We start from the raw sequence: 55,827 nt of genomic DNA, 5'->3' as shown, positions 1-55,827 counted from the left end.
GTCGGCGCGATGGTCGTGCTCGGACATGCGGATCCGGAGGATCCGGTCCAGCTCGCGATCGGCTTTGTCGCGGTGTTCCTCGGCGCGGCGAACGCGGCGGGCGGCTACGTCGTCACCGAGCGGATGCTTGCGATGTTCAAGTCCGATCGCAAGACCGGAGGTGCGCAATGAACGCACTGATTCAGCTGGTGTACTTCGGTGTCGCGGTGGTCTTCATCCTCGGCCTGAAGGCGATGAGCTCGCCCGTTACTGCGCGGCGCGGCATCGTCTGGGCGGGTTACGCGATGATCGCGGCGACCCTCGTGACCTTCTACACGCCCGGCATGCAGAACTTCGGGCTGATGATCACCGCGATCGTGCTCGGTGGTGGCGTCGCGTGGTGGTCCGGCAGAGCCGTCAAGATGACCGACATGCCGCAAATGGTCGCGATCTACAACGGCATGGGCGGCGGTGCGGCGGCGGCGATCGCGGCGCTCGAGTTCGCCCGCGGTGGCATGCATAGTCCCGGGGTCGCGACGCTCGCGGTGCTCGGCGCGCTGATCGGTGCGGTCGCGTTCTCGGGCTCGTGCATCGCGTTCGCGAAGCTGCAGGGCATCATGACGAAGGCGTGGCGGCTGCCGCAGCAGAACATCGTGAACATCGTGCTCGCGGCTCTGACCGCGCTGCTGGGCCTCGCGATCATCGTCAGCGAGACGCCGGCTCCCGCGCTCATCATCGCGTTCTTCATCGCTGCGCTCGCGCTCGGCGTGATCCTGACGAGCCCGATCGGCGGCGCCGACATGCCGGTCGTGATCTCGCTGCTGAACGCCTTCACCGGTCTCGCGGTCGGCTTCGAGGGCTTTGTGCTCGGCAACCCGGCGCTGATCGTCGCCGGCATCGTCGTCGGCGCGTCCGGCACGCTCCTCACGCAGCTGATGGCGAAAGCGATGAACCGGCCGATCCGCAACGTCATCTTCACGCCGATCACCGGTGAAGCGGCCGGCGGCGGCGAAGCGATCGAAGGCACGATGAAGGAATTCTCGGCTCTCGATGCGGCGTCGGTGATGCGCTACGCGAGCAAGGTCATCATCGTGCCGGGTTACGGCATGGCGGTTGCCGGCGCGCAGCACAAGGTATGGGAGATGGCGCAGTTGCTCGAAGAAGGCGGCGTCGAGGTCGTGTTCGCAATCCATCCGGTCGCGGGCCGGATGCCGGGCCACATGAACGTGCTGCTCGCCGAAGCGGGCGTGCCGTACGACAAGATCTTCGACCTGGAGGAGATCAATGCCGACTTCCCGCAGGCGGACGTCGCGCTCGTGATCGGCGCGAACGACGTCGTGAACCCGGTCGCGCGCACCGACAAGTCGAGCCCGATCTACGGCATGCCGATCCTCAACGTCGACATGGCGCAGAACGTCATCGTCGTCAAACGCGGCAAGGGTGCAGGCTACTCGGGCATCGAGAACGCGCTGTTCTACAAGGACAACTGCCGCATGTTGTACGGCAGTGCCCAAGCTGCGATCGCCGAGGCGATCGGGCATGTGAAGGCGCTGGAGGCGTAAACGGGAGGTCGGGAAAGGGGTGTTCATCCGAACGGGCGAGGCAAGCGAATCTGCCACTTCGCGCAGCCTCGCCCGGATGCTCCGAAGACCCTTGGCAGTCCGCAGTTTTGCAGGTAGTCTAAGAAAAACGAACAGGATGGTTTTTAATGGTGGCTGGAACTCTCCTGCTGAGCGGAGATCCGCCACTCGCCGCGGCGGCGCTGCACGATGCCGCAGCACGAAAGAAGCGGCAGGCGATTATTTGAAGCGGCGGACCAAAACGCCGCGGAATGCGGCGACGACGAGGGGCCGGGTCGAAACAGCGGCAAGTGCCCGATAGTCGATCGCCGATCTTCCATCACCGACGGAGACACGAGGACATGAGCAGGAAACTCGAAGGCAAGGTCGCAATCGTTCTGGGCGCCGCCGGGCGCGACAACATGGGGCAGGTGATCGCGAAGCGCTTCGCCGACGAGGGCGCGCGCGTCGTCGTCGCCGGGCGCCACCTGGAAGAACTGAGCCGCTTCGCGGCGACCATCGGCGGGGCGGCGCGCAGCTGCGACATCACGAAGAAGTCGGAGGTCGCCGCGCTTTTCGCGTTCGCGAAGGACTGGGGCGGACGCGTCGACGTCGCGTTGAACGCGACCGGCTGGGGGCTGCTGAAACCTTTCACCGAGACGACCGAGGACGAGATCGACCGGATCACGGACCTGCAGTTCAAGGGCCCGTTCTACTTCTGCCAGGCGGCGGTCGACACGCTGTCGCGCGGCGGTTCGATCATCCAGATCAGCTCGGCGACGGCGACGATCATGCTGAACGATCACGCGGCCTACATGGGCACGAAGGCGGGTACCGACCACGTGATCCGCTGCGTCGCCCACGAATTCGGCGAGCGCGGCATTCGCGCGAACTCGATCTCCCCGGGGCTCACCGACACGCCGATGACGGCCGAGGCCAAAGACGTGCCGGGCCTCTTCGACAGCTTCCTGTCGGGCTATCCGCTCGGCCGCATCGGCACGAAGGACGACATCGCGGCGGCCGCCGTCTGGCTCGCGAGCGACGAGTGCTTCATGACCGGCCAGAACCTGCAGGTGAACGGCGGTCTGACGTTGCGTCGCAACCCCACGCGCGAAGAGATTCAGGGCGCAATCGCCGCGGCGTCCGCGCCGGCTGCAGCCTGAGGAGCGCGGCGATGAGCGTAGCCCGAAACCTGATCTCCCGCCTCGGCACGATCATCCAGCTCGCTTATGTGCCGGGCGACCTCGCCGGCGCGCTGCGCTACTGGACGGAAACGATGGGCGTCGGCCCGTTCTTCAAGATCCCGAACATTCAGTACGAGTCCGCGAAGTACCGCGGCGAGCCGGCCGACATCGATTTCACGGTGTACATCGCGTACTGGGGCGAGCTGCAGGTCGAGCTGATCGAGCAGCACAACGATGCGCCGTCGATCTACAGCAGCTGGCGGCGCGAAGGCCGCGAGGGGCTGCACCACGTCTGCATCAAGGTCGAGGACATGACGAAGGCGCGGGCGATCTGCGCCGACGCGGGCGCGACGGTGATGCAGGAGATCGCGCTGCCCGGCGGGGGTGAGGCGATCTACGTCGACGCCGGCGGCGGCCCGGGCAGCCTGATCGAGATGATCTGCTTCCCGCCCGAGAACTACGCGTTCTTCGACGGTATGCGCGACGCCGCGCGCGACTGGGACGGCACGGAGCCGGTCCGGCTCGTCGCGTGAGGAGGGCGAAATGACGACCAACGAAAAGCCCGGCGGCCGCATCGACTGCGTGCTGGTCGCATCCGGCAAGTACCACGACATCGACTTCGCGCGCCTCGAATTGCTGAAGCTCCTCGCCGAGGACGAGCGCATCCGCGTGCGGGTGTTCGAGGATTACTCGAATCTCGACGCGATCCGCAACGCGGACTTCCTCGTCACCTACACCTGCGACGTGATCCCGAGCCTCGACGAGCAGGAGGCGTTGCGCGCGTGGGTCGCCGGTGGCGGCCGGTGGATCGCGCTGCACGGCACCGCATCGATCCTGCGCTTCCTCGACAACGGTCTCGTCGACTCGCCCGCGCTCGCGCCGCACTTCATGGAGACGCTCGGCTCGCAGTTCATCGCGCATCCGCCGATCGCGCCGCACCGCGTCGAAGTCCGGGACCCGACGCACCCGCTGGTCGAAGGGATCGAGCCCTTCGAAGTCACCGACGAGCTGTACCTGTCCGACATCCACGCGGACCTGCATGTGCTGCTCGACACCGAGTTCGAAGGCGACGCGACCGGCTTCGCGCGGACCAAGTGGCGGCATGCGCGGCATCCGGTGCTGTACCTGCGGCCGATCGGTGACGGCTCGGTGCTCTATCTCACGCTCGGCCATTGCCGCGGCCACTACGACATGCAGCCGCTGCTGGACTTCTGGCCCGAGAAGCAGCGTTGCGCGTGGGAGCTGCCGGTGTTCTACGACCTGCTCCGACGCGGCATTGCGTGGGGCACGGCGAGCGCATAACAGAACTATCAATCCGGCATATAACCGTTCGCCCTGAGCTTGTCGAAGGGCGCTGGCAGGGCTTCGACAAGCTCAGGGCGAACGGTATTTAGCTGCCGGGCTTAATAACATGACCCGCGGGCTGGGCCCGCAAAGCACGACCAAGGAGAGACAAAATGGATCTGGGACTGCGCGGCAAGAAAGTCATCATCAACGGCGGCAGCCGCGGCATCGGCAAGGCGGCGCTCGAAATCTTCGCCGCCGAAGGCTGCGACATCGCGTTCTTCTCGCGCGACAAGGCGCGCGTCGATGCGACCGTCGCCGAGCTGAAAAAGCACGGCGGCAAGGTCATCGGCGACGCGTTCGACATGAACGACGGGGCGGCTTATCAGGCGTGGCTGCTCGCGGCGGCGGACAAGCTCGGCGGCTGCGACGTGTTTATCCACAACGCGAGCTCGTCGGGCGCGGCCGGCACGATGGACTGGGACATGAGCTTCCGGCTCGACATGATGGGTGCGGTGACCGGCTGCCAGACGCTGGAACCCTTCCTCGAGAAATCCGGCGCCGGCAGCGTGATCCTGATGTCGAGCACCGCGGCAGTCGAGACCTTCATCTACCCGCAGGCGTTCAACGCGATCAAGGCGGCGATCATCACCTACGCGAAGCAGCTGTCGCAGCTGTGGGCGCCGAAGCAGATCCGCGTGAACACCGTGTGCCCCGGCCCGATCGCGTATCCCGGCGGCAACTGGGCGACGATCAAGGACGCGATGCCCGAGCTGTACGACAAGACGCTGTCGGAAATGCCGATGGGCCGCTTCGGCGCGCCCGAGGACGTCGCGCGCGCGATGGTGTTCCTGTCGAGCCCGGCCGCGTCGTACATTACCGGCACCAACCTCGTCATCGACGGCGGCTACACGAAGCGCGTGCAGTTCTGACGCGGGGTGCGCACGCGCAACAGGAGACGGTCATGAAGCTCTACCACTCGATCGGGCCGAATCCGCGGTTCGTCAGAATGTTCGCTGCCGAAAAGGGGCTCACGCCCGAGCTCGTCGAGGTCGACATCGTCGCCGGCGACAACCGGCGCGCGCCGTTTCTCCAAATCAATCCGACGGGGACGACGCCGGTGCTCGTGCTCGACGACGGTACGACCATCGCCGAGACGACGGCGATCTGCGAGTACCTCGAAGAGCTCGTGCCGCAGCCGGCGCTGATCGGGGCCAGCGCGCGCGAGCGGGCGATTGCGCGGATGTGGTGGCGACGGGGCGACCTGATGGTCGTGCAGCCGATGACCGCCGGTTTTCGCGCGGCCGAGGGCCTGTCGATGTTCCAGGATCGGGTGCGCTGCCTGCCGCAGGCGGCCGAGGACCTGAAGCGCACCGCGCAGGAGGGCCTCGCGTGGTTCGACGCGCAACTGGGCGAAAGGCCGTATGTCGCCGGCGACGCGCTGTCGGTCGCCGACCTGCTGCTGTACTGCTTCGTCGAGTTCGGCGAGCTGGTCGGGCAGGGACTCGACCCGAGCCAGCGCCGTCTTGCAGCGTGGCGCGACCGCGTCGGGAGCCGGCCGAGCGCGTCGGTTCGCTGAAGGCGTCATTCGCGGCAGCGGCGGCAGTGCGTCGATCGAACTGGCCGAAGCGGGGGCCGACGCCCGGTTTCCTGGCCGCGGTGTCGGACTTCGCCTGCGGCTCGTTCCGATCCACGAGTAGGTGCTTTTCCGCCGCGGTACATGGGCGGCAGTGCGTAGGTCGGGTTGGGCGAAGGGATGTGCGATGTCCGTGTTTCGGGGCGGCGGTGTCGAATTCCGCTGCGGGTCACGCGGACTACGAGTACGGGCCTTCCGGCCGACGCTGAGCGATTCAAACATTTAATGGCTACATCTCTTGTTTACCCGCTCACAGCGGATAATAATAAAAACCGACAGGACTGTTTGTGAAGGTGGCTCGATCTTCTGCCACAAGGGTTGGCGGGGAGATTGGAAACTACCGGGTTCGTGGGATTTCCGTACCCGGTGCCTCGGGCAACAATAAAAACGAGCCGGTCGGTTTTAAACGGGAAAGGAGGATCGGATTGAGCAAGCGGGCGTTCGCTTTCGGAAGGTCCGCACGATCAGGGAGGAAAGCTCGACAGAAGCGCCTGTGACCGACAAAGAAATCGACGTGAATGAGTGCCGCGGAAAGAGCGGCCAACGAGAAGGCGGCAGACCGCCGACCCATCCCCAGGAGGAGCATCAATGAAGACCAATAAAGGGGCCCGCACGAGCCCGCGCCCGCGTACCGCAGGACTGATCGGCAGCGCCGTCGTCGCGCTCTTCGCGACGCCGGCCGGCGCGATCGAGATCGACACCGGCAACCCCGACCTCGCGATCCGTTGGGACAACACGATCAAGTACAACGCCGGCTGGCGCGCGGAAGGCCGCAACAACACGCTCGGCGACAACTGGATCTCGCAGGCGACGAACCACGGCTGGGACAAGGGCGACATGGTCACGAACCGGCTCGACATCCTCACCGAGTTCGACTTCGTCTTCAAGCAGGATCACGGTTTCCGCGTGTCGGCGACGGCGTGGAAGGATTTCGCGTTCGACCGTCACGTCGACGGCCATCCGGCCTATCAGGCGGCCGGCCTCGGCACCGCGTATCCGAACAATCGCTTCACCGACAACGTCGAGCGCTGGTACGACCAGAGCGGCGAAATCCTCGACGCGTTCGTCTTCACGAAGCTCGATCTCGGCCCCGTGCCGGTCAACATCCGCGCCGGCCGTCACAACGTGTATTGGGGCGAGTCGCTGTTCACGTTCTCGGACAGCATCGCGTACGGTCAAGGCCCGCTCGACCTGCGCAAGGCGACGTCGACGCCCGGCATCGAGGCGAAGGAGCTCTTCCTGCCGCAGAACCAGATCTCGGTCGGTGCGCAGATCACCGACGACATCAGCGTCGCGGCGAACTACTACCTCGAATGGGACCCGCACCGCCTGCCCGAAGGCGGCACCTACCTCGGTGGCGCGGACCTGAGCTTTCTCGGCGGCACGAGCGCCGCGCCGCATAATGGTTTTCCGGCGGTCGGCGATCTGGATCACGGCCCGAACAAGAAGCCCGACGACCGCGGCAGCTTCGGCGTGATGGCGAAGGTGAAGTCCGACTTGCTGGGCGGTGACGTCGGCTTCTACTACCGCAAGTTCGACGACCGCTATCCGATGATGATCGCGGGCAACGGCTTCCTGCATAACGCCTACGCCGAAGACGTGAAACTTTATGGCGTGAGTCTTTCGCGGCTGATCGGCGCGGTGTCGGTCGGTGCCGAAATCTCGCGGCGCGAAAACACCGCGCTGAAGAGCACGGCGGCTGGCGTCGCACGCGGCGACACGTGGCATGCGCTGGCGAACGCCGTTGCGTATTTCGGCAAGACCGCGGTGTTCGATTCGGCCCCGCTCACCGTCGAGCTCAGCTACGCGAAGCTCGACGACGTCAAGCGCGGCAGCCGCTCGTTCTTCAATCACGAGAACTACGGTTGCGTCGGCGGCACCGACGCCGGCTGCGCGACCGACGAGTCGGTCGGTTTCAACCTGGCCTTCACGCCGACGTGGTTCCAGGTCTTCCCCGGGATTGACCTGACGATGCCGATCAACTACAGCCGCGGCCTGTACGGCAACTCCCCGACGGTCCTCGGCCCGGGCAAGGACTCCGGCGCGTGGAGCGTGGGTCTCAGCGCCGACGTGCATGCGAAATACGTCGTGACCCTCGCATACAACGACTACTACGGCCCGTACAGCAAGGGACCGAACGCATTCGCGGTGCCGGGCGTATCCCCGGTGGTCTGGCAGGGGACGAACGGCAGCGGCGTGCTGAGCGACCGCGGCTGGGTGTCCCTGACCTTGAAGACGACATTCTGACCATAACGACATTCCCCCTGGAGGCGACAACCATGAACTTCCCCACGAGAACCCTTACCCTCGCCATCGCCCTCGCATCGGGTGCCGCGTCGGCCGCGCTGACGCCGGAAGAGATCAAGCAGCTCGGCACGACGCTGACCCCGTGGGGTGCGACGAAGGCCGGCAACGCCGACGGCAGCATTCCCGAGTACAAGGGCGGCATCGAGCCGCCCGCGAGCTACGACCCGAAGAAGCCGAACTTCCGCCCCGACCCGTTCGCGAACGAGAAGCCGCTGTTCTCGATCACCGCGCAGAACATGTCGAAGTACGAGGACAAGCTGTCGGCCGGCACGAAGGAGATGCTGAAAAAGTACCCGGGCTACCGCATCGACGTGTATCCGACGCACCGGACCGCGAAGTATCCGAAGTACGTGCTCGACAACACGGCGAAGAACGCCGCGTCGTGCAAGCTCGCGGACAACCTGCTGCAGCTGTCGGGCACGTGTTTCGGCGGCGTGCCGTTCCCGATCCCGAAGACCGGTTCGGAAGTGATGTGGAACCGCACGATGAAGTACGACCAGTTCGCGTACTACTCGCCGAATCAGACCTCGACGCTGGTGGACCGCAGCGGCCGCCGCGTCGAGACCGGCGCGTTCGCGTACTGGCAGACCTTCCCGGCGATGAACCCGGCGCGCACCGAGCCGATCAAGGCCGACGAGATGCTCGAATACGGCCGCATCGACTGGACCGGACCGGCGCGCAAGGCGGGCGAAAAGCTCGTGATGCACGATTCGGTGGACATGGTGAACGTCGGCCGGCGCTCGTGGAGCTACCTGCCCGGGCAACGCCGCGTGAAACTGTCGCCGGACGTCGCGTACGACACGCCGAGCCCGGCCGGTGGGGGCGTCGGCACCGTCGATGACACGCAGGTGTTCTACGGCTCGCAGGACCGCTACGACTACAAGCTCGTCGGCAAGAAGGAGATGTACATCCCGTACAACACCTTCAAGCTGCACGACGAGAAGCAGTGCGGCACCGATCAGGTATTCACGCCGAACCACCTGAACTCGGACTGCGTGCGCTGGGAGCTGCATCGCGTGTGGGTCGTCGAGGCGACGCTGAAGCCGGGCATGCGCCACGTCTATCCGAAGCGCACGTTCTACTGGGACGAGGACATCCCGGCGGTCGGCATGGCGGACAACTACGACGACGCGGGCAAGATCTATCGCGTCACGCAGACCCACTACTACCCGTTCTACGAGACCACCGGCCACAACACGCACGAGTTCGTCGTGCATGACCTGACGAACGGCTCGTATGTGCGCCAGGCCTACACGCCGGCGGGCGGCGGGATGATGGAAGTCACGCCTGCGGCCGAAGCGAAGCCGGCGAGCTACTACGAATCCTCCGCGCTGAGCCGCGCGGGCGTTCGCTGAGCGGGGCGCAGACCCCTGTTCGTATCGCAGCACCGGCCGGGTTTGCGCCCGGCCGGCGAGGTTCGGAGCGAGACATGAAAGCAATCAAGAAAGCGGGCGCGCTCGTGGCGCTGCTCGCACTGGGGCTCGGCAACCTGCCGGCCTGGGGTGGATTCGAGGATCCGTTGGCCGCCGCGGCGCTGCCGAACGTCGCGGCGAGCCGGGGCCCGCTGATCGGCGTCGCTTCGGTCGGTAACCGGGTTGTCGCGGTCGGCCAACGCGGCGTCGTCGTCGTCAGCGAAGACGGCGGCAAGACGTGGAAGCAGGCGAAAGTGCCGGTCAGAAGCGATCTGCTCGCGGTGAACTTTCCGACCGAGCGCGACGGTTGGGCCGTCGGCCACGGTGGCGCGGTGATCCATACGAGCGACGGCGGGCTGACCTGGACCAAGCAGCTCGACGGCCACGACGTTTCGCGCCTGATCCTCGAGTACTACGGCAAGGCCGACGCCGCCGACGGCAGCCAGTTCGTGGAACGCGAGAAGAGCCTCTCCGAGTTCGGCGGCACGCAGCCCTTCATGGCGGTGCATTTCGAGGACGCGCAGCGCGGTTACGTCGTCGGCACCTTCAACCGCATCCTGCGCACCGAGGACGGCGGCAAGACCTGGACGCCGCTCAGCCATCGCGTCGAGAACCCCGACGAGCTGCACTTCTACGGCATCTCGGCGGGCAAGTCCGGGCTCTTCCTCGTCGGCGAGCAGGGCATGGTCTGGATGCACGACAAGACGGCCGACCGCTTCGTCGCCCGTCCGACCGGCTACGAGGGCACGCTGTTCGGCGTCGTCGTCGGTGACCGTGCGCTGATTGCGCACGGCATGCGCGGCAGCATCTATCGCAGCGGCGATCTCGGCGCGACGTGGACACGGGTCCAGATTCCCGGACACGCCGGCGTGTCGGGCGGACTGCAGCTCGCCGACGGCCGCATCGTGCTCACGAACCTCGCGGGCGGACTGCTGCTCGGCGACAGCACGGGCGAAAACTTCGAGACCTACCGCGCCAGCGGCGCCATGTCCTACTTCGGCGTCGCTCCGCTCGACGACAAGGGGATCGTGCTGGTTGGCGCCGAGGGCGTGCGGCTGCAGGGCAATGCCGAACTCGCCGCCGCCGGACCGCAGGCGAAGCTCGCGTCGAACCGCGTCACTCGATAAAGCGGAGCAAGAAAAATGGCCGTCTCACCCAACAAGCTGCAAATGCCCGTGATCCGCGACCCGAAGGACTTCGACTCGAAGTCCGGCGGACTGCTCGAACAGATCATCTTCAACAACCGCATCGCGCTGATCGTCGTCTGCGCGCTGCTGACGGCGTTCCTCGGATTCCAGATGAAGGATCTGAAGGTCGGCGCGAGCTACGACAAGATGCTCCCGCAGAGCCACCCGTACATCCAGAACTACCTGGAGAACCGCGTCGAGCTGCGCGGCCTGGGCGACTCGGTGCGGATCGTCGTCGAATCGAAGGACGGCGACATCTTCAACGCGAACTACCTCGAAACACTCGCGAAGATCAACGACGAGGTCTTCCTGCTGCCCGGCGTCGACCGGCCGTGGATGAAGTCGATCTTCACGCCGGTGGTGCGCTGGACCGAAGTGACGGAGCAGGGCTTCGACGGCGGTCCGGTGCTGCCGAACGACTACAACGGCTCGGCGAAATCGATCGACGACCTGCGGGTCAACATCGCGCGGGCGAACGTCGTCGGCAGCCTGGTCGCCAACGACTACCGTTCGAGCATGATCGTCGTGCCGCTGCTGCCGCTCGATGCCGACGGCAACGCGGTCGACTACCACGAGCTGTCGAAGAAGATCGACGACATCCGCGCGCGCTACGCCGGCGCCGAGGACTCGGGCGTCAACGTGTATGTGATCGGCTTCGCGAAGCTCATCGGCGACCTGATCTCCGGGCTCGAGAAGGTCGCGCTGTTCTTCCTCATCGCCGTCGTCATCGCGGTCGCGATCATCTACACCTACACGCGCTGCATCCGCAGCACGGTGCTGGTGCTGACGTGCTCGATCATCGCGGTCGTGTGGCAGCTCGGGCTGGTGTCGATGTTCGGCTACGGGCTCGATCCGTTCTCGATGCTCGTGCCCTTCCTCGTCGTCGCGATCGGGGTCAGTCACGGCGCGCAGAAGATGAACGGCATCATGCAGGACATCGGACGCGGCACGCACAGGCTCGTCGCCGCGCGCTACACGTTCCGCCGCCTCTTCCTCGCCGGCATGACGGCGCTGCTCGCCGACGTCGTCGGTTTCGCGGTGCTGATGATCATCGACATCCCGGTGATCCGCGAGCTCGCGCTGACGGCGAGCATCGGCGTCGGCGTGCTGATCTTCACGAACCTGATCCTGATCCCGGTGATGCTGTCCTTCATCGGCGTCAGCCCGAAAGCGGCGGCGCGCAGCCTCGCGGCCGAGCAGGCGGAGCTGTCCGCCCCGGTCGGCTTCGGCCGCGTGTGGCGCGCGCTCGAAAAATTCACCGAGCGGCGCTGGGCGGTGCCGACGCTCGCAATCGCGCTGGTGATGGGCGTGTGGGGTTTCGTGACGTCGCTGCAATTGCAGATCGGCGACCTCGATGCCGGAGCGCCGGAGTTGCGGGCCGACTCGCGTTACAACCGCGACAACGCGTTTATCACCGCGAACTACGGCATCTCGAGCGACGTCTTCGCGGTGATGGTGAAGACGCCCGACGACGGCTGCCGCAGCTACCAGACGCTCACCGAGATCGATCTCCTCGACTCGAAGCTCGCGCAGGTGCCGGGCGTGCAGCAGACCGCGTCGCTCGGCCAGACGGTGCGCACCTACACCGCGGGCATGTTCGAGGGCAACCCGAAGTGGGCGACGGTGAGCGACAACCAGAGCCTGATCGACCCGCAGATCGGCAACGCGGTGTCATGGAACTCGGAGTTCCTAAACGCGAACTGCTCGATGAGCCCGGTGCTCGCGTACCTGTCCGACCACAAGGCGGAGACCCTCGAACGTGTCGTCGCGACGGCCAGCGAGTTTGCCGAGCAGTACAGCACCGACGAGCGCCAGTACCTGCTCGCCGCGGGCAACGCCGGGGTCGACGCGACGACCAACATCGTCGTCAAGGAAGCCAACCGCAAGATGCTGCTGTACGTCTATGCCGCGGTCGCGCTGCTGTGCCTGATCACGTTCCGCAACTGGCGGGCCGTCATCGTCGCACTGCTGCCGCTCGTGCTGACGTCGGTCCTCGCCGAGGCGCTGATGGTGCATCTGGGGATCGGCGTGAAGGTCGCGACGCTGCCGGTGGTCGCGCTCGGCGTGGGCATCGGCGTCGATTACGCGATCTACCTGTTGAGCATCCAGCTCGTGTTCCAGCGCTCGGGCATGTCGGTCAGCGAGGCCTACCAGCGCGCCGTCGCGACGACGGGCAAGGTCGTCGCGCTGGTCGGCGTGACGCTCGCCGCGGGCGTCGTCACCTGGGTCTGGTCGCCGATCAAGTTCCAGGCCGACATGGGCATCCTGCTGACCTTCATGTTCGCGTGGAACATGCTGGGAGCGCTGATCCTCGTGCCTGCGCTGTCCCACTTCCTGCTGCAAGGTGAATCGAAGCGGGCCCGCCCCTACGGCAACGGGATCCCGGCCGGCGCGGTGGGGCAGGGCGCCTGACAGGGACGCAGCGACGACGACAACTCCGACGGCGTCCTGCGGGGCGCCGTCGGAACCGAATACCGACAGGAGGACGACATGGGCAGACTCGAAGGCAAGGTGGCGATCGTCACCGGCGCCGCATCCGGACTCGGCGCCGCCGATGCGCGGCTGATGGCGGCCGAAGGCGCGAAGATCGTGCTGACCGACGTCAACGCCGAACTCGGCGAGCGCACGGCCGCCGAGATCGACGGCGCGATCTTCGTGAAGCACGACGTGCGCAGCGAAGCCGACTGGCGCAACGTCCTCGACAAGACGCTGACGCATTTCGGCCGCCTCGACGTGCTGGTGAACAACGCCGGGCTGGTGCAGTTCGGGACGGTCGAGGACACGACGCTCGAACAGTTCCGGCTGCACAACGCGGTGATGTCGGAGGGGACCTTCCTCGGCTGCAAGTACGCGATCCCCGTGATGGCGAAAACCGGCGGCGGCTCGATCATCAACGTGTCGTCGATCGCCGCGATCCGCGGCAACAGCCCGGTGCTGGCGTACACCGCGGCGAAGGGCGCGATCCTGTCGATGACGCGCAGCATCGCACTGCACTGTCAGGAAAAGAATTACCGCATCCGCTGCAACTGCATTTTGCCGGGCGCGCATGCGACGCCGATGACGGCGGCCGCGATCGCTGCGCTCGGTGGCGCCGCCGCGGGCATCGAGCAGATCCAGCAGCACGGCCAGGGCAGGCCCGAGGACGTCGGCAATCTCGTCGTCTTCCTCGCGTCGGACGAGTCGCGCTACATCACCGGCGCCGAGATCGTCATCGACAACGGAGAAACCAGCCGATGAACGCGCCCGAAGCGATCGACCTCGTCGCCGAACTTTCCAAACTGCGCGCGGAAGTGACGGATCTCGCCGCGCGGCGCGACATCCACAAGGCGCTGAACGCGTACATGCGCGGGCAGGACCGACTGCTGCCGGAAGTGCAACGCAGCGCGTTCCACGACGACGCGTGGGTCGACTGCGGCCTCTTCGCCGGCCGCGCGTCGGACTTCATCGACTTCGCGCAGGGTTTTCTCGCCGCGTGCGACGCGAGTCAGCATCTGATCGGGCAAGTCGACATCGCGCCCGATGGCGACAAGGCGACCGGCGAGGTGTATTTCATCGCGCACCACCGCATCACCGAGGACGGCGAGAAGAAGGATCTCTTCGTCGCCGGCCGCTACCACGACGAATACGAGAACCGCGGCGACGGCTGGAAGATCGCGCGACGCAAGGAGATCGTCGACTGGGCTCGAACGGACGCGGCCGCCGACAGCTTCTTGAAGGACCAGGTCGGGCTCCATCTGGCAGGACGCGGCGAGCAGGGTTGAGCGAGGAATAGTGGTTTCTGGTAGTTGAAAAAAGACAGGAAATCCTGTTTTATATATCTCGCCCCGCAAAGACGGGAACTCGCCGACCGGCAGCGCCGGCGGCGGAGCAAGGAAACGTGAGGAGACAAGAATGAACAAACCGTTCGAACCGCTGGAGCCCGGTGTCGCGCGTTGCCCCGGGCCCAGCACGGCCGACATCATCCGTCGCGACGGCGATCACGCGCCGGCGCACCTGACGCAGGAAAATTACCGCTTCCTCGGCGACGCCGACATCGCGTACAGCCGCTACACGTCGCGCGAGTTCTTCGAGCTCGAGAAGAAAAAGCTGTGGACGAAGGTGTGGCAGTGGGCCTGCCGCGTCGAGGACATTCCGGAGCCGGGCGACTACTTCGTCTATGAAATCACCGACAGGTCCGTGATCGTCGTCCGCACCGAGAGCGGCGAGATCAAGGCTTACCCGAACGCCTGCCTGCATCGCGGCACCGAGCTGAAGCCGGCCGGGTCGTCGGGCCGGTCGAAAAATCTTCGCTGCCCGTTCCACGGCTTCACCTGGTCGCTCGAAGGCGCGCTCACTGACGTGCCGTGCCGCTGGGACTTCCCGCATATCTCCGACGACGCGTTCCGGCTGCCGGAGCTGAAGGTCGAGCTGTGGGGTGGTTTCGTGTTCATCAACTTCGATCGCGACGCCGCGTCGCTCGCCGAACACCTCGGCGTGATCCCCGAGCACTTCGCGAACTGGGACCTGTCGGAGAAATTCGTCGCGCGCCACGTGCGCAAGATGCTGCCGGCGAACTGGAAGGCCTGCCTCGAAGCCTTCCTCGAGTCCTACCACGTCCTCGAGACGCACCCGCAGGGCGTGATGACGGTCGGTGACGCGAACAGCCAGTACGACGTCTACGGCGACAACGTGTCGCGCTTCGTGCATCTCGTCGGCTACCCGAGCCCGCACCTGGGCAAGTCGTTCGCCGAGCAGGAGATCCTCGACGCGCTGATGGCCGAGGCCGTCGTCGAAGGCGTGCATGACGAGGCGGGCAAGCTGCGCGTACCCGAAGGCGGCACCGCGCGTGCGACCTTCGCGCAGCACATCCAGCAGACCTTCGGCGCGGCGTACCGCAAGGACTTGTCGCACCTGAGCGTCACCGAGACGATCGACGCGATCGAGTACCACCTGTTCCCGAACACCTGTCTCTTCCCGTCGCTGCTGTTTCCGATGGTGTATCGCTTCCGGCCGAACGGCAACGACCCGGACACTTCGATCTTCGACCTCTTCTTCCTGCAGCCGCTGCCGGATTCGGGCGAGCGTCCGGAGCCGGCCGAAATGGTCGAGCTCGATTTCGAGCAGTCCTTCCACGAAGTGCCGGGCTTCGATCCCGGTCTCGCGACGATCTACGACCAGGACACCGGCAACCTGCAGGGTCAGCAGCGCGGCTTCAAGTCGAGCACGAAGCCGGGGCAGACGCTCGGCAACTATCAGGAAATCCGCGCCCGCCTGCTGCACCGGACGATCGACAAATACCTCGCCGGCTGAGCGCGGGAACCCACGGAGAGACGACATGCAAAGACTGGACGGAAAGGTCGCACTGGTGACCGGTGCGGCGCAGGGCATCGGCGCCGGCATCGCGCGCCGCTTCATCAAGGAAGGCGCGAAGGTGCTCGTCACCGACATCAATCACGCGGCGGGCGAGAAGCTCGCCGACGAACTCGACCCGAACGCGGCTTACCAGCCGCTCGACGTCGGCGACGATGCGCAGTGGCGCGACGCGATTGCTGCCGCCGAGCGGCGCTGGGGCCGGCTCGACATCCTCGTCAATAACGCCGGCACCTCGTTCCCGGCGCACATCGAAGCGGCGACGCTCGAGGACTGGGACCGCCACATGCGCGTGCATGGCGTCGGCACCTTCCTCGGCTGCAAGCACGCGGTCGCGAGCATGAAGGCGCGTGAAGGCGGCACGCGCGGCGGCGCGATCGTCAATATCTCGTCGGTCGAGAGCATCCGCCCCGGACCGCTTTTCGTCGCGTACGGCGCCGCGAAGGCCGCGCAGGACGCCGTCACCAAGACCGTCGCGCTGCATTGCGGCGAGCAGGGCTACGACATCCGCGTGAATTCGGTGCACCCGGCCGCGACGCGCACGCCGAACCTGCAGCAATATCTCGACGCGTCCGACGACGGAGCGCGCCTCGAGAAGATCTACGCCGGCATGCAGCCGCTGAATCGCATCGCCGACGTCGACGAGATCGCCGCGGCGGTCGCGTTCCTCGCCAGCGACGAAGCGAGCTTCATGACCGGGCACCAGATGTACGTCGACGGCGGCGTGCTCGCGAAGCCGTATCCGGCCGGCGAGGGGGCGTGAGATGGGTGCGTCGAATCAGGAGTCACTGGGCATCGCCGGCGAACTCGAACGGCTGCAGCGCGCGTTCGCCGAGATCGAAGCGAAGCAGGCGCTGCATGACCTGAACGCGCGCTACTGCAACGGCATCGACCGCCGCGACCAGGAGTTGCTCGCGTCGGTGTGGTGGCCGGAGTCGGAGATCGATTTCGGGCTCTTCAAGGGCGCTGGCGCTGCGTTCGCCGAGCTGATCTGCACGCCGAACCAGGCCGTCGAGACGATGTTCCACTTCACGTCGAATGAGCTGTTCGAGATCGACGGCGAGACGGCGACCGGCCGCAGCTACGTGATCGCCATGACGGTGGTCGACGGCCCGGACGGCAAGGCCGATCAGATGGTCGGCGGACGCTACCTCGACAAGTACCGGCGCAAGGAGGGCGTGTGGAAGTTCACGAACCGCCTGTTCGTCCTCGACTGGAACGTCAATCAGCCGGGCTCGGCGATCTGGAACGAAGGCATCGGCGCGCTCGCGAGCCGGGGCAGATCGGATCTCGACGACGTGTCGTATTCCTACTTTCGATCCTGACGGGCGAGCGCCCGGGAGTCTTGAGATGAGCACCGAATTTCGCCATGTAATGGATTGCGCCGACCTGCCGGCCGGCGCGAACAAGGCGGTCGAGATCGACGGCCAAAGCATCCTGATCTGCAACGCGAACAACGAGTTCTTCGCGGTGCAAAATCGCTGCACGCACCAGAACTCGCCGCTCGAAGGCGGCCGCATCCGCAACGGGCTGATCTCGTGCCCGCTGCACGGCGTAATGTTCGATGTGCGCACCGGCTGCGGGCGCGGGCAGATGGGCCGCGTGCCGCTGAAGACGTATGCGCTGCGCGTCGTCGACGGGCGCATCGAGGTATCGCTCGAAGCGCCGGTCGCGGCCTGAGTACCCTAGCCGGCGCCGCGCCGAGGTACGGCGCCCGGTCCAACCGCGACGGAATATTCAACCCAAGCTGCTTCACCCCAATCAGAGAGAACGGAGACAAAGATGAGCGACAAGAACGAAGGGCAATTGTTGCAGGAACTCGAAGACAAGCAGGCGCTGCGCGAGCTCGTCACGCGCTACGCCCGCGCGGTCGACCGCGCCGACTGCGAGCTGCTGTCGGGCGTGTTCGCCCAAGGCGCCCAGGTCGAGAACGGCGCCTTCGCCGGGCCGGCCAACGAGTTCGTCGCCGCCTGCCTGAACCGGCCGGAGCTCGAACGCAGCTTCCATTCGGTGTCGAACGAATACTTCGCGGTCGACGGCGACGGCGCGCGCGGCGAGGTGTACGTGATCGCGGTGGCGACGTGGAACAAGGGCGGCGAGAAGACCGACACGCTGGTCGGCGGCCGCTACGTCGACGAGTACCGCAAGGAAGGCGGCCAGTGGAAGATCGCCCGCCGCACCTTCGTGCACGAGTGGAACATGAGCTTCCCGACGACCGCGGTGTGGGACGAGGGTCTCTTCGGCATGATCAAGCTGCGCGGCCAGCGCTCGAAGGACGACCCGATGTACACGATCCTCGGGGGCCAGGCATGAGCACCGCCGCCCGCATCCGCGCCCTCGCGGACAAGCAGGCCATCTACGACCAGATGTGCCGCTACATCCAGGCGGTCGACCGCTGCGACCTCGAACTGCTGAAGGCGACCTTCCACCACGACGGCGAAGTGATCTTCGGCATCTTCGACGGCAACGCGCATGCGTTCTGCGACTACGACATTCCGTTCATCAAGGACAACCTGATCTGGGCGTTCCACCGCATCGCGAACGTCACGATCGAGCTCGATGAGGACGGCGTGCACGCGCGCGCCGAGTCCTACATGCTCGGCAACGCCTCGGCCCGTCTGCCCGACGGCACGCAGATCAACTGCCCCGATGGCATGCGTTACCGCGACGTGTGGGAGAAGCGCGACGGCGTGTGGCGGATGTGGTCGCGCGACCTCGTGATGGACTGGAACGCGTGCTGGCCGTATGCCGGGCGCACCGACGGCCAGTTCGCCGCGTACCGCATCCAGGGCACGCGCAGCCGCGAGGACCTGACCTACCGCGCCGGGCTGATAGCCTGACATTCGCACGGGCCGGGCGCGTCGCACCCGGTCCCGTTTCGCTCTCCGATTCGAGGACTGAACATGATCCGCGCCGTCCATCACGTGGCCCTGTCCACGCCGAACCTCGAACGCATGCGTTCGTTCTATTGCGACCTGCTCGGCTTCGAGGAGATCTCGCGCGTGAGCTGGAAGGCGGGCGAGCCGAAGATCGACGCCGTCATGGCGCTCGCCGGCACCGGCGCGACGACGGTGATGCTGCAGCTCGGGTCGCTGTGCGTCGAGCTCTTCGAGTTCGAATCCCCGTCCCCCGCGCCGCAGCGCACCGACGACCGCCCGGTGAACAACTACGGCATCACGCACCTGTGCTTCGACGTGGACGACGTCGACGCGGTCTACCGGCGCATGGTCGAAGCCGGCGTGCGCTTCCATTGCCCGCCGCAGGATTTCGGTGCCGCGAAGGCGACGTATGGGCGCGACCCCGACGGCAACGTCTTCGAACTGCAGGAACTCGTCGCCGCCTGAGACGCGCGCCGCGGGCTTCCCCGCCGCGAGCGATCTCCCGTTTTCCCTTTACGCGTTCCGCAAGGCGGGAAACAGCGAGGTATCGACGCGGTGGTCGGCTGCGAACCCTCCGGCGAGGAGGGGGTCGGCACACGTCCGGACGGCGGGCGAAACGAACGGCACAACGACAACAAACCGATCAGGAGACACCCAATGAACGACCGCATCCCGTTGTCCGTCATCCCCGGCGACTACGCAGGTCTGCAGCCCGGCGAAGCGCGCTGCCCCGGCCCGAGCGTGCAGGACATCGTCGAGCGCGATGTGAAACCGGCGCCTCCGGTTCTGCGCGAAATGAACTACCGCTTCCTCGGTGACGAGGACGTGAATTACTCGCGCTACTACTCACGCGAGTATTTCGACCGTGAAATGCAGGAAATTTGGCCGAAGGTCTGGCAGTGGGCGTGCCGCGAGGAGCATCTCCCGCAGGTCGGCGACTACTACGTGTATGAGGTCGGCCCGTACTCCGCGCTGATCGTTCGCACCGAGGACGGCATCAAGGCGTACTACAACTCCTGTCTACACCGCGGCACGAAGCTGCGCCCCGAGGAGGGCGTCGGCTCGGCCCAGGACCTGCGCTGCCCGTACCACGGCTGGACGTGGAAGCTCGACGGCAGCCTGAAGAGCGTGCCGTCGGCGTGGGACTTCCCACACGTGAAGCCCGCCGAATACAAGCTGCCGGAAGTGCGCGTCGGCCTGTGGGGCGGATTCGTCTTCATCAACTTCGACGAGAACGCCGAGCCGCTCGAAACCTATCTCGACGTGCTGCCCGAGCACTTCCGCACCTGGGACATGGGCAAGCGCTTCATCGAGCTGCACATCGCGAAGGTGCTGCCGTGCAACTGGAAGACCGGGATGGAAGCCTTCCTCGAGTCCTACCACGTGCTCGAAACGCACCCGCAACTGTTGTCCGGCACGAGCGACGCGAACGTGCAGTACGACCTCTATGGCGACCACGTGACGCGCTTCTATGCGGTCGGCGGCATCAGCAGCCCGCACCTCGAAAAGCCGCTCACCGAGCAGCAACTGGTCGATTCGATGCTGATCGGCGACCGTTCGGTGGTCGGCGACGACCTGACGGTCGGTGAGGGCGAGACCGCGCGGACGGTGATGGCGCGTTATCTGCGCAAGACGCTCGGCGAGAAGTATCGCGCGTCGCTCGATCATTTTTCCGATGCCGAGATGATCGACACCATCGAGTATCACGTCTTCCCGAACATGGTGCTGTTCCCGGGCGTGTCGCTGCCGATGGTCTACCGCTTCCGCCCGCTCGGCCTGGATGCGGAACGCTGCCTGTTCGAGATCCTGTTCCTGCGCCCGGTGCCCGATTCGGGTGAGCACCGGGAACCGCCGGAAGTTGCGTTCGTCGGCGAGGACGAGTCGTACGGCGTCGTCGCCGGCCTCGACCCGGTGCTCGCGAATGTCTATGACCAGGACACCGGCAACCTGCGCTCCCAGCAGCTCGGCTTCAAGGCGTCGAAGAAGCGCGGCCAGACGCTCGGCAACTATCAGGAAGCGCGGATCCGCCACTTCGAGCAGGTGGTGGACCGCTACGTTGCGCGCGCGAACAAGCGCTGAGGGGAGCCCGTCGCGATGCTCAAGGTATTGAGTTTTCTGACGCGACGGGACGACTTCACGCTGCCCGCCTTCAGCGAATACTGGCGCACGACGCACAAGGCGCACGCGCTGAAGCTCGTCGACGCAGGCTTCATCCGCGGCTACATCCAGAACCACCGGATCGGCGACGACCCGGGGTCCGGCCTGCCGGGGCTGCCGCTGCTGGCGGATGGTTCGCCGGAGCTGTGGGTGGATGATGCCGACGCCCTCGCACGTCTGGTGTCGAGCCGTGAGTACCTTGACGGCGCCGGGCCGGACGAGGCGAACTTCGTCGCGCCGCCGGTGCTCGCCTTCGTCGCGCGCGAAGAGGTCGTCGTCGACAGCCCACTGCCGCCCGGCGCCGTGAAGCTGATCGTCGTCGCGCGCCGCGGGCCGGCGCTCGCGGCGGCAGAGTTCGCGCGGCGCTGGTTGGGCTCGTGCCGTCCGCTGCCGATGCCCGATGCCGTTCCGCTCCGTCTCACGCGCCACATCGCGATCGCGGACGACGTACCGTTCGACGGCGCCGAGTGCAGCTGGTGGCCGAGCCTCGACGCGCTGCACGCGGCCTGGGCGGACGCGGACCTCGCCACGCTCGAAGCGCTCGTCGCCGAAGGATCGCTGCGGGGCATGGTCGTGCGCGAGGAAACCGTCGTCGCCGCCCCGACGCTCCAGCCGGCGCTGGCCTGATCATTCGAGAAAGGAACCGAGATGAATACGAAGATCCTGCAGGACAAGGTCGCGATCGTCACCGGCGCCGGAATGGGAATGGGCGCGGCAACGGCACGCCTCTTCGCCGAAGCCGGCGCGCGCGTCGTCGTCGCCGACGTCAACGAGAGCGCGGGTCGGCAGATCGTCGAGGAAATCGTCGCCGCCGGCGGCGAAGCCTTCTTCCAGCGCGCCAACGTATCGGTCGCAGCGGATGTCGAGGCGCTCGTCGCCGCAGCGGTCTCGCGCTACGGCCGGCTCGACGTCGCGGTCAACAATGCCGCCGTGACGCCCGACGCGAAGCCGCTCGCGGAGATGGACGAGGCCGACTTCGACCGCGTGATCGCGGTGGATCTCAAGGGCGTCGCGCTGTGCCTGAAGTACGAGCTCGCGCAGATGATCCGCCAGGGGCAGGGCGGTTCGATCATCAACATCGGCTCCGTCAGCTCCTTCCGCCCGCAGCCGACCAACGGCGCCTATGTCGCCGCGAAGCACGGCGTCATCGGGCTGACGAAGGTGGCCGCGCTCGAGAACGGCGGCCACAACATCCGCGTCAACGCCGTCGCCCCGGGCGCGATCGACACGCCGATGCTGCGCGGCGCCCTCGACGCGATGAAGGTATCCGAAGCCGAATACGCGCCCACGCGGAGTCTGCTGAACCGCTTCGGCGCGCCGACCGAAGTCGCCCAGGCAAGCCTGTGGCTCGCGTCCGACCTGTCGTCTTACGTGACCGGCAGCACCATCCACGTGGACGCCGGGTACGCGAATCGGTGAGCGGTGCTCCCGGGCGGGGTGACGAGCATCGGGCCAGTCGCGCGCTCCGCCTCCTTCGCCGTAGTTGCGCTGCCGAACGGCCATGAGCGCTCCGCAGCCGCTGACCCGCTAGCCGCTTTGTAGTAGCCTTGCCGCTTTTTCAGGTATGGCGCAACGGGCTCCGCGCACGCGTTTCAACAGTTCCGCGCTGGTTCGTGTTCTGAGCGAGCTCGTGGAAACGGATCTGCCTGCGTCGAAACAATCGTTCGCCGAAAGACTCGGCCAATGGGTGGACATCGGCGATGCGCTGGCGCTGTTTTCGGCGCTCGACGCCGGGCCGCGCACGTCGGAAATTCCGCGCCCCGCGGCTCCGGCGGACACGGGCGAACTGCGCGAGCGTTTCACCCGTGTGTGGGCAACCCTCGTGAGTTCGATCACCGGGGAAGCGCGAGCCGAGGCCGGCAAGGGTCGGATCGAACTGCCGGCTCCCGCGCCTAATGAGCCAATCGAACGGGCCGCCGACTTCGCGTCCTACCATCGGTACTATCTCGCGCATCAGCGGGAGATGGTCGCGAGCATCGGTCCGTTGCGGGCTGCGGCGCGGACGGCGGTGGGACGACGTTCTGCCGGGCACGAGCGGCTTGCCGGCCTCGATGCCGTGCTCGAGAAGGCCTTGTCCGGCCGGGAGCGCGACCTGCTCGCGACGGTTCCGACGCTGCTCGCGCGGCGCTTCGGGAATCTTTACGCGGCGCACCAGGCGACACAGGCCGCAGCGCAGACCGCGGACGACCCCGCGCAGTGGATGCAGGCCGGCGGGTGGCTGGCGGTCTTCTGTGCCGACCTGCGGGCGGTGCTGCTGGCGGAGCTGGAGCTTAGGTTGCAGCCGGTCGCCGGGCTGCTCGCGGCCCTCGACAACGAGGTAACAGGGAAGCAATGAATCGAATTATCTGCGCCGCGGCCTTTGTCGTCGGCCTGGTCGCGGTTTCGTGGGTCGGCGTCGGCTACGTCGGCGCGAGCCCGCTGGCACTGACGATGACCGCGCTGATCGGCGCCGTTTATCTGGCTGGCGGCATCGAGCTGCTGCGTTTTCACCGCGCAACCGGGGCACTGGATGCGGCCCTCGCCGCGATTCCGGAGAACCTGACGGATCTCGGCGGTTGGCTCCGCGGGCTGCCGCCGACGCTGCAGAACGCGGTGCGGCTGCGCGTCGAAGGCGAGCGCGTCGGCCTGCCCGGGCCGGCGGTGACGCCCTACCTCGTCGGGCTGCTGGTGCTGCTGGGAATGCTCGGGACTTTCCTCGGCATGGTCGTGACGCTCAACGGCGCCGTCCTCGCGCTGGAAAGCAGCAGCGATCTGCAGACGATCCGCGCCGCGCTCGCGGCGCCGGTCAAGGGCCTGGGGGTCGCGTTCGGGACCTCGGTCGCGGGCGTCGCGGCGTCGGCGATGCTCGGCCTCGTCTCGGCGCTGTGCCGGCGCGCGCGCCTGCAGACGTCGCAAGCGCTCGACTTCCGAGTCGCGACGACGCTGCGCGGTTTCTCGCACGCACAGCAGCGCCAGGAAACCTACAAGGCGCTGCGGGTGCAGGCCGCGGCGCTGCCCGAAGTGGTGCAGACGCTGCAGGCGATGATGGCGCAGATGGACCGGCAGGGCAGGGAGCTGAACGAGCGCCTCGCGGGCGAGCAGGAGCGCTTTTACCGCGACGCGCGGGGGATGTATTCGGAGCTGGCCGCGTCGGTCGGCCACTCGCTGGAGACGAGCCTCACCGAAAGCGCGCGCGTCGCCGGCGAGACGATCCGGCCGACGGTCGAGGCGACGATGACCGGCATTGCGCGCGAAACCAGTGCCTTGCACGAACGCGTCGCCGCCACGGTGACGACGCAGCTCGACGGCCTCTCCGAGCGCTTCGACCGCAGCGTCGCGACGGTCGCCGATACCTGGACCGTGGCGCTTGCGAACCACGAGCGTACGAGCGAAAGCCTCGCCGCCCATTTGCAGGAGGCGCTGGCCGCCTACACCGAGACCTTCGGGCAGCGTTCATCCGCGCTGGTGGCTTCGGTGGAAGCGGCGCATGCGGCGCTGCGGTCGGATCTCGCCAAGACGACGACGAGTGTCGCGCGCGAATCGGCAGCGTTGCATGCGAAGCTCGCCGGTTCGGTCGAAACGCAGCTCGACGGTCTCGTCACCCGATTGGGGACGGCCCTCGACGGCGCGTCCGACACCTGGACTGCGGCGCTCGCGCGGCACGAACGCGCCGGCGAGCACCTGACCGAGGACATGCACCGCTCGCTGGAAGCCTTCGCCGAGACCGTCGCGCAGCGCTCGGCGGCGCTGCTGACGACGGTCGATGAGACCGTCGCTGCAATGCAGGCGGAATCGGCGGTACGGGACGAGGCGCGGCAGGCCGCGCTCAGCGCGGCGCTCGAAGCGATGGCGGCGTCGCTGCAGCAGGAATGGCAGCAAGCGGGCGCGCAGACGTTCGCGCAGCAGGAGCAGCTCTGCCGCACGCTGAGCGCAGCCGCGTCCGAAATTGCGGCCGAGGCGAGGGCGCAGGCTACGAGCACGATCGACGAGGTCGCCCGGCTGATGCACGTCGCGGCGCAGGCCCCGCAGGCCGCGGCGGAAGTCATCGGCGAGCTGCGGCGGGAACTCTCTGCGAGCATCGCCCGCGACAACGAGCTTCTAGCCGAACGCAGCCGCATCATGGAGACGTCGGGCGCGCTGCTCACGGCGATCAACCACGCCTCGACCGAGCAGCGGGCTGCGATCGACGGACTCGTGGCGTCGTCGGCGGCGATGCTCGAAACCGCCGGCACCCGCTTCACTGAACGCATCGACGCGGAGTCGGCCAGGATGACCGACGTCGCGAGCCAGATCGGCAGCGGTGCGGTCGAGGTGGCGAGCCTGAGCGAAGCGTTCGGCCTCGCGGTGCAGCTCTTCAGCGAATCGAGCGACAAGCTGATGGTGACCCTGGCGCGGATCGAAGGGGCGCTCGACAAATCCATGGCGCGCAGCGACGAGCAGCTCGCCTATTACGTCGCGCAGGCGCGGGAAATCATCGACTTGAGCATCATGTCGCAGCAGCGGATCGTCGAGGACCTGCAGCAAGTTTCCGGCAGACAGGCGTCGATCGCCGGCGAGGGCTGAGGATGGACGAGATCGACGGCGGCATCGAGCACTCCGCACCGGCCTTCGCCGTGTTCGGCGACCTGATGTCCGGCCTGCTGGGCGCGTTCGTGCTCATCCTCGTGGGCGTGCTCGGCGTGCAGCTCGAACTGGTGACCACGCTCGAAACCGAAGTGCAGAAACGGCGCATCGAAGAGCAGCGGCGCGAGGCGCTGGAAAAGGCGCTGGCGGTGCCGCTCGCGGCGGGACGCGTGACGCTCGACAACGGCCGCATCGGCATCAGCGGCAGCGTGCTGTTCGCGCTGAACTCCGACCAATTGCAGCCGGAAGGACGGCAGCTCCTCGAGAGCCTCGCGCCGCCGCTGGCCGCATATCTCTCGGTCAACGACGAAATGCTGATGGTGAGCGGCTTCACCGACGATCGGCCGGTCCGCGACAGCAACCGACAATTCGCCGACAACCTGGAGCTTTCCGCGCAGCGGGCGCTGACCGTCACGCGCGCGTTGATCGACGAAGGCATCCCGTCCTCGTCGGTGTTTGCCGCGGCGTTCGGGGCTGAGCAGCCGGTCGCGTCGAACGCGGACGACGACGGGCGGTCGCGGAACCGGCGCGTCGAAATGGCGCCGGTGCCGAAGTCCCGCGGCGCGGAGGCGGGGGCCCGGTGAGCTCTCCCGGAAGAACCGCCACCCGCTCGCACGCTCCGAATTTCGACGCGGACGGGCAGGTCGACGCGCTGCGCGCACGCGGGGCGCAATGTTTCGATCCCGTCCGCTTTCGTTTCATCGAGGGCTTGGCCCGGCGTGCGGCCGAACAGCGGGACGCGGTCCGGGACCGGCTCGACGCCCGACTGGCCGAGGCGCTGGGCGACTACCGCGAACGCGCCGAGCGAGCCGAGCGGGACGCGCGGGATCGGCTCGCATCCGGCCTGTCGCGATTCCCGGAGGCGGCGGACGCGCTGCGGCAGCATTTCGACGGCGGCGATTTCCCCGGCTTGCAGCGCCTGCTCGCACGCCTCGAAGCGCGGCGCGACAGCGGCTTATTCACCGATCTGCTCGCCGGGATCGCGCTGCGCTCGCCGGACGGCGCGAACGCGGACGACACCGCGACCGCCCGACCAGCGGCCGAGCGCCGGGTCGAACTGAAATCCCTGAAATATTTCCGCCACACCTGGTCGAAGCTCAGCGTCGAACAGCAGCTCGCCCATGCCTTCGCGCAAGCGCCCGACAACGCCGGCCCGCTCAATTCGCATTTCCTCGTGCTCCGGGCGCTCGGGCTGATGCGCGACGTCGCTCCCGAATACCTGGAGCACTTCGTCCCCTATATCGAGGCGCTGCTGTGGCTCGACGAGGCGGACGCCGCCCGCGCTCAGGCGCAGAAGAGTTCTGCCCGGACGGAAGCCGGCAAGAAGCGACGGAAGCCGGGTCGCGGCGGCGCCGGCTGAACCGACGGGCGGCGGCTTCGGCGGCCGGCTTGGGAGCGGGCGCGACTGCCGCGCAGACTCCTAGCCCGAGTGGCGGGTTGCGGCGTTGCGTTCACTGCCGGCGATCTTCGCCGACGCGAGGTCAGTAAGCCGACCGCGCGCACCACCACCCCCCGCGCCGCTACCTCTTCGGGCAACAGTGCGCGCGTGGGGCAGCGTGCACGCGTGGGGCAGGGTGCGGCACCGCCGCGGACGGCGGCCGCCCGGGGAGCGGGCGCTTCCCGCCTTTTCAGCGGCGCCCTTCGATGTGGTCGTTGATCACTTCGTGCAGCCGCCGCACGCGGTCTTCCTGCCCGGTCAGGTAGGAATCCTTGTAGCCGCGCGAATGCAGGCCGCGCTGCTGTGCAATCGCGACGCTGAGATCCTGGTCGGCGACGAAGCCCATCGACGCGTCGCCGTGCAGGAAGGTCTCGTGCGGTGCCGGCTCGATCTTGCGCGTGCCCCGCGGCGTTTCCACTTCGGCGACGCCGTCGACGACCGGAACCATGAACCAGTGGTCGAACAGGCACTGCTCCGGGTCGGTCGGGTGCGGCTGCGGACGCAGGACCTGATAGCCGTCGGCCGACATCGTCAGCGAGATGTTGGGGAAGACCGTGATGTGGTGATAGTCGGTCAGCTGGTCGTCGGACAGCTTTTCGTAGTGATGGTAGCCGCGCTCGGCGCCGAGCTTGCGCTTTTGCTGCTGCACCGCAGCGCGCGCCTCGCGCACGCGGCCGTTGAAGTCGGCGGGATCGAGGTCCCACTGACGCAGGATCGCGTCGAGCGGGGCCTGCACTTCGCCGACCCGGCTGCTGCTCGACGGCAGGCAGCCTTTCATGCGCATGCGGTTGTGGCCGGTTTCGTAGATGTCGTAGTCCGTGTTCTGGTACGCGTCGTCGATGAAGGTGCCGAGTTCGCGATGCAGGCTGAGGACGTGGTACGCCTCGTTGAAGTTGTCGTGGATGATCTTCCAGTTGCAGTCGACCTTGCCGGTGAGCCACATCACGCGGACCCACTTGTCGGTCTGGTACGCGTCGAGATGATCGGCAACGACGCCGAGCGACTCGCGCAGCGGCCGCGCGTTCGGATCCATGTTGAACCACACCAGCCCGCCGAGCACGTCGCAGCTGATCTCCTCGAGCTTGAGCTTGCCGATCGGGCTGCCCTGCGGGTAATCCTCGGCATCGCGGACGTGGCGCACGACGCCGTCGAGGCTGAAAGTCCAGCTGTGGTAGGCGCACACCATGCGCTTCGTGCCGCAGCGCTCTTCCTCGGCGACGAGCCGGTTGCCGCGGTGCGGACAGACGTTAAAGAAGGCGCGGATCTTTCCGTCCTCGGCGTGCGTCATCAGGATCGACTCGTTGCCGATCTCGTACGTGATCACCGAGCCCGGCTTCGCCAGCTGCGCGGCCATGCCGCCGATCTGCCACGTCCGCGTGAAGACGTGATCCCATTCCTTCTGCGCGAATTCGCGGGAGTAGTAGCGGTCGCCGGTGATCGGATCGCCGCGCAGGAAACCGCCCTTGACCAGCTCCCGTTCGAATTTTTCCTGAATGCTCAAGTTGCCCATGTCTCGCTCCTGTCAGGCCCGACAGCGTCGGTTGTGTTTTGGGTTGAACGCTTTCTCTCTGTCGTCGATCAAGCTGCCGGACCGTCTGAGCAGTCCTGGCGCAGCCCCCTTTCGGGGGCAATTCCGGAGGTCGGGCAGCGCGGGCGGGTATTTCTTAAACAGGCTCGCCTGTTTTCGATCCGCCGTACCCGATGCCCGATTTTTCTTGTCATTTGCTTGCCCTTCCGAAGGGCACCGGTGTCAGTCGTTTTTCGCGCCGGCCGAGATCCACGCGCGCACGGTCTGCCGCGTCGCCTCGTCGAGCGCAGCCGCGCCGAACGGCATCTGTTCGCCGCTTCCGCCCGCGTCCAGATGCGTGCCGTCGAGCTTGTGCATCAGGTAACTGCGCTCGGGGGCGCCGGGCTCGACGCGTTTGAGCTGGCTCTCGACCGAGGGCACGCCGACCAGCGACGCGTAGGCAGCGCCGGGGTGCAGCTTCATGTTGCCCGCCTCCTGGCCCGTCAGATGGCAGGCCGCACAGGCTCGCGTTGTGCGCATAGCCGCCGGTGCCGAACACGACGCCCTTGCGGGCCTTGATGCGGACGAGCTTGTCGCCGTAAAGCGCTTCGACGCCGACGACGCGGTCGCCGTCCTTGACGACGTTCGTCACGCGATGTTCGAGCAGGATCGGCGTGCCTTTTGCCGCAAGCCATTTCTCCATCTGCGCTGCGAGGCTCGCGCCACCGCCCGCGGAGCTCGCGCCGACCGCCGGTTCCAGCGCGCGGCCGCGCGGCGTCTTGTTCTCGGGCAGATGGTCGGCGTAATCGGGCGCGTACTTGTCGACGAACCACATCTTGAACTCGCGGAAGCGCACCGCGCCGAGCTTGTCCATGTTCTCGATCATCGGCGAGCCGTTGTCGTAGAACGCTTCGAGCAGCCGGTACGAGCCGTCGGGCAGACCGAGCGTCGCGCTGTTCGGCGTGTACTGGCGCGGATACGCATAGCGCGCGAGAAAGCGCAGGCAGTCGGTCCGTTCGTCATTGATGCCGCGCGCGCGCAGCAGCGGATTGTTCGGAATCCAGGTCACGCCGCCCGATTTTCCGGTCGTGCCGCCGGGCAAGGGCATCTTCTCGACGAGGATGACCTTTGCGCCCAGGCCGGCTGCGGTTACCGCCGCGGAGCAGGCCGCGGCACCGGAGCCGATGCAGACGACGTCGGCTTCATGGTCCCACTGCTGTTTGCCCGCGGACTTCGCGGCTTGTGCGGCGGGCGCAACGCTTGCCGCGACCAGGCCGCCGGCGGCGAGACCGCCACGGATCAGCGCCTGACGGCGGCCGAGGTTCTTCGGGAGCTTATCCTGGGTCATCCTTGTCTCTCCTTTGGGCTCTTGTCTGGAAATCTTCGAGACTTCCTTCTTGCGTAAATCGACCTCTTCGTCGCCGAACATGTCGCGAAAACGCGTGAAAATGCGCTTCAACGAAAAGGCTTTATTTTTTTATAACGCTTGTTGTAAATTAGATTAAACGTACTTCTTGAGCCAAGTCAATGCCTGCTGTCGTAGATCATGAACACCGTCGTCTGCACGTCGCCCGGATTGCGGCCGACATCATTGCGCGCGTCGGAATCGATGCCCTGACGATGCGCCAGATCGCCGCGGAAGCCGGCTTCAGCACGGCGATCGTCACCCATTACTTTTCGAGCAAGCAGGAACTGCTGCTGCATACCTACCGAACTGCCGCGGCCAACGCCCAGCAGCGCCTCGCCGCCGCGCTCGACCGGGATCCGTGCGATCTCCTCGGCTGCATCGAGGCGCTTCTGCCGCGGGACGACCCGAGCATCCAGGACTGGAAGGTCTATCTCGCGTTCTGGCACATCGCGGTGCTCGACCCGGACTTCGCCGCCGAGCAGGCCTCGCAGGCGCTCAACGCGCGGCGACTGTTTCGCAGCGTGCTCGAGGCGCGCGCAGGGCAGGGGCTCCCACCCGCTCCGGCGGAGTTCGACGCCGTGGCGCGGCGCCTGCTGGTGATCGTCATCGGCGTCGCCGTGCAGTCGGTTTTCGATCCGGTAAGCTGGTCGCCGGAAGTGCAGCGGGAGTACCTTATGGCCGAACTCGGGCCGCTATGCCACCCTGCAATCGAGACAATCAATCCATAAACAGAGGGGACAAAAAATGGACACGCAGAAGGGAATGCCCTGGACCGATGCCTACCTGCTCGGGCACGCGCGCATGGACGATACGCACCGCGAGTTCGTGAGCGCGGTCGACCGAATGCTGACGTGCGCGGACGCTGAGTTCCCCGCGGCAATGCGCGCCTTCATCGAGCACGTCGAAGCGCATTTCGCCGAGGAGAAGGCGTTGATGGAGGCGACCGATTTCCCGTCGACGTCGTGTCACGTCGACGACCACGATGCGGTCTACAAGTCCGCGCTCGAAGTCGAGCCGCTCGTCGTCGCGGGCAATATCGAGATCGGCCGAAAGTTTGCCGAGGCGCTGTCGTCGTGGTTCCCGTCCCACGCGGACTACCTCGATTCGGCGCTGTCGCACTGGGTCGTCAAGCGCAGCACCGGCGGCAAGCCGGTCGTGCTGCGCCGGAACCTGGTCGTCGAGCGCTGAGCGAGGCGGGTCCGGGCTTTGTTCGGTGGGGACGGAAGTCGTCCATCGCTTGCTGCCCGGAACAGGGTGCACCGCGCTCGTGCTCTCGTCGGATTTTCGGCGGCGCGCGGAACACGGCATCGATCGGCGATCGACGGGTGAGCGCGAGTTGAAAGGGAAGGGGCCGCGCGGACCGCGGCCCGTCGTTCCGCGTGTCACGCGACGCGTCCCCGTCGGATGGCGTCCGATCGGGACGCGCACCGCCTTCGTCAACTGACGAGCCAATCCCCGCGCTCGATCACGCCCACCCTCGCGCTCCTCAAGCGCGCGCCGTTGCAAAACCTCGCCATCATCGACCGCTCCACAAATATCCCGGCAGCGGAAGAAAGAGAAATCCACTGAAGCGTTCTGATGCTTGTCATTGCAAAAGGCCGTCGATATACTGCAAAAAAACAAACGGGATTGTTGGTTTTAAATCGACCTGAAGCGGGCCGATGAGGAAACCGAGTCCGGTTTGGAACAAGCAAGACTTCATGAACCCGAATCGAGAGGTAGGGAATGAGTGAGACAAACAAACCCGGCAAGCAGGTCCTGCTGGAGATCTACCGGATCGCATCGCTGATCAAGCAGGCCGACGATCGCTTCATCGAATTGATCAAGGCCGGCCAGATCGCGTCGCCGTACTACTCGCCGCGCGGACAGGAGCTGATCCCTGCCGCGATCTCGGTGAACCTGCGGGCGGACGACACTGTCGTGACGACCTACCGCGGCATCCATGACCAGCTCGCGAAAGGCATTCCACTGAAGCCCTTCGTCGCCGAGCTGTTCGGTCGCGCGACCGGCACCTGCAAGGGCAAGGGCGGGCCGATGCACGTCACGCACGTGGCTTCCGGCTTGCCCGTGACGACCGGTATCGTCGGCGCAGGTCTGCCGATCGCGAACGGCCTCGCGTGGGCGGCGCAGCTCAAGGGCGCGGACCAGGTCACGGTCGTGAACTTCGGCGACGGCGCGAGCAACATCGGCGCGTTCCACGAGGCGCTGAACCTCGCCGCAGTGTGGAAGTTGCCGGTGATCTTCGTCTGTCAGAACAACGGCTACGCCGAGCACACGCGCTACGACCTCGGCACTGGCGCGGCGACGATCGCGGACCGCGCGATCGGCTACGGAATTCCCGGGGTGGAAGTCGACGGCAACGATGCGGTCGCGATGTGGAAGGCGGCGAATGCTGCCGTTGCCCGCGCGCGTGCGGGCGAAGGTCCGACGCTGATCGAGGCGAACACGTTCCGTTTCCGCGGGCATCTGATCGGCGACGACAGCCATTACATCCCGAAGGACGAGATGGCCGCGGCGGTTGCCGCCGACCCGCTGCCGCGCTTCCGCGCGTGGCTGATCGAGCAGGGCTTCGCGACCGACGGCCAGCTCGTCGACATCGAGGGGACCAACGCCGCCGCGTTCGAGGAGGCCGTCCAGTTCGGCCTCGCGAGTCCCTATCCCGACATTTCCGAACTCGACCGTGACGTCGTCGCCGAGGGAGCGCAAGCATGAGCACCGTAGCCCAGAAGAAGATCAACACCGCGCAGGCGATCAACCTAGCGCTTCATGACGCGATGGCCTTCGATTCGTCGGTCGTCGTGCTCGGCGAGGACATCGCCGACGCGCAGGGCGGCGGCGTCTTCAAGTGCACCGCCGGCCTGTCGCAGAAGTTCGGCACCGGCCGCGTGAAATCGACCCCGATCTCCGAGCAGGCGATCGTCGGCGCCGCGGTCGGCGGCGCGCTCGCCGGCCTGCGTCCGGTGGCCGAGATCATGCTGATGAACTTCATGACGGTCGCGATGGATCAGATCGTCAACCACGCGGCGAAGCTGCGCTTCATGACCGGCGGCCAGACGCACGTGCCGCTCGTGATCCGCACGACGACCGGGGCGGGCTTCGGCACCGGGGGCCAGCACGCGGACTACCTCGAGGCGTGGTTCGCGCACACCGCGGGCATCAAGGTCGTCGCACCGGCGACGCCGGCCGACGCGTATGGCCTGCTGCTGTCGTGCATCTTCGACGACGACCCGTGCATCTTCATCGAGAACCTGCCGCTGTACTTCGTGCCGGGCGATGCGCCGGTGCCGGGGGAGCGCGTGCCGATCGGCAAGGCGAAGGTCGTGCAGGAAGGCAGCGACATCACGCTCGTGAGCTACAGCCGCACGCTGCACGACGTCATCGCCGTGGCGAAGAAGCTCGCGAAGGAAGGTGTATCGGCTGAAGTGATCGACCTGCGCACGATCGCGCCGCTCGACATGCAAACCGTCACGGCGTCGGCGCGCAAGACCGGCCGCGTCGTCGTCGCGCACGAGGCGCAGGTGGACTTCGGCGTCGGCGCCGAAATCGCCGCGCGGCTGCACAAGGACCTCTTCGGCACGCTGAAGGCCCCGGTCGCGCGCGTCGGCGCGGCGCGGTCGCCGGTGCCGTTCTCGAAGCCGCTCGAAACCGAGTTCGTACCGACGCAGAACCGCATTCTCGCGGCGATCCGCGAAACCCTGAACTGAACCTGACAGAAACCCAAAGGAGGACAACAACATGGCAACCGAAATCATTCTTCCCAAGCTCGGCTTCTCGGTGAACGAGGCGATCCTCACCGAGTGGATGGTGCCGGACGGCGCGAGCGTCACGAAGGGGCAACTGCTCTACACGATGGAGAGCGAGAAGTCGGTGCAGGAAGTCGAAGCGCCGGCCGACGGCGTGCTCAAGATCCACAAGGACGCCGGCGAGACCTATGAGGTCGGCACCGTGATCGGCGAGCTTGCGTGATGTCGGCCAACGAAAAGATTCCGCCGCCTGCGTGGCCGGCGACGCTGCCGCCGATGCCCGCCGTCGACTTCGCGATGTTCGGCGAAGTCGAGACGGTGCCGCTGCCGCGCCACCAGAAGCTCGTTGCGTCCTTCCTCGCGCGCAACTGGGCGCAGATTCCGCACGTGACGCACCACGACGAGGCCGACGTGCCGACGCTGGACGCGGTGCGCCGGCAGATGTCGGAGGCGCTCGGCACGAAGCTCACGCCGGTGCCGTTCATCATCAAGGCGGTCGTCGCCGCGCTGAAGGCCTTTCCGCGCTTCAACGCGTCGCTCGCCGCCGACGGCAACGGCCTCGTGCTGAAGCATTACTTCCACATAGGCGTCGCGGTCGAGACGCCGAACGGCCTCGTCGTACCGGTGATCCGCGATTGCGACAAGAAGTCGATCGCCGAGATCGCCGCCGAACTCGTCGACAAGGCGGAGCGTGCGCGTACGAAGGGGCTCCCGATCACCGAAATGTCGGGCGGCTGCTTCTCGGTGAGCTCGCTCGGCAACCTCGGCGGCACCGGCTTCACGCCGATCATCAACGCGCCGGAAATCGCGATCCTCGGCGTGACGCGCGCGACCGAGCGGCTGAAGCTCGTCGACGGCGAAGTTCGCCAGGTGCCGGTACTGCCGCTGTCGCTCAGCTACGACCATCGCGTCATCAACGGGGCAGACGCGGCGCGCTTCACCCGGGCGATCGCCGACGCGCTCGCCGACCCGCTCGCCGACCCGGCGACACTCGCCTGAGAGCAAAGGGGAAAGAACATGACTACAGACAACCGTTTGGATCGCATCGGCAAGCGCTTCTCGCTCGAAGGCCGCGTCGCGCTCGTGACGGGCGCGGGATCGGGCATCGGCCTGCACGTCGCGCAGGTCCTCGCCGAGGCGGGCGCGAAAGTGGCGTGCGTCGCGCGTCGTACGGAACGCGTCGAGCAGGTCGCGGCGGAAATCCGCGACGCGGGGGGACGGGCGTTCGGGTGCCGCATGGATGTCGCGGACGGCGACTCGATCCGCGCCGCACTCGACCGCATCGAGGCCGAACTTGGCACCGTGGACATCCTGGTCAATAACGCCGGGCTGTCGAACCCGACCGCGTTCCAGGAGATGTCGAACGAGCAGTGGACCTCCCTCCTCGACGTGAATCTGTCGGGCCCGTTCTACGTCGCCCGGGAAACCGCTCGCCGGCTGATCGCGGCCGGCAAGCCGGGCTCGATCATCAACATCGCGTCGATCCTCGGCCACCTCGCGTATCCAGCGTTCATCAACTACGGCACGACGAAGGGCGCGCTGCTGCACATGACGCGCTATATGGCGCTCGACCTGCTGCAGCACGGGATCCGCGTCAACGCGATCGCCCCGGGCTACTTCCCGAGCGAGATGACGAACCCGTTCTACGAGACCGAAGCCGGCAAGAAGGAAATCCAGAACCTGCCTGCGAAGCGACTCGGCAGTCTCGAAGAGCTCGACGGGCCGCTGCTGCTGCTCGCGAGCAACGCGTCGTCATATATGAATGGTTCGGTCGTCACCGTCGACTATGGGCATTCGATTCGTTTGTCGTAGAATGTTTGATACCGACCCGTCTGTTTTTTGAACGCAGCCGTTCCCCCGCGGTCGTACCGGGGCGGGTAATGCGGGACGACCAAGGTGGCGTCCGTGCGACGCCCACCGGCGGCGCGGCGGAACGGCTAAGGCCGCGCCGAATTTTGGAATCACAAAGGTAGCGAAAGATCATGGATAACAGCACGCCCGAATCCCTGCTCGCATCGGCCGACGCGCCGGTGCGTCGCGTCGAACGGCCCCGCCGTGATCCCTCGCGCTCGCGTGCGAGCGGCGTCACGTGGCAGGCCGAAAAGAGCCTCGCGACGCGTAACCAGATCCTCGAAGCGACTCTGCAGTGCCTCGTCGAGCTCGGTTACACCCAGACCACGACCGAGAAGATCGCGCAGAAGGCGGGCGTCTCTCGCGGCGCGATGACGCATCACTTCAAGTCGCGCGCGGAAGTTTTCAACGCGGCGGCGGAGTACATCATCGATCTGCGGGCGGCCGAGTACGAGGACGCGGTCAAGCGCATCAAGCTGCCGCCGGGCGAGACGCCGACGTACGAAGCGATGCTCGAAACGCTCGAAGTGCTGCAGAAGTATTACTACGGCCGCCCGACCTTCATCGCGCTGCAGGAGCTGCAGCGCGGCGCGCGTACGGACGCGGAGCTGCAGGCGGTGCTGACGCCGCTCGAAGCGGCGCTCGACGAACGCAAGTCGGCGACGCTGCTGAAGCGCTTCCCGTACTGGATCGAATACCAGGAAACCAGCGAGGTGCTGCGCGACCTGATGTTCCATGCGCTCAAAGGTGTCGCGACGAATCCGGCGCCGTACATGAAGGGCGACCGGCTGCGAAAGCTGCATCAGCTGCTGGCGCGCGTCGGCATGATGGAAATGGAGAAGGCTTACCAGGCGACGCATGGCGGTGAAATGCCGAAACCGGCTGCGGAAGCCGATCTCGAGCCCGTCAAGAAGCCGCGCAAGTCGCGCAAGGTCGAGGCCTGAGCGGCAAGGACGTTCGGGCCGGCGGACGGGTCGGTCCGAGAGGGCGAGTGAGCTTTCGTCCTGCGGGGATCGCAACAGCGGCAACCGGGAAGAAAAACTCGACCGCGGCTTTACGTCGCGGTTTATTCGGGTACTATAACAAACAAGCACGCTTGTTTTACAAAAGCGAGGAGACCTTGCAATGAAGTGGAATCCGCTTCCGCGGCTCGCCTGTCCGGATGTCGTTCGCCTCGACGGCGATGTTCCGGTTCTGATCGGCAGCCGCTGCCGCCACTGCGGCGAAATCTATTTCCCCGCGAGCAAGGGCTGCACGCGTTGCTGCGCGACGGAAATGGAGTCACACCCGATCGGCAGCGAAGGGACGCTGTGGTCGTGGACGATCCAGGGTTTCCAGCCGAAGGCGCCGTACAACGGCGGCGAATCCGAGCAGGACTTCGAGCCGTACGGCGTCGGCTACGTCGAGATGCCGGGCGGCGTGAAGGTCGAAAGCCGGCTCACGATCGCCGATCCCGAGCGCCTCGTCATCGGCATGCCGCTCACGCTGACGCTGCTGCCGTACCGCAAGGTGGCGGGCGAAGAGCCGGTCTTCACTTACGCCTTCGCCCCCGTCGAGCCCGATGCCGACGTGGCGCCCACCGCCTGAACCGGAGAACTTCATGGACAACGACGTCGCAATCATCGGCATCGGCCTGCATCCGTTCGGGCGCACCGACGCGCTTTCGGGCCAGCAGCAGGGCGCCCACGCGGTGCGCGAGGCGCTCAAGGATGCGGGCATCGAATGGTCCGGAGTCGGCGTGGCCTACGGTGGCAGCCAGGACGCGGGCAATGCCGACGCGCTCGGCAATCTGCTCGGCCTGACCGGCATTCCGTTCGTCAACGTCGCCAACGGCTGCGCGACCGGCGGCAGCGCGCTCGCGAGCGTGATCGCGTCGATCCAGGCCGGCGTCGCCGAGATCGGCGTCGCGGTCGGTTTCGACAAGCATCCGCGCGGCGCCTTCAATCCGCGACCGCGCGACTGGGGTCTCGAGGACTGGTACGGCGAGACCGGGATGATGCTGACCACGCAGTTCTTCGCCCTGAAGACGCGCCGCTACATGCACGAGCACGACATCACCGAGGATGCGCTGGTGTGCGTTGCGCAACGCGCGTTCCGCAACGGGGCACTGACGCCGCACGCGTGGCGACGCCGGGAGCTCGGCTACGACGAGATCGCGCAGTCGATGCCGGTGAACCTGCCGCTGCGTAAGTACATGTTCTGCAACCCTGCCGAAGGCGGGGCCGCGCTCGTGCTGTGCAGCGCGAAGCACGCGCGCAAATACACCGACCGGCCAGTCATCGTGAAGGCGGCCGTGATGCGCACGCGCCACCATGGCTCGTTCGAAGTCTTCAATCCTGGCCTTGCCGCGGCGCAGGCGCCGGCGCCCACCGTAACCGCGTCGCGCGCCGCGTTCGAGCAGGCCGGCGTCGGGCCGAAGGACATCGACGTGATCCAGCTCCAGGACACCGACAGCGGCAGCGAGCTGATCCACATCGCCGAAAACGGCTTCTGCGAGCACGGCGAGCAGGAGCATCTGTTGCGCAGCGGGGAGACGGCGATCGACGGGCGCCTGCCGATCAACACCGACGGCGGCTGCCTCGCGAACGGCGAACCGGTGGGCGCGTCCGGTCTGCGGCAGGTGATCGAGATCTGCACGCAACTGCGCGGGGAGGCCGGCGCGCGGCAGGTGCCGGGCAAGCCGCGGCTCGGATACACCCATGTTTATGGCGCACCTGGCGTGAGCGCGGTGACCATCCTGCAGGCCGGCTGAACGGCCATCCCGACGACAAGAAGAGGACGGAGACGACGATGAACAAGCCCGAAGACAAATTTGTGCTGATGCCGCAAGGCCAGGCCGGGGACCCCGGTCTGTTCCAGGAGCTGCTCAAGCAGGAAACCGTGCCGGTGCCGGACTACCTGGCGCCGAACCACCCCGGCTTCCGCGACGAGGACCTGTCGGTCGGTCGCTATGCCTCGGCCGACTTCCACCGGCTCGAAGCCGAAAAGATGTGGACGCGCACCTGGCAGTTCGTCGGCCGCGAGGAGCAGATCCCGAAGGCCGGCGACCACCTCGTCTATGACATCGTCGGCCACTCGATCATCGTGATGCGCGGCGACGACGGCGTGATTCGCGGCTTTCACAACTCCTGCCTGCATCGCGGCCGCGCGCTGCGAATGAACGGCGGCGTCGTTCGCGAACTCAAGTGTCCGTACCACGGTTTCACCTGGGACCTGCGCGGCAAGCTCGCCAGCATTCCGTGCGAGTGGGACTTCAAGTTCCTCGACAAGGCCGGCAGCAACCTGCCCGAGGTGCGCGTCGAGAGCTGGCTGGGCTTCGTCTTCATCAACATGGACGACAACGCGCCGCCGCTGATCGACTACCTCGGCGCGCTGCCGCAGCATTTCCGCGACTACGCCTTCGAGCGCTCGGTGATCGTCGCGCACGTGCAGCGTCGCGTGCCGTCGAACTGGAAGGTCGCGCAGGAAGCCTTCATGGAGTCGATGCACGCCCACGTCACGCACCCGCAGATCCTCACCTTCACCGGTGACTGCGACAGCCAGTACGACATGTACGGCGACAACATCAGCCGCAGCGTCACGCCGATGGCGGTGCCGAGCAGCCACACGAAAGGGGTCGTCGAGCCGCTCGTGCTGCACGACATTCTCGAAGAGTCCGGACGCATGGCCGACTCCGACGGCGCCGCGCACCAGCTGCCCGAAGGGCAGACGACGCGCCAGTACATCGGCGAACTCAACCGCAAGATCTTCGGGGACGTGTCGGGCCGTGACCTCTCGCATGCGACGCTCGCCGAGCTGCAGGACGCGATCCTGTATTCGATCTTCCCCAACACCCAGATCTGGGCAGGCTACTGCGGCAACATCCTCTACCGCGTGATCCCGGATGGCGACGACCACGAGAGCTGCCTCTTCGACGTGATGCTGCTGTGGCGCCACAAGGAAGGCGAAGTGCCGCCGCCGCCCGCGAAGCTCAATCGCCTGCGGGACGATCAGCCGTTCTCGGCCGCGCCCGAGCTCGGCGCGCTCGGCCCGGTGTTCGACCAGGACATGAACAATCTCGGCGCGATGACGAAGGGGCTGCGCGCGTCGAAGAAGGGCGCGGTGAGCCTCGCGAGCTACCAGGAAAGCCGCATCCGCCATCACCACGAGACCCTCGACAAGTACCTGGGGATCGGAGGCGAAAAGTGAGGATTTCTGTCTCCACGGCCGCCGCGGGGCGCGGCCTTTTCGAAGGGAGGGCGAGATGACCCAAGCACGCGCAATCGAGGTGCTGCGCGACCGGGCCGAGCGCTTGCGGCAGGACGTGCGCCGCTTCCATGCCGAGGTGATGCCGGCGGACCTGCGCGACAAGTCGCACCGCCATCAGGTGCTCGACAAGAACGACTACGTCCGCTGGATGCGCCTCCTCGACAAGCAGGGCTGGGCGGTCGCGCACTGGCCGGCCGAGTACGGCGGCAAGGGCTGGTCGCCGCTGGAGCGCTTCGCGTTCGAGGACGAGCTCGCGCGTCTCAGCTGCCCGTGGGTGATCCCGTTCGGCGTCAAGTACGTCGGCCCGGTGATCTACGCGTTCGGTTCGGACGCGCAGAAGCAGCGTTTCCTCCCGGGCATCCAGACGACCGAGGAGTTCTGGGCGCAGGGTTACTCCGAGCCGGGCGCGGGCTCCGACCTCGCCGGACTGCGCACGCTGGCGATCCGGGAGGGCGACCACTACGTCGTCAACGGCCAGAAAGTGTGGACGACCTATGCGCAGTGGGCCGACTGGCTGTTCTGCCTCGTGCGCACCGACCGCGACGACAAGCCGCAGTCCGGCATCTCGTTCCTGCTGATCGACATGAAGAGCCCCGGCGTGACGGTGAAGCCGATCCGCACGATGGACGGCTACGCGCATGTCAACGAAGTCTGGCTCGAGGACGTGAAGGTGCCGGCCGAAAACCTGGTCGGCGAAGAAGGCAAGGGCTGGACGTACGCGAAGTTCCTGCTGAAGAACGAGCGCACCGCCGGCGCGATCGTCGGCTGGGCGTGGCACGTGCTGGACCGGCTGAAGCGCCATGCGCGCGAGACGGTCGTCGGCGGCGTCGCGCTGATCGACCAGCCGCTGATGCGCCAGCGTATCGGAGAGTTCGAGTTGCGCTTCTTGGCGCTCGAGCTCGCCGCGTACCGGGCGGTCGAGGCGATGTGCGACGGCACCGAGAACGGCGGCGAGGCCTCGCTGATCAAGATCCGCGGCACCGAGCTGTACCAGGATGTCATGGAGACGCTCGTCGAGTCGCTCGGTGCCGCCGGCGTCGCGTATGACGTCGCCGCGCTGCACTCGGCGGAATTGCCGCCGCTCGGCCCGGACGACGCCGGGGGCATCCTGAAAGACCATTTCTATAACCGCGCCGCGACGATCTTCGGCGGCTCGTCCGAGATCCAGCGGAACATCGTCGCGAAAGGGGTGCTGGGACTATGAGTACCGATCTCGAAACGATCGCGATGCTGCGCGACAGCGCCGCGCGCTACGCGGACGACAATTACAGCTTCCACGACCGCTGGGCGGTGCTCGATGCACCCGAAGGCTACAGCCGCAAGGCTTGGGGCGACTTGGCCGAACTCGGGCTCCTCGCGCTGCGGCTGCCGGAGGACGACGGTGGGCTCGACGGCGACGCGGTCGCAGTCGGCGCGGTGATGGAAATTGCCGGTTCCCGCCTGCTGATGGAGCCATTGTTCGCCAGTGCGGTCGTCGCGACCGGCCTGCTGCTGAAGCAGGGTTCCTCCGCGCAGAAGGCGGCGCTGCTGCCGCAACTCGCGGACGGCTCGCTGATCCTCGCGTTCGCGGACGAGGATGCCGCGTCGGACCCCTGCGTGCTCGAGGGCGAGCGGCTCACCGGCACCAAGGTCGGCGTGCTGCAAGGCGACGTCGCGGGGAAGCTTCTCGTCTCCGCGCGTGACGCGACGAGTGGCGAGCCTGCTGTCGTGATGGTCGACGCCGACGAGATCGGCGTGATGCGACGCGAATACCGGCTCGTCGATGGCCGCGGCGCCGCACTCGTCTCGTTCGACGGCGTACGGGTCGAGCGCCTGCAGCCCGAGTCCGGTGAGTCGGCCGCCGCGGCGCTCGCTGACATCCGCGATGAAGCCGCGGTCGCGCTGTGCGCCGAGAGCCTCGGCATCGTCAATAGCGTGATGACGGTGACGACCGAATACCTCAAGGTGCGCAAGCAGTTCGGGCGGCCGATCGGCGCGAATCAGGCGCTGCAGCATCGCCTCGTCGACTGCTTCCTGCTGCAGGAGGAAGTGCGGGCGCTGACCGCGGCGGCCCAGCAGGCGCTCGCGGGACCGGCCGAGGAGCGGGCGCGCGTCGTCAGCGGCGCGCGGGCCTACGTGATTCAGGCGGCGCGCAAGGTCTGCAACGAAGCGGTGCAGATGCACGGCGGCGTCGGCGTCACCGACGAGCTGGATGTGAGTCACTATTTTCGGCGCCTGATGACCAACGCCGCACTCTTCGGCAATCGCGACGCGCAGTTCGTGCGCTTCGTCGATGCCGCGCTCGCGGCCTGAGGGCCGTCGCTCAAACGGGGGAAGGAGAACAAAATGCGCAAAGACGCAAGCGGATGGAAGGTGCGCCTCGATGACGCCCTGATCGCGCGCTACACCGCCAGCGGCGACTGGCCCGACAAGACGCTGGCCGATTTCGCACGCGAACTCGCGGCGCGCGATCCCGAGCGGGTCACGCACGTGTTCGAGAACCAGCAGTGCACGGTCAGCGAGCTGCTCGCCGAGGCCGAGGCGCTCGCTGCGGGACTTCAGCGGCGCGGCCTCGTAGCCGGTGACGTCGTCAGCTTTCAGCTGCCGAACTGGCGCGAGGCGGTCGTGATCGACCTGGCGACGACGATGCTCGGCCTCGTCGTCGCGCCGATCGTCCCGATCTACCGTGACGCCGAGGTCGCGTTCATGCTCGGCGACGCCGGCGTGAAGGCGGCGTTCTTCCCGTCGCACTACCGCGGGTTCGACTACGGCGCGATGATGAAGCGGCTGGCGCTGCGGTTGCCGAAGCTCGAGCACCTCTTCACGGTGTGCGCCGGGGACGGCGACGGCCACAGTTACGAGGGGCTGGTCGGGGAGGGCGGCCGACTTGCCGACGCGCCGAAGGTGGACGCGAACGCGGTGAAGATGATCCTTTACACGTCCGGCACGACCGGCCGGCCGAAAGGCGTCCTACACAGCCACAACACCGGGCCGCTGCGGCTGAAGCGCGCGTTCGAGCACTGGTCGCGCGGCTCGCAGGTCGACGGTTTCGACAATGTCCTGCTGATGGCCTCGCCGGTCACGCACGTCACCGGCCAGAGCGGCATGGAGATCCCCTTCTGCAGCGACACGCGCACCGTGTTCATGGAGCGCTGGAATGCCGACGAGGCGCTGGAACTGATCGACCGCGAAAAGGTCACCGCGAGCGTCGGCGCGACCCCCTTCCTGCACGAGCTGCTGACCGCGGCCGAGAAGGACGGCCGCCGCCTGCCGACGCTGCAGGTGTTCGCCTGCGGCGGCGCGGAAGTCCCGCCGGCGCTGATCGCGAAGGCCTACTCCGTGCTCGACCAGTGCCGCGCGTTCCGCGTGTATGGATCGAGCGAGGTCCCGCTGACGACGCTCGGCTTCGTCGGCGAAGGCGAAATGGAGCTTGCGGCGACGACCGACGGCAAGGTCGCGGATTACGACGTGCGGATCGCCGACGACGATGGCCGCTCGGTGCCCGCGGGCGAGGAGGGAGAGATTTGCGTGCGCGGCCCGGCTATGCTGCTCGCGTACAGCAGCCCCGAAGCGACGGCGGAGAGCTTCGACGCCGACGGGTATTTCGCGACCGGCGACCTCGGCCGGCTGACCGCGGAAGGCGCGATCGTCGTCACCGGGCGCAAGAAGGACCTGATCAACCGCGGCGGCGAGAAGGTCAGCGCGAAGGAGATCGAGGACATCCTGCATCGCATGCCCGCCGTGCGCGAGGCGGCGGTCGTCTCGATGCCGCACGAGCGGCTCGGCGAGACGCTGTGCGCCTACGTGATCGCTGAGGACGGCGTGGAAATCGCGCTTGGCGACGTGCTCGCGTTCATCGAAGGCGCGGGCGTCGCGAAGCAGAAATATCCCGAGCACCTCGTCGTCGTCGACGATTTTCCGCGCACCGCTTCGGGCAAGATCCGCAAGGACCGGCTGCGCGCCGACATCCGCGAGCGTCTGCAGGCCGCCGCCGTGACCCCGGCATGATTTTTTCGAGACCGACATCATGGAAACCCAACTGAAAGTCCGCATCGCCCGCAAGTCCGTCGAAGCGCTCGACATCATTTCGCTCGAACTTGCGCCGATCGACGGTGAACATCTGCCTGCGTTCAGCGCCGGCTCCCATATCGACGTCGAGATCCGGCCGGGTCTCGTCCGCCAGTATTCGCTGTGCAACGACCCCACCGAGACGCACCGCTACCAGATCGGCGTGCTGCGCGACCCCGCGTCCCGAGGCGGCTCGGTCGCGTTGCATGACGAACTCGCCGAAGGTCAGGTGATCACGATCAGCGCCCCGCGCAACCACTTTCCGCTCGTCCACGCCAAGCGCTCGCTGCTGCTTGCCGGCGGTATCGGCGTCACGCCGATCCTGTGCATGGCCGAGCGTCTCGCGCAGAGCGAGGCCGATTTCGAGATGCACTACTGCGCGCGTTCGCAGGATCGCGCGGCGTTCGTCGATCGCGTCCGGCAGTCGGGCTTCGCCGAGCACGTCCGGATGCACTACGACGACGGCGAAGCGGGGCAGAAGCTCGATCTCCCGGCGGTGCTCGACGCGGCTGGCGCGGACGCGCATCTCTACGTCTGCGGGCCCGGCGGCTTCATCGAATTCGTCACGCAGACTGCACAGGCGCGTGGCTGGGAGGGCGACCGGATTCACTTCGAGTACTTCGCCGGGCAGAAGGTCGATACCTCGTGCGACCAGGCGTTCGACGTCAAGCTCGCGAGCAGCGGGCGCATCGTCAACGTGCCCGCGACGAAGACCGTCGTTGGCGCGCTGCGCGACGCCGGCGTCGAGGTCGAGGTGTCGTGCGAGCAGGGCATCTGCGGCACCTGCCTGACTCGCGTGCTCGACGGCGAACCCGATCACCGCGACAACTTCTTCACCGACGAGGAAAAGGCCGCGAACGACCAGTTCCTGCCTTGCTGCTCGCGGGCAAAGAGCAAGCTGCTGGTTCTCGATCTCTGACGATGGCGCGTCTCGCCCCGAGCGCGGCCGGCGGTGTCCCGGCCGCGTATCTCGCGGTCGCGCTGCTGTGGTCGACGACGCCGCTCGCGATCAATTGGAGCCTCGACGGTGGCGGGATCGCCTTCGCACTGTTCGCGCGCATGGTCGTCGGCGTCGTCTGCGCGGCGTTACTGCTGCTCGTGACCGGCGTCGGCTTTCCGCTCACGCGGGCGGCCTGGCCCGCTTACCTCGTCGGCGGGACCGGCCTGTTCGGCACCCTGCTGTGCGTCTACTGGGGCGCGCAGTTCATCCACTCCGGGCTGATCTCCGTGGTGTTCGGGCTGTCGCCGTTCGTCACCAGCGTGCTCGCGGCGTTCTGGCTGGGCGAACGCTCGCTGACTCCCGCCAAACTCGGCGGCATGGCGCTCGCACTCGGCGGTCTCGCGATCGTTTTCGGAGCAGGCGGCGACCTCGGTGGCGCAAAGGCCGGGGCTGGGCTGGCGGTCGTACTGCTCGCGGTGCTGATCAACGCTGCCGGCCTCGTCGGCATGAAGCGCGTCAGCGGCAACACGCCGCCGCTCGCGATCACCGCCGGAATCATGCTCGTTTCGCTGCCGCTTTTCGGTCTGGCCTGGCTGCTCGGCGATGGCCGCGTGCCGACCGCACTCCCGCTGCGCAGCGTGTTCGCGATCGTCTACCTCGGCCTTTTCGGGTCCGTAGTCGGCTTCGCGCTTTACTACTACCTGATGAAGCATCTGTCCGCCGGGTCGCTCGCGATGATCACGGTGTTTACGCCGCTGCTCGCGCTTCTCCTCGGCCACCTGCTCAATAACGAAGCGCTGCCCGCACAGATCTGGTCCGGCTCCGCGGCGATCACGGCCGGCCTGTACCTCAATTTGCGCGCCGAAAACGCGTTGTAGAAGACAAGGACGCGCAAAACCAGGAGCAGGGTCGCGGGCCGCGAGATCCCCGATCGAGGCCCGCGAAGAGCAGGGCGCGACGCTGCGCGCTGAAAATCCCGGGCTCGTGATCGCGCTCCTCCCCGCAGGGCGGGGCCGCAGTCTCGGTTCCGATCGAACCTCGCACGAGCGTCGATGTCATGATCGAACGACCGCGTACGATCCGGACCGCGGCGGATTGCAAGGCGGCCCTGAATTTTTCAGCGCGCCGGCCCATCCATCCTGGGGGAAGCGATGACACGTCAGAGCCGAACGCTCGCCGGATCCGCTGCGATCTTTGTGGCGATGGGACTCATCACGATGGGTGGCGCACCCGCCGCAGCCGAGGATTTCGACGTCACGGCGCGGTCAATCGTAGGAGTGAGACTGGAGCGCTCACCCGACGACGTGACCGAAGGCATGGGCGTTTACGTCGGCGAAGGCCGCGTCCTGACCGCCGCCCACCTGTTTGCCGACGCCGAACCCGACGCGCGCGTGATCCTCGTCGCTGCCGACGCTAACAGCTATTACACGGTTCAGCTCGACGCCGCCATCGAGTTGCTGGCGCCCGAGTCCGATGCCGCGGTCCTGCGGGTTGCCGAGCCCGGCGGCCTCTTGGCGATGCCGGCGTGCGACGAGCCAAAACCGGGCGACCAGGTCAGCGTGACGCGGCTGAACAAACTCGAAATGTTCGCGCCGAGCAGCAGCCCTCTATACAAGCTAGAAATCGACGACCGCGCGTTCTCGATGCTTCGCGACGGCAGGCAGGCGGTGATCCCCGGCACCGTCGAGAGCGGTTTTTCCGGCAGTCCCGCCATTGACGCCGAAGGGCGCTGCTTCTACGGCATTGTGTCCGGCAGCCTCACGATGACCTCGACGCGCAAGGACACGGTCCGACGACTCGACCACGTCGTCCTGATTCCTTCGGCGGTTTTTGCCCGTATTCGTTCTGCCAGCCGTTGAGGGGGCAAGCAGGAGCGCCGCGTTCGAGACTGCCCGCGGCGAGCGGATGGCGCCGAGTTTCATCGAGATCGAAATCGACGACTTCTTTATTTTACAAGTTTACATAATACCGATTATCGCGATTTGAACTACACGGGTCGAAAGTATCGGAAGCCATGACCCCGGCCGACGTCGTGACATTCCGGATGGACGCCGAGCCGGAGATCCGCAGCGTTCGTTCTCGAAGCCCCGACCGAGAGCACCGTCTTACTTCGGAATTTCATGCGCGCCCGTCGGATTCAATAAATATCCGACGTCTTGAGCGCCCACAGGTGGGCGCCGATTAGCGCGCGCCACGGCGAAAATTGCGCGAGCCAGCGCTTCGCGTTGTCCTCGGTGATCTTTTCCGGTTCGCCGAGCAGTGTTTGCAGGTTGCGGCGGACTGCGACGTCGCCGTGCAGCGACCCGTCGAGCCAGCCGAAACCGCGCAGCAGCGTGTAGTCGATGGTCCACGGTCCGATGCCGCGCACACTGAGCAAGCGCTTGCGGATTTCGTCGACGGGCAGATCGTCGATCCAGGCGTCGAGCGGGATTTCGCCGCTACGGACTGTGGCGGCGAGGCCGATCAGGGTCAGCGCCTTGGTGCGAGAGAAGCCGGCCGCGCGGAAGTCTGCCTCCTCGAGTGTCGCGAGGCGCTGGGCGTCCGGATAGCAGACAAGACCTCCCGAATGCGTGAGCCCGGCCGCCTGGATCATCTTTCGTCGAAGGGAAAGTGCAGCTTTCACGGTAATTTGTTGGCCGGTGATCGCCCAGGTCAAGGCCTCGAACGGCGTCGGCGACACCGGAACGCGCAGTCCGGGTCGGGCCGCGATGAGCCGGCCGATCACGGGGTGCGAGCGGTAGGTGCGCTCGAATTCGGCGACCGGCTGCGTGAGGCCGAGCATCCGCCGCAGCATGCGGTCGAAGGTGTTCGTCGGGTCGTCGACCGGCTCGCCATCGACTGCGAGCAGTGCTTCGGCATGGTCGGGGTGGAAGCGGATCGTAACGCATGCTGCCCTTCCCTCCCACGCGAGGCCCTTGTGCAAGGTTCGCGCGTCGACCCGTTCGGCGACGCCGGACGCGTCCCGACCGTGGAACGCGAGGATCGCATCGGGGCTGAAATCTGCCGGCAATTCGACGGAACTGGTCAGCAAGAAAGGCGCATCGGCAGCGAAAGACATGCTCCGTATTATCCCGCCTTGCGGAAGGTCAGGTTGATGCGGCGCGTGCCGACAAGCGGGTGCTCACCGGACTTGAGCGGCATCACGCCGTGATAGCGTTGCCGCGCCGGACCTCCCCAGACGACGACGTCACCGTGCGTCAGCAAGATCCGGCGTGGCGTTTCGGCGCGTTTTTCGCCGCCGAACAGGAAAATTGCCGGGATGCCGAGTGACACCGACACAATTGGTTGGGTGAAGTCGCGCTCGTCCTTGTCCTGATGCAGCGACAGCTTCGCGCCCGGCTCGTAGCGATTGACAAGGCAGGCGTCGGGAACGAAGCCGGGAAATCCGGCCTGCAGCGCCGCGGCTTGCGCGAGACGCAGGAACGAAGTCGGCATCCGCGGCCAGCGTCGACCGGTATCCGGGTCGAGCGCGGTGTAGCGATAGCCGCTCGCGTCGCTCGTCCAGCCGAGTTCGCCGCAGTTGGTCATCGCGACCGACATCCGGAAGCCGCCTGGCGTGCTCATGTGGCGGAACGGTGCTTCGGCGCTGACCTCGCGCAGCGCCGCGACGAGCGCAGCCGAGTCGCCCCGGGCGAACCCGCGCAGGACGACGGCCCCCGGAGCCAGGGTCTCCGGACGAAGATCGGATTCTTCGGCGAGCCCGAACAAATCATCAGTCATCTTCGTCATCTCGTTCCAGGCGGCCTGACGGATCGATCGTGGCGGGATGTCGATGCCAGCCGGCGCCCTGCTCTCGCTATCGTCGGGCTCACCTCTTCGCTTCCCGGTCGAGCAACGCCCGCTTGCGCTCGGTGCCCCAGCGGTAGCCGGATAGCGAGCCGTCGCTGCGCACCGCACGGTGACAGGGAATCGCGACGGCGATCGCGTTCGCCGCGCAGGCGCTCCCGACCGCGCGAATCGCCTTCGGCGCGCCGATGCGGCGTGCGATTTCGCTGTAACTCGCCGTCTGGCCGACCGGAATGTTGCGCAGTGCCTCCCAAACCCGTTGCTGGAACGCGGTGCCCTGCGGGTCGAGCGGCAGGTCGAGACCGGATTGCGACGCTTCCACGAAGGCAACGACGCGAGCCACGATCCGATCGAATCCGGCGCCGCCGTGGATCAGTTGCGCGCGCGGGAAGCGGTCGCGGAGATCGCGGGGCAGCGCGTCCGGGTCGTCGCCGATAAGAATCGCGCGGATGCCGTGCTCGCTCTGTGCAACGAGCACGGTGCCGAGCGAGCTCTCGCCGCTTCCGAAGCGGATTTGGGTGTCGGTGGCGGCGACGGTGCGACGGTGGGTCGGGAGCATGTCGTCCGGGCGGCTGACATCTTCGCCGAAGCGCCCGTCGAAGCTGCCGCCTGTCTTGTCGATCTTGCGCGTTGTCGCGGACTTTTCGAACCGATGCGGGCGGCCGGCGCGCGGCCGACCGGCGCTAGTCGTTGAAAGCCTTTCGCTTTTTGTCGCCGTGCTCATGATCGCCTCTCCGGTTAGGGGTCGCTGGTCAAATCTCCAATGTAGACAGCAAGTACCGGAAAGATACTCCGCGGCCGGTTTCGGGCGGGACCCGCACCGGGAGAAGCGGAGGGGCGGCTGTCTAAAGTGTGAGCGGAAGTTGCGGTTTCGAAGCCGCTCGCGCCCGACTCTCCGGCTTGCCGCCGCCGTGCGGATCGTTCTCTCGCCGCGCGCCGGGTTTGTCCCAATCGCTGTCGCACGAATCCTGCCAGCCGTCGCACGGCGAACGCGAGCGGTCTGGCGCGGTCAAGACGACAACCCGGGGCGCCGATCCCACTCCGCATGTGGAAAGTCTTTTGCCCCGGCGTTGCCTGACAAGGAGCACGCATGGCTTTCAAGCTGACTTCCGAAGCCTTCGGCCACAACGGTTCGATCCCCGCCGCTTACACCTGCGACGATCGCGACGCATCCCCGCCGCTAGGCTGGACCGGTCTGCCAGCCGGAACGCGCAGCCTCGCGCTGATCGTCGATGATCCCGACGCGCCCGATCCCGCCGCGCCACAGCGAACCTGGGTGCATTGGGTGCTGTACAACCTGCCTCCGACCACGCCCGGTCTGCTGGCGGCGATCAGCGACACCGAACTGCCGCCGGGGACGCGGCAAGGCAAGAACGACTGGGACCGGACCGGTTATGGAGGGCCCTGCCCGCCGATCGGTCGGCATCGTTATTTTCACAAACTGTACGCGCTCGACGTCGTCCTGCCCGACCTCGGCGAGCCGACGAAGGCGGTGCTCGAAGCAGCGATGAAGGGGCACGTCCTCGCGGAGGCGCAACTTGTCGGAACCTACGAGCGTCGCAACAAATAGTGGAGCATGGGATGAAAAAGCATATCCTCGTTGCCGCCCTCGTCGCCGTCATGGCATCGCAGGTGGGCAATATCGCCGTCGCGCAAACCGCCGCGCCCCCGTCTAGCGACGTTGCCGCACCGGATGTACGGGAATTCGAAGGCGTGCGCTACGTGACTGGCGGAGTCGGCGAAGGCGAACGCACGGCCATTCTCGCCATCGCGCGGGACTTCAATCTCAAACTGACGTTCGCGGAAAAATCGGGCGATTACCTGTCGGGCGTGAAGACCGTCATCACCGGAGGCAATGGCCGGAAGGTGCTCGAACTCGACTCCGAGGGGCCGCTCGTGCTCGCGAAATTGCCTCCCGGCAAATACCGCGTCTCTGCGACCGCGAACGGCCGCGAACAGACGCGCGACGCGAACGTGGCCGGAACCGGCCAGCAGTCGCTGAATTTTTACTGGTGATTCGGGCGGTCCGACGTGGACCTTGGGAGGGGAGCCGCGCCCTATTCCGGTGCGGCCTCCTTGCCCCGAGCCGTCGCTGATTCCGCTCGTCGCGAGTGGGCTATTGCAGCCTGCGTCGCCCCCTTACGCCTTGCAGACTTCCTCGAGCACGCGGCGCACGCGGATCATTGCTTCGTGCAGCACGGCTTCGATATGGTCGAAGTGGATGCCGGCTTCGCTCGACGCGCGGCCGGCGGCGTAATTGGCGACCACGTTGATCGCCGCGTAAGGCAGGCCGAGTTCGCGGGCGAGCGCGGCTTCCGGCATCCCGGTCATCCCGACGAGGTCGGCACCGTCGCCCTCCATGCGGTTGATCTCGGCCGCGGTTTCGAGCCTCGGGCCTTGCGTCGCCGCGTAGACCCCGCCGTTGAACATTGCTTCGCCCGCCACCGCCGCCGCCTTGAGGATGCGCTGGCGCAGCGGTTCGTCGTACGGATGGGTGAAGTCGATGTGGCGCACCGCCTCTTCGCCGCCCTCGAAATATGTGCTCTTGCGGCCCCAGGTGTAGTCGATAATCTGGGTCGGCGCGACGAGCGTGCCGGGCGCGAAATCCGCGCGGATGCCCCCGACCGATGCGACCGACACGACGGCCGTGGCCTTGACGTGCTTCAGTGCCCAGATGTTCGCGCGGTAATTGACCTGGTGCGGCGGGATCGTGTGGCCGTAACCGTGGCGCGCGAGAAACATGACTTCGCGATCGGCCAAGGTGCCGAACGTGACGGCGCCGGACGGCTCGCCGTATGGCGTGCGGACGACTTCCCGCCGGGTGATTTCGAGCGTCGAAAGCTGCGTGAGTCCGCTGCCGCCGATGATTGCGAGCATGAAACCTGTCTCCGGATGAAAAGCGGCGGCGATTCTAGCATGCGGCTAAAACGCCCTGCTCCCGCCTCTCGCAGCCGGATCCGATCGATCGGAGGCTGCTGATTTAACGAAAAGCGCCTGCTGCGATGCGTCATCCGCGTGCTAAAATCAAAAACTTTTTCAAGACGTCTGGACCCACATGTCCCGCTCCATCCGCAACATCGCCATCATCGCGCACGTCGACCACGGCAAGACGACCCTCGTCGACCAGCTCCTGCGTCAATCCGGCACCTTCCGCGAGAACCAGCAGGTCTCCGAACGGGTCATGGACTCCGGCGACCTGGAGAAGGAGCGCGGCATTACGATCCTCGCAAAGAATTGCGCGGTCGAATACGGCGACACCCACATCAACATCATCGACACGCCGGGACATGCCGACTTCGGCGGTGAGGTCGAGCGCGTGCTGTCGATGGTCGACGGCGTACTGCTGCTCGTCGACGCGGTCGAAGGTCCGATGCCGCAGACGCGATTCGTCACGCGCAAGGCGCTCGCGCTGGGCCTGAAGCCGATCGTCGTCATCAACAAGATCGACCGCCCGGGTGCCCGTCCCGACTGGGTCATCAACCATACTTTCGATCTGTTCGACAAACTCGGCGCGACCGACGAGCAGCTCGATTTTCCGGTCGTCTACGCTTCCGCGCTGAATGGTTTCGCGATGCTCGACGCGAGCAAGCCCGGCACCGACATGAAGCCGTTGTACGAGGCGATCCTCGAGCACGTGCCGCAGCCGGAAGTCGACGCGAATGGGCCGCTGCAGCTGCAGGTCTGCTCGCTCGACTACTCGACCTACATCGGACAGCTCGGCATCGGCCGCATCAAGCGCGGCAGCGTTCGCCCGAACCAGGAAGTCGTCGTGATGTACGGAGACGAGAACCGCGGCAAGGCGAAGATCGGTCAGATCCTCACCTTCAAGGGCCTCGAGCGCAGCCAGGCCGATTATGCCGAAGCGGGCGACATCGTTCTCGTGTCGGGCGTCGACCAGGTCAACATCGGCGTCACGATCTGCCACCCCGACAATCCGGAAGGCATGAAGCCGATCGCGGTTGATGAGCCGACGCTGACGATGAACTTCATGGTCAACTCTTCGCCGCTCGCCGGCCGCGAAGGGAAGTTCGTCACGAGCCGCCAGATCCGCGAGCGGCTCGAGAAGGAACTGCTGAAGAACGTCGCGCTGCGCGTCGAATACACCAACGACTCGGACGTGTTCCTCGTCTCGGGGCGCGGCGAACTGCACCTGACGATCCTGCTCGAAAACATGCGGCGCGAGGGCTTCGAACTCGCCGTCGGCCGACCGCGCGTCGTCTTCCGCGAGATCGACGGCGTCAAGTGCGAGCCGTACGAAATGCTTACCGTCGACGTCGAGGAGGATCACCAGGGCGGCGTGATGGAAGAACTCGGCCGCCGGCGCGGCGAGCTGCAGGATATGCAGTCCGACAGCAAAGGCCGCACGCGGCTCGAATACCGTATCCCGGCGCGCGGACTGATCGGCTTCCAGGGCGAGTTTCTGACGCTGACGCGCGGCACCGGCCTCGCGAGCCACGTGTTCGACGACTACGCCCCGGTCGCCGGCGCGATGAGCGAGCGGCGCAACGGCGTGCTGATTTCTCAGGACGACGGCCAGGCCGTGGCGTACGCGCTGTGGAAGCTGCAGGACCGCGGCCGGATGTTCGTCACGCACAACGATCCGGTGTACGAAGGCATGATCATCGGCATCCACTCGCGCGACAACGACCTCGTCGTCAACCCGATCAAGGGCAAACAGCTGACGAACGTGCGCGCCTCGGGCACCGATGAAGCCGTGCGCCTGGTCCCGCCGATCGCGCTGACGCTCGAATCCGCGATCGAATTCATCGCCGACGACGAACTCGTCGAGATCACGCCGAAGTCGATCCGCCTGCGCAAGCGCTACTTGACCGAAAACGAGCGCAAGCGCGCCGCGAAGGCCGAGAACGCCTGACCGCGAGCCGCTTCAACGAAAAAGGGCGTCCATCGGCGGACGCCCTTTTTGTTTTTCGCAGCCGACTGTTCTTCGAGGGCTCGGCGCCGTGGAATGTTTTCGACGGCAGCCGGCGAGGGCTCGGCCGTTTTCCGACGGCTTGGTGCTTCCGACCCTGCCGTCTGTCGAAAGGGGCGCCGCTCCCCTCCTCCGCCGTCCTGCGTCCTGCCGCACTCAGTACGCCTGCGCATCCCGCGCGACCAGGCGGACGGTCGCCAGGACGATCTTCAGGTCGAGCGAGAGCGACCAGTGGCGCAGATAGTCGAGGTCGTATTCGATCCGGCGCGCCATCTTGTCGACGGTTTCGGTCTCCCCGCGATAGCCGTTCACCTGCGCCCAGCCGGTGATTCCCGGCTTCACCTTGTGCCGAACCATGTAACCCTTGATGAGCTGGCGGTACGTCTCGTTGTGCGCGACCGCGTGCGGCCGCGGGCCGACGATGCTCATGCGCCCCTGCAGCACGTTGACGAACTGCGGCAGCTCGTCGAGCGAGGTGCGGCGGAGAAACGCCCCGAAGCGCGTCACACGTGAGTCTGCACGCGTCGCCTGGACGACTTGATCGCCGTCCTCGCAAACCGTCATCGAGCGGAACTTGTAGACCAGGATCCGCCGCCCGTCGAGGCCGTAGCGGTTCTGCTTGAAGATCACCGGCCCCGGGGAACTGAGCTTCACGCCGAGCGCGACGATCAGCAGCACCGGGGCGATCAACACGAGGATCGTGGTGGCGAGGACGATGTCGGAGACGCGCTTGATCAGGCTGTTCAGACCGGTAAACGGCGTCTCGCAGACGGCGACCACCGGCATGCCCGCAACATGGTCGACTCGGCCCTGGATCAGGTCGGTCACGAACATGTCCGGCACGAAAAAGATCGACGCCGTGGTGTCCTTGAGGTCGTCGAGGATCTGCAGGATCCGGGGTTGGCTCACCATCGGGAGCGCGATGTAGATGTGATCGACCCCCTCCCTTCGCACGTACTCGCCGAGGTCGCGCATCGCGCCGAGGCGCTCGCCCGGCACTTCGTCGGAGAGCTCGTTCGCGATGCGGTCGCCCCCTCGATCGTCGAAAAAACCGAGCAAGCGCACACCGAGGAAGGAATTTTCGTCGATCCGGCGCGCGAGTTGCGCCGCAATATCGTTTGCGCCGACGATCACCGCGCGACGCTGGGTGGCCGACATCGACATCAGATGCGGCAGCGCGATGCGCGAAATCGCATGCGCCGCGACGAGCGCGACCGGCGTTCCGGCAAGCCAAACCAGCAGCACCGGCGCGGAGAAGTAATGGACGTAGCCTGTTACATAGCCGACCGCGAGTAATGCGAACGCGATCAGGGTCCAGTTCAATATTGTCCTGCGCGTCATCGTCGCGACATTTTCGCGGAGATGGCTGTCGCCCGGAAAAGTCAGCGAGAAGGTCAGCAGCGCGAGGATCACGTAGTGGCCGTCGGCGACTACGCGAAACGAATGTGCGACAGCAAACAGCATTCCGATGGCAACAACCGGATCGAGCACCGATTCGACTATGCTTGCCATCGAAAAGCTGCCGTAGAAAAAACCGTTGCTTTTCGTTGCTGCGTGAATCGGTACGTGGGAGGAAGACAGAGTCGTCGAATTCGGCACGGGGCACTCCTGCGGCAGAATTATGGGCGTCGGCGGGTCGAGGCGCAGCGAGCGGCCTATTCATAGCACGAGCTCGAACGAAGGGGGTTTTGAATTTATGTCAGATGTAACAGCGGTTGTCGGCGATCCCGCACCAGAAAACGCGCTGTCCGACGCGCCGGAAAACCTGCGGCGCCCTGTCGTGTCCTTGCTGGCCGTCGCGCTTGCACTTGGTTCGCTGCCCGCGGTTGCGGCGGAACTGCTGACCGAGCGGGAGGAAGGCTTCGGCGTGCGCCTTTCGCATTCCATTCGCTGGGACGACAACGTGTTCCGCGTGCCGGACGGAGAGCGTCCGACCGACGGGCGCTCGAAGAGCGACCGCATCAACCGCAGCGCGGTCGGCCTCACTTTCGATCACATGTACAGCCTGCAGCGGGTGGTCGCATCGCTCGACGTCGTACGCCGCACTTATGACGAACACGACGAACTCGACAGCACGACGAAGAGCGGCCTCATGCGCTGGGACTGGGCGGCTGGAAAGCAATGGACCGGGACGGCGCAATTGCAGCAGCGTGAGGCGCCGCGAAGTTTCGACGACGTGGATCGGCGCGTGCGCAGCATCAATACGCTGCGGCGCGCGGTCTTCGACGCGGACTATTGGCTGCACCCGGACTGGTCCATCGTCGCGGGAGCGGAACACACCCGCAGCCGCTACTCCGATGCCCGCTCCGCGGCGTCCGAGTATGACGAGACGGCGTTCGAAGCGGGCGTCGGATTCCGCCCGAAGTCCGGCAACCGCCTGTCGCTCGTCCTGCG

At 66.4% G+C, this 55,827-nt stretch carries 55 protein-coding genes (2 of these 55 running past the window's edge); 48 read left to right on the top strand and 7 right to left on the bottom strand.

Translation table 11 applies throughout. The features are described from left to right. From ROZ37_RS11945 to ROZ37_RS11815, 27 genes are all read left to right on the top strand, one after another. Nucleotides 1-171: the 3' portion of an NAD(P) transhydrogenase subunit alpha gene (locus tag ROZ37_RS11945; protein ID WP_312659616.1), read on the top strand. It extends 132 nt beyond the left edge of the window; only the last 171 of its 303 coding nucleotides appear in the window; its start codon lies beyond the left edge, outside the window; its stop codon occupies nt 169-171. Then, a complete protein-coding gene (locus ROZ37_RS11940) occupies nt 168-1,541 on the top strand; it encodes an NAD(P)(+) transhydrogenase (Re/Si-specific) subunit beta (protein WP_312659615.1) in 1,374 nt (457 codons plus the stop codon). Before ROZ37_RS11945 ends, ROZ37_RS11940 begins: the two co-directional genes overlap by 4 nt. A gap of 359 nt (nt 1,542-1,900) precedes the next feature. Next, nucleotides 1,901-2,701 (top strand): SDR family oxidoreductase, encoded by an 801-nt coding sequence (locus ROZ37_RS11935; RefSeq protein WP_312659613.1) that lies wholly within the window; start codon nt 1,901-1,903, stop codon nt 2,699-2,701. A gap of 11 nt (nt 2,702-2,712) precedes the next feature. Further along, nucleotides 2,713-3,255 carry a VOC family protein gene (locus ROZ37_RS11930; protein ID WP_312659611.1) on the top strand — a complete coding sequence of 181 codons (543 nt, stop codon included), beginning with the start codon at nt 2,713-2,715 and terminating at the stop codon, nt 3,253-3,255. Between the two features lie 10 nt (nt 3,256-3,265). Further along, a complete protein-coding gene (locus ROZ37_RS11925; protein ID WP_312659608.1) occupies nt 3,266-4,024 on the top strand; it encodes a ThuA domain-containing protein in 759 nt (252 codons plus the stop codon). Nucleotides 4,025-4,179: 155 nt separating this feature from the next. Further along, on the top strand, nt 4,180-4,938 hold the full coding sequence (locus ROZ37_RS11920) for an SDR family oxidoreductase (protein ID WP_312659607.1): 759 nt from the start codon (nt 4,180-4,182) through the stop codon (nt 4,936-4,938). A 32-nt stretch (nt 4,939-4,970) separates the two neighbouring features. Further along, a complete protein-coding gene (locus ROZ37_RS11915; RefSeq protein ID WP_312659606.1) occupies nt 4,971-5,585 on the top strand; it encodes a glutathione S-transferase family protein in 615 nt (204 codons plus the stop codon). A 645-nt stretch (nt 5,586-6,230) separates the two neighbouring features. Beyond that, a complete protein-coding gene (locus ROZ37_RS11910) occupies nt 6,231-7,889 on the top strand; it encodes a DUF1302 family protein (RefSeq protein ID WP_312659605.1) in 1,659 nt (552 codons plus the stop codon). A gap of 32 nt (nt 7,890-7,921) precedes the next feature. Next, nucleotides 7,922-9,304: a DUF1329 domain-containing protein gene (locus ROZ37_RS11905; protein ID WP_312659603.1), complete on the top strand. Its 1,383-nt coding sequence runs from the start codon at nt 7,922-7,924 to the stop codon at nt 9,302-9,304. Nucleotides 9,305-9,378: 74 nt separating this feature from the next. Continuing rightward, nucleotides 9,379-10,488 (top strand): YCF48-related protein, encoded by a 1,110-nt coding sequence (locus ROZ37_RS11900; RefSeq protein WP_312659601.1) that lies wholly within the window; start codon nt 9,379-9,381, stop codon nt 10,486-10,488. A gap of 15 nt (nt 10,489-10,503) precedes the next feature. Next, a complete protein-coding gene (locus tag ROZ37_RS11895; RefSeq protein ID WP_312659599.1) occupies nt 10,504-12,960 on the top strand; it encodes an MMPL family transporter in 2,457 nt (818 codons plus the stop codon). A 78-nt stretch (nt 12,961-13,038) separates the two neighbouring features. Then, complete coding sequence (locus tag ROZ37_RS11890; protein WP_312659597.1) at nt 13,039-13,785, top strand: SDR family oxidoreductase; 747 nt, start codon at nt 13,039-13,041, stop codon at nt 13,783-13,785. Next, complete coding sequence (locus tag ROZ37_RS11885) at nt 13,782-14,309, top strand: nuclear transport factor 2 family protein (RefSeq protein ID WP_312659594.1); 528 nt, start codon at nt 13,782-13,784, stop codon at nt 14,307-14,309. Before ROZ37_RS11890 ends, ROZ37_RS11885 begins: the two co-directional genes overlap by 4 nt. 130 nt (nt 14,310-14,439) lie before the next feature. Further along, entirely contained in the window at nt 14,440-15,837 is a 1,398-nt protein-coding gene (locus tag ROZ37_RS11880) for an aromatic ring-hydroxylating dioxygenase subunit alpha (RefSeq protein ID WP_312659592.1), read from the top strand. 25 nt (nt 15,838-15,862) lie between these two features. Further along, the gene (locus ROZ37_RS11875; protein WP_312659590.1) at nt 15,863-16,660 is read left to right on the top strand and encodes a glucose 1-dehydrogenase; all 798 of its coding nucleotides are present in this window, start codon (nt 15,863-15,865) and stop codon (nt 16,658-16,660) included. 1 nt (nt 16,661) lies between these two features. Continuing rightward, nucleotides 16,662-17,222: a nuclear transport factor 2 family protein gene (locus tag ROZ37_RS11870; RefSeq protein ID WP_312659588.1), complete on the top strand. Its 561-nt coding sequence runs from the start codon at nt 16,662-16,664 to the stop codon at nt 17,220-17,222. A 25-nt stretch (nt 17,223-17,247) separates the two neighbouring features. After that, the gene (locus tag ROZ37_RS11865) at nt 17,248-17,577 is read left to right on the top strand and encodes a Rieske 2Fe-2S domain-containing protein (protein ID WP_312659586.1); all 330 of its coding nucleotides are present in this window, start codon (nt 17,248-17,250) and stop codon (nt 17,575-17,577) included. Nucleotides 17,578-17,679: 102 nt separating this feature from the next. Next, nucleotides 17,680-18,210: a nuclear transport factor 2 family protein gene (locus ROZ37_RS11860; protein ID WP_312659585.1), complete on the top strand. Its 531-nt coding sequence runs from the start codon at nt 17,680-17,682 to the stop codon at nt 18,208-18,210. Next, a complete protein-coding gene (locus tag ROZ37_RS11855) occupies nt 18,207-18,737 on the top strand; it encodes a nuclear transport factor 2 family protein (RefSeq protein WP_312659584.1) in 531 nt (176 codons plus the stop codon). Before ROZ37_RS11860 ends, ROZ37_RS11855 begins: the two co-directional genes overlap by 4 nt. Before the next feature lie 63 nt (nt 18,738-18,800). Beyond that, nucleotides 18,801-19,241 (top strand): VOC family protein, encoded by a 441-nt coding sequence (locus ROZ37_RS11850; protein WP_312659583.1) that lies wholly within the window; start codon nt 18,801-18,803, stop codon nt 19,239-19,241. Between the two features lie 192 nt (nt 19,242-19,433). Next, a complete protein-coding gene (locus ROZ37_RS11845) occupies nt 19,434-20,855 on the top strand; it encodes an aromatic ring-hydroxylating dioxygenase subunit alpha (protein ID WP_312659582.1) in 1,422 nt (473 codons plus the stop codon). A gap of 15 nt (nt 20,856-20,870) precedes the next feature. After that, nucleotides 20,871-21,560: an EthD domain-containing protein gene (locus ROZ37_RS11840; protein ID WP_312659581.1), complete on the top strand. Its 690-nt coding sequence runs from the start codon at nt 20,871-20,873 to the stop codon at nt 21,558-21,560. 21 nt (nt 21,561-21,581) lie between these two features. Then, complete coding sequence (locus tag ROZ37_RS11835) at nt 21,582-22,352, top strand: SDR family NAD(P)-dependent oxidoreductase (RefSeq protein WP_312659579.1); 771 nt, start codon at nt 21,582-21,584, stop codon at nt 22,350-22,352. 145 nt (nt 22,353-22,497) lie between these two features. Next, nucleotides 22,498-23,268 carry a DUF3348 domain-containing protein gene (locus tag ROZ37_RS11830; RefSeq protein ID WP_312659578.1) on the top strand — a complete coding sequence of 257 codons (771 nt, stop codon included), beginning with the start codon at nt 22,498-22,500 and terminating at the stop codon, nt 23,266-23,268. Next, nucleotides 23,265-25,475 (top strand): DUF802 domain-containing protein, encoded by a 2,211-nt coding sequence (locus ROZ37_RS11825; protein ID WP_312659577.1) that lies wholly within the window; start codon nt 23,265-23,267, stop codon nt 25,473-25,475. The genes ROZ37_RS11830 and ROZ37_RS11825 overlap by 4 nt, the downstream gene beginning before the upstream one ends. A 2-nt stretch (nt 25,476-25,477) precedes the next feature. Continuing rightward, a complete protein-coding gene (locus tag ROZ37_RS11820) occupies nt 25,478-26,119 on the top strand; it encodes an OmpA family protein (RefSeq protein WP_312659576.1) in 642 nt (213 codons plus the stop codon). Beyond that, on the top strand, nt 26,116-26,895 hold the full coding sequence (locus ROZ37_RS11815; protein WP_312659575.1) for a DUF2894 domain-containing protein: 780 nt from the start codon (nt 26,116-26,118) through the stop codon (nt 26,893-26,895). The genes ROZ37_RS11820 and ROZ37_RS11815 overlap by 4 nt, the downstream gene beginning before the upstream one ends. Nucleotides 26,896-27,163: 268 nt before the next feature. Here the strand turns inward: ROZ37_RS11815 and ROZ37_RS11810 are convergent, their stop codons facing one another. Further along, nucleotides 27,164-28,483 (bottom strand): aromatic ring-hydroxylating dioxygenase subunit alpha, encoded by a 1,320-nt coding sequence (locus ROZ37_RS11810; protein ID WP_312659573.1) that lies wholly within the window; start codon nt 28,481-28,483, stop codon nt 27,164-27,166. A gap of 208 nt (nt 28,484-28,691) precedes the next feature. Next, a complete protein-coding gene (locus tag ROZ37_RS11805; RefSeq protein WP_312659571.1) occupies nt 28,692-29,828 on the bottom strand; it encodes an FAD-dependent oxidoreductase in 1,137 nt (378 codons plus the stop codon). Nucleotides 29,829-30,007: 179 nt separating this feature from the next. Between ROZ37_RS11805 and ROZ37_RS11800 the strand changes: the two genes are divergently transcribed. The 17 genes from ROZ37_RS11800 to ROZ37_RS11720 all read left to right on the top strand — a co-directional run bounded on the left by ROZ37_RS11800 (nt 30,008) and on the right by ROZ37_RS11720 (nt 46,576). After that, a complete protein-coding gene (locus ROZ37_RS11800; RefSeq protein ID WP_312659569.1) occupies nt 30,008-30,616 on the top strand; it encodes a TetR/AcrR family transcriptional regulator in 609 nt (202 codons plus the stop codon). A 16-nt stretch (nt 30,617-30,632) separates the two neighbouring features. After that, nucleotides 30,633-31,076, top strand: a complete 444-nt coding sequence (locus tag ROZ37_RS11795) for a hemerythrin domain-containing protein (RefSeq protein ID WP_312659568.1) — start codon at nt 30,633-30,635, stop codon at nt 31,074-31,076. A gap of 537 nt (nt 31,077-31,613) precedes the next feature. Beyond that, complete coding sequence (locus ROZ37_RS11790; RefSeq protein WP_312659567.1) at nt 31,614-32,600, top strand: thiamine pyrophosphate-dependent dehydrogenase E1 component subunit alpha; 987 nt, start codon at nt 31,614-31,616, stop codon at nt 32,598-32,600. Beyond that, nucleotides 32,597-33,592: a pyruvate dehydrogenase complex E1 component subunit beta gene (locus ROZ37_RS11785; protein WP_312659566.1), complete on the top strand. Its 996-nt coding sequence runs from the start codon at nt 32,597-32,599 to the stop codon at nt 33,590-33,592. The genes ROZ37_RS11790 and ROZ37_RS11785 overlap by 4 nt, the downstream gene beginning before the upstream one ends. A gap of 31 nt (nt 33,593-33,623) precedes the next feature. Beyond that, the gene (locus ROZ37_RS11780) at nt 33,624-33,854 is read left to right on the top strand and encodes a lipoyl domain-containing protein (RefSeq protein ID WP_312659565.1); all 231 of its coding nucleotides are present in this window, start codon (nt 33,624-33,626) and stop codon (nt 33,852-33,854) included. Beyond that, a complete protein-coding gene (locus ROZ37_RS11775; protein ID WP_312659563.1) occupies nt 33,854-34,630 on the top strand; it encodes a 2-oxo acid dehydrogenase subunit E2 in 777 nt (258 codons plus the stop codon). The genes ROZ37_RS11780 and ROZ37_RS11775 overlap by 1 nt, the downstream gene beginning before the upstream one ends. A gap of 18 nt (nt 34,631-34,648) precedes the next feature. Beyond that, complete coding sequence (locus ROZ37_RS11770; RefSeq protein ID WP_312659562.1) at nt 34,649-35,443, top strand: SDR family NAD(P)-dependent oxidoreductase; 795 nt, start codon at nt 34,649-34,651, stop codon at nt 35,441-35,443. Nucleotides 35,444-35,613: 170 nt separating this feature from the next. Continuing rightward, a complete protein-coding gene (locus ROZ37_RS11765; RefSeq protein ID WP_312659561.1) occupies nt 35,614-36,426 on the top strand; it encodes a TetR/AcrR family transcriptional regulator in 813 nt (270 codons plus the stop codon). A gap of 181 nt (nt 36,427-36,607) precedes the next feature. Beyond that, nucleotides 36,608-37,069, top strand: coding sequence for an OB-fold domain-containing protein (locus ROZ37_RS11760; protein WP_312659560.1), 462 nt, complete (start codon nt 36,608-36,610; stop codon nt 37,067-37,069). 13 nt (nt 37,070-37,082) lie between these two features. Next, nucleotides 37,083-38,234, top strand: a complete 1,152-nt coding sequence (locus ROZ37_RS11755) for a thiolase family protein (protein ID WP_312659558.1) — start codon at nt 37,083-37,085, stop codon at nt 38,232-38,234. Between the two features lie 38 nt (nt 38,235-38,272). Further along, nucleotides 38,273-39,670 carry an aromatic ring-hydroxylating dioxygenase subunit alpha gene (locus ROZ37_RS11750; RefSeq protein WP_312659556.1) on the top strand — a complete coding sequence of 466 codons (1,398 nt, stop codon included), beginning with the start codon at nt 38,273-38,275 and terminating at the stop codon, nt 39,668-39,670. A 55-nt stretch (nt 39,671-39,725) separates the two neighbouring features. Then, nucleotides 39,726-40,934 (top strand): acyl-CoA dehydrogenase family protein, encoded by a 1,209-nt coding sequence (locus ROZ37_RS11745; protein ID WP_312659554.1) that lies wholly within the window; start codon nt 39,726-39,728, stop codon nt 40,932-40,934. After that, a complete protein-coding gene (locus ROZ37_RS11740; protein ID WP_312659552.1) occupies nt 40,931-42,022 on the top strand; it encodes an acyl-CoA dehydrogenase family protein in 1,092 nt (363 codons plus the stop codon). The genes ROZ37_RS11745 and ROZ37_RS11740 overlap by 4 nt, the downstream gene beginning before the upstream one ends. 33 nt (nt 42,023-42,055) lie before the next feature. Then, nucleotides 42,056-43,717, top strand: coding sequence for an AMP-binding protein (locus tag ROZ37_RS11735; RefSeq protein ID WP_312659551.1), 1,662 nt, complete (start codon nt 42,056-42,058; stop codon nt 43,715-43,717). Nucleotides 43,718-43,736: 19 nt separating this feature from the next. Continuing rightward, nucleotides 43,737-44,696 carry a PDR/VanB family oxidoreductase gene (locus ROZ37_RS11730; RefSeq protein ID WP_312659550.1) on the top strand — a complete coding sequence of 320 codons (960 nt, stop codon included), beginning with the start codon at nt 43,737-43,739 and terminating at the stop codon, nt 44,694-44,696. Between the two features lie 2 nt (nt 44,697-44,698). After that, nucleotides 44,699-45,595 carry a DMT family transporter gene (locus ROZ37_RS11725; RefSeq protein ID WP_312659549.1) on the top strand — a complete coding sequence of 299 codons (897 nt, stop codon included), beginning with the start codon at nt 44,699-44,701 and terminating at the stop codon, nt 45,593-45,595. Nucleotides 45,596-45,868: 273 nt separating this feature from the next. Further along, nucleotides 45,869-46,576 (top strand): serine protease, encoded by a 708-nt coding sequence (locus tag ROZ37_RS11720; protein ID WP_312659548.1) that lies wholly within the window; start codon nt 45,869-45,871, stop codon nt 46,574-46,576. Between the two features lie 278 nt (nt 46,577-46,854). On the opposite strand, the gene ROZ37_RS11715 is transcribed toward ROZ37_RS11720, so the two are convergent. The 3 genes from ROZ37_RS11715 to ROZ37_RS11705 all read right to left on the bottom strand — a co-directional run bounded on the left by ROZ37_RS11715 (nt 46,855) and on the right by ROZ37_RS11705 (nt 49,227). Beyond that, entirely contained in the window at nt 46,855-47,748 is an 894-nt protein-coding gene (locus ROZ37_RS11715) for an AlkA N-terminal domain-containing protein (protein ID WP_312659547.1), read from the bottom strand. A gap of 35 nt (nt 47,749-47,783) precedes the next feature. Then, nucleotides 47,784-48,437: a DNA oxidative demethylase AlkB gene (gene alkB, locus ROZ37_RS11710; protein WP_312659546.1), complete on the bottom strand. Its 654-nt coding sequence runs from the start codon at nt 48,435-48,437 to the stop codon at nt 47,784-47,786. An 88-nt stretch (nt 48,438-48,525) separates the two neighbouring features. Then, nucleotides 48,526-49,227, bottom strand: a complete 702-nt coding sequence (locus ROZ37_RS11705; RefSeq protein WP_312659545.1) for a methylated-DNA--[protein]-cysteine S-methyltransferase — start codon at nt 49,225-49,227, stop codon at nt 48,526-48,528. Between the two features lie 366 nt (nt 49,228-49,593). Here ROZ37_RS11705 and ROZ37_RS11700 point away from each other — a divergent pair, with 366 nt between their 5' ends. Beyond that, on the top strand, nt 49,594-50,073 hold the full coding sequence (locus tag ROZ37_RS11700) for a YbhB/YbcL family Raf kinase inhibitor-like protein (protein ID WP_312659544.1): 480 nt from the start codon (nt 49,594-49,596) through the stop codon (nt 50,071-50,073). A gap of 11 nt (nt 50,074-50,084) precedes the next feature. Further along, a complete protein-coding gene (locus ROZ37_RS11695; RefSeq protein WP_312659543.1) occupies nt 50,085-50,519 on the top strand; it encodes a carboxypeptidase regulatory-like domain-containing protein in 435 nt (144 codons plus the stop codon). 123 nt (nt 50,520-50,642) lie between these two features. Here ROZ37_RS11695 and ROZ37_RS11690 read toward each other — a convergent pair whose 3' ends face one another. Then, nucleotides 50,643-51,380: an S-methyl-5'-thioinosine phosphorylase gene (locus tag ROZ37_RS11690; protein ID WP_312659542.1), complete on the bottom strand. Its 738-nt coding sequence runs from the start codon at nt 51,378-51,380 to the stop codon at nt 50,643-50,645. 178 nt (nt 51,381-51,558) lie between these two features. On the opposite strand from ROZ37_RS11690, the gene typA reads away from it, so the two are divergent. After that, nucleotides 51,559-53,376: a translational GTPase TypA gene (typA, locus tag ROZ37_RS11685; protein ID WP_312659541.1), complete on the top strand. Its 1,818-nt coding sequence runs from the start codon at nt 51,559-51,561 to the stop codon at nt 53,374-53,376. Between the two features lie 213 nt (nt 53,377-53,589). Here the strand turns inward: typA and ROZ37_RS11680 are convergent, their stop codons facing one another. After that, on the bottom strand, nt 53,590-54,945 hold the full coding sequence (locus ROZ37_RS11680) for an undecaprenyl-phosphate glucose phosphotransferase (protein ID WP_312659539.1): 1,356 nt from the start codon (nt 54,943-54,945) through the stop codon (nt 53,590-53,592). Nucleotides 54,946-55,129: 184 nt separating this feature from the next. Between ROZ37_RS11680 and epsL the strand changes: the two genes are divergently transcribed. Beyond that, nucleotides 55,130-55,827: the 5' portion of an XrtB/PEP-CTERM-associated polysaccharide biosynthesis outer membrane protein EpsL gene (epsL, locus tag ROZ37_RS11675; RefSeq protein WP_312659537.1), read on the top strand. The gene runs 565 nt beyond the window's last position; the window shows 698 of its 1,263 coding nt (coding positions 1-698); the start codon lies at nt 55,130-55,132; its stop codon lies beyond the right edge, outside the window.

This window comes from Aromatoleum sp. (assembly GCF_032027225.1).
In the GTDB taxonomy this organism is placed as follows: Bacteria; Pseudomonadota; Gammaproteobacteria; order Burkholderiales; family Rhodocyclaceae; genus Aromatoleum.
The sequence above is the reverse complement of the archived record's forward strand: the minus strand, read 5'-3'. Positions and strand labels throughout refer to the sequence as shown.

What these genes read in the sequence shown, in the direction of transcription:
- ROZ37_RS11940 (WP_312659615.1), top strand. Translation starts at nt 168, where the DNA reads ATGAACGCACTGATTCAGCTGGTGTACTTCGGTGTCGCGGTGGTCTTC.
- ROZ37_RS11935 (WP_312659613.1), top strand. Translation starts at nt 1,901, where the DNA reads ATGAGCAGGAAACTCGAAGGCAAGGTCGCAATCGTTCTGGGCGCCGCC.
- ROZ37_RS11930 (WP_312659611.1), top strand. Translation starts at nt 2,713, where the DNA reads ATGAGCGTAGCCCGAAACCTGATCTCCCGCCTCGGCACGATCATCCAG.
- ROZ37_RS11925 (WP_312659608.1), top strand. Translation starts at nt 3,266, where the DNA reads ATGACGACCAACGAAAAGCCCGGCGGCCGCATCGACTGCGTGCTGGTC.
- ROZ37_RS11920 (WP_312659607.1), top strand. Translation starts at nt 4,180, where the DNA reads ATGGATCTGGGACTGCGCGGCAAGAAAGTCATCATCAACGGCGGCAGC.
- ROZ37_RS11915 (WP_312659606.1), top strand. Translation starts at nt 4,971, where the DNA reads ATGAAGCTCTACCACTCGATCGGGCCGAATCCGCGGTTCGTCAGAATG.
- ROZ37_RS11910 (WP_312659605.1), top strand. Translation starts at nt 6,231, where the DNA reads ATGAAGACCAATAAAGGGGCCCGCACGAGCCCGCGCCCGCGTACCGCA.
- ROZ37_RS11905 (WP_312659603.1), top strand. Translation starts at nt 7,922, where the DNA reads ATGAACTTCCCCACGAGAACCCTTACCCTCGCCATCGCCCTCGCATCG.
- ROZ37_RS11900 (WP_312659601.1), top strand. Translation starts at nt 9,379, where the DNA reads ATGAAAGCAATCAAGAAAGCGGGCGCGCTCGTGGCGCTGCTCGCACTG.
- ROZ37_RS11895 (WP_312659599.1), top strand. Translation starts at nt 10,504, where the DNA reads ATGGCCGTCTCACCCAACAAGCTGCAAATGCCCGTGATCCGCGACCCG.
- ROZ37_RS11890 (WP_312659597.1), top strand. Translation starts at nt 13,039, where the DNA reads ATGGGCAGACTCGAAGGCAAGGTGGCGATCGTCACCGGCGCCGCATCC.
- ROZ37_RS11885 (WP_312659594.1), top strand. Translation starts at nt 13,782, where the DNA reads ATGAACGCGCCCGAAGCGATCGACCTCGTCGCCGAACTTTCCAAACTG.
- ROZ37_RS11880 (WP_312659592.1), top strand. Translation starts at nt 14,440, where the DNA reads ATGAACAAACCGTTCGAACCGCTGGAGCCCGGTGTCGCGCGTTGCCCC.
- ROZ37_RS11875 (WP_312659590.1), top strand. Translation starts at nt 15,863, where the DNA reads ATGCAAAGACTGGACGGAAAGGTCGCACTGGTGACCGGTGCGGCGCAG.
- ROZ37_RS11870 (WP_312659588.1), top strand. Translation starts at nt 16,662, where the DNA reads ATGGGTGCGTCGAATCAGGAGTCACTGGGCATCGCCGGCGAACTCGAA.
- ROZ37_RS11865 (WP_312659586.1), top strand. Translation starts at nt 17,248, where the DNA reads ATGAGCACCGAATTTCGCCATGTAATGGATTGCGCCGACCTGCCGGCC.
- ROZ37_RS11860 (WP_312659585.1), top strand. Translation starts at nt 17,680, where the DNA reads ATGAGCGACAAGAACGAAGGGCAATTGTTGCAGGAACTCGAAGACAAG.
- ROZ37_RS11855 (WP_312659584.1), top strand. Translation starts at nt 18,207, where the DNA reads ATGAGCACCGCCGCCCGCATCCGCGCCCTCGCGGACAAGCAGGCCATC.
- ROZ37_RS11850 (WP_312659583.1), top strand. Translation starts at nt 18,801, where the DNA reads ATGATCCGCGCCGTCCATCACGTGGCCCTGTCCACGCCGAACCTCGAA.
- ROZ37_RS11845 (WP_312659582.1), top strand. Translation starts at nt 19,434, where the DNA reads ATGAACGACCGCATCCCGTTGTCCGTCATCCCCGGCGACTACGCAGGT.
- ROZ37_RS11840 (WP_312659581.1), top strand. Translation starts at nt 20,871, where the DNA reads ATGCTCAAGGTATTGAGTTTTCTGACGCGACGGGACGACTTCACGCTG.
- ROZ37_RS11835 (WP_312659579.1), top strand. Translation starts at nt 21,582, where the DNA reads ATGAATACGAAGATCCTGCAGGACAAGGTCGCGATCGTCACCGGCGCC.
- ROZ37_RS11830 (WP_312659578.1), top strand. Translation starts at nt 22,498, where the DNA reads ATGGCGCAACGGGCTCCGCGCACGCGTTTCAACAGTTCCGCGCTGGTT.
- ROZ37_RS11825 (WP_312659577.1), top strand. Translation starts at nt 23,265, where the DNA reads ATGAATCGAATTATCTGCGCCGCGGCCTTTGTCGTCGGCCTGGTCGCG.
- ROZ37_RS11820 (WP_312659576.1), top strand. Translation starts at nt 25,478, where the DNA reads ATGGACGAGATCGACGGCGGCATCGAGCACTCCGCACCGGCCTTCGCC.
- ROZ37_RS11810 (WP_312659573.1), bottom strand. Translation starts at nt 28,483, where the DNA reads ATGGGCAACTTGAGCATTCAGGAAAAATTCGAACGGGAGCTGGTCAAG.
- ROZ37_RS11805 (WP_312659571.1), bottom strand. Translation starts at nt 29,828, where the DNA reads ATGACCCAGGATAAGCTCCCGAAGAACCTCGGCCGCCGTCAGGCGCTG.
- ROZ37_RS11800 (WP_312659569.1), top strand. Translation starts at nt 30,008, where the DNA reads ATGCCTGCTGTCGTAGATCATGAACACCGTCGTCTGCACGTCGCCCGG.
- ROZ37_RS11795 (WP_312659568.1), top strand. Translation starts at nt 30,633, where the DNA reads ATGGACACGCAGAAGGGAATGCCCTGGACCGATGCCTACCTGCTCGGG.
- ROZ37_RS11790 (WP_312659567.1), top strand. Translation starts at nt 31,614, where the DNA reads ATGAGTGAGACAAACAAACCCGGCAAGCAGGTCCTGCTGGAGATCTAC.
- ROZ37_RS11785 (WP_312659566.1), top strand. Translation starts at nt 32,597, where the DNA reads ATGAGCACCGTAGCCCAGAAGAAGATCAACACCGCGCAGGCGATCAAC.
- ROZ37_RS11780 (WP_312659565.1), top strand. Translation starts at nt 33,624, where the DNA reads ATGGCAACCGAAATCATTCTTCCCAAGCTCGGCTTCTCGGTGAACGAG.
- ROZ37_RS11775 (WP_312659563.1), top strand. Translation starts at nt 33,854, where the DNA reads ATGTCGGCCAACGAAAAGATTCCGCCGCCTGCGTGGCCGGCGACGCTG.
- ROZ37_RS11770 (WP_312659562.1), top strand. Translation starts at nt 34,649, where the DNA reads ATGACTACAGACAACCGTTTGGATCGCATCGGCAAGCGCTTCTCGCTC.
- ROZ37_RS11765 (WP_312659561.1), top strand. Translation starts at nt 35,614, where the DNA reads ATGGATAACAGCACGCCCGAATCCCTGCTCGCATCGGCCGACGCGCCG.
- ROZ37_RS11760 (WP_312659560.1), top strand. Translation starts at nt 36,608, where the DNA reads ATGAAGTGGAATCCGCTTCCGCGGCTCGCCTGTCCGGATGTCGTTCGC.
- ROZ37_RS11755 (WP_312659558.1), top strand. Translation starts at nt 37,083, where the DNA reads ATGGACAACGACGTCGCAATCATCGGCATCGGCCTGCATCCGTTCGGG.
- ROZ37_RS11750 (WP_312659556.1), top strand. Translation starts at nt 38,273, where the DNA reads ATGAACAAGCCCGAAGACAAATTTGTGCTGATGCCGCAAGGCCAGGCC.
- ROZ37_RS11745 (WP_312659554.1), top strand. Translation starts at nt 39,726, where the DNA reads ATGACCCAAGCACGCGCAATCGAGGTGCTGCGCGACCGGGCCGAGCGC.
- ROZ37_RS11740 (WP_312659552.1), top strand. Translation starts at nt 40,931, where the DNA reads ATGAGTACCGATCTCGAAACGATCGCGATGCTGCGCGACAGCGCCGCG.
- ROZ37_RS11735 (WP_312659551.1), top strand. Translation starts at nt 42,056, where the DNA reads ATGCGCAAAGACGCAAGCGGATGGAAGGTGCGCCTCGATGACGCCCTG.
- ROZ37_RS11730 (WP_312659550.1), top strand. Translation starts at nt 43,737, where the DNA reads ATGGAAACCCAACTGAAAGTCCGCATCGCCCGCAAGTCCGTCGAAGCG.
- ROZ37_RS11725 (WP_312659549.1), top strand. Translation starts at nt 44,699, where the DNA reads ATGGCGCGTCTCGCCCCGAGCGCGGCCGGCGGTGTCCCGGCCGCGTAT.
- ROZ37_RS11720 (WP_312659548.1), top strand. Translation starts at nt 45,869, where the DNA reads ATGACACGTCAGAGCCGAACGCTCGCCGGATCCGCTGCGATCTTTGTG.
- alkB (WP_312659546.1), bottom strand. Translation starts at nt 48,437, where the DNA reads ATGACTGATGATTTGTTCGGGCTCGCCGAAGAATCCGATCTTCGTCCG.
- ROZ37_RS11705 (WP_312659545.1), bottom strand. Translation starts at nt 49,227, where the DNA reads ATGAGCACGGCGACAAAAAGCGAAAGGCTTTCAACGACTAGCGCCGGT.
- ROZ37_RS11700 (WP_312659544.1), top strand. Translation starts at nt 49,594, where the DNA reads ATGGCTTTCAAGCTGACTTCCGAAGCCTTCGGCCACAACGGTTCGATC.
- ROZ37_RS11695 (WP_312659543.1), top strand. Translation starts at nt 50,085, where the DNA reads ATGAAAAAGCATATCCTCGTTGCCGCCCTCGTCGCCGTCATGGCATCG.
- ROZ37_RS11690 (WP_312659542.1), bottom strand. Translation starts at nt 51,380, where the DNA reads ATGCTCGCAATCATCGGCGGCAGCGGACTCACGCAGCTTTCGACGCTC.
- typA (WP_312659541.1), top strand. Translation starts at nt 51,559, where the DNA reads ATGTCCCGCTCCATCCGCAACATCGCCATCATCGCGCACGTCGACCAC.
- ROZ37_RS11680 (WP_312659539.1), bottom strand. Translation starts at nt 54,945, where the DNA reads ATGGCAAGCATAGTCGAATCGGTGCTCGATCCGGTTGTTGCCATCGGA.